At 71.8% G+C, this 57671-nt stretch carries 48 protein-coding genes and 1 pseudogene (2 of these 49 only partly in view); 28 read left to right on the top strand and 21 right to left on the bottom strand.

Features of this window, described 5'->3' with window-relative positions; translation table 11 throughout:
• Positions 1-128 carry the 5' end (the start) of a non-oxidative hydroxyarylic acid decarboxylases subunit B gene (locus OG776_RS39760; protein WP_148008443.1) on the bottom strand. It extends 469 nt beyond the left edge of the window, so only the first 128 of its 597 coding nucleotides appear in the window; it begins with the start codon at positions 126-128; its stop codon lies off the left edge, out of view.
• A gap of 148 nt (positions 129-276) precedes the next feature.
• Here OG776_RS39760 and OG776_RS39755 point away from each other — a divergent pair, with 148 nt between their 5' ends.
• Positions 277-1203, top strand: coding sequence for a helix-turn-helix transcriptional regulator (locus OG776_RS39755; RefSeq protein WP_148008442.1), 927 nt, complete (start codon positions 277-279; stop codon positions 1201-1203).
• A 69-nt stretch (positions 1204-1272) separates the two neighbouring features.
• Positions 1273-1650 (top strand): nuclear transport factor 2 family protein, encoded by a 378-nt coding sequence (locus OG776_RS39750; protein WP_148008441.1) that lies wholly within the window; start codon positions 1273-1275, stop codon positions 1648-1650.
• Between the two features lie 157 nt (positions 1651-1807).
• On the opposite strand, the gene lexA is transcribed toward OG776_RS39750, so the two are convergent.
• Complete coding sequence (gene lexA / locus OG776_RS39745) at positions 1808-2479, bottom strand: transcriptional repressor LexA (RefSeq protein WP_148008440.1); 672 nt, start codon at positions 2477-2479, stop codon at positions 1808-1810.
• A gap of 350 nt (positions 2480-2829) precedes the next feature.
• Complete coding sequence (locus OG776_RS39740) at positions 2830-3252, bottom strand: MarR family winged helix-turn-helix transcriptional regulator (protein ID WP_329323492.1); 423 nt, start codon at positions 3250-3252, stop codon at positions 2830-2832.
• A 721-nt stretch (positions 3253-3973) separates the two neighbouring features.
• Between OG776_RS39740 and dxs the strand changes: the two genes are divergently transcribed.
• The 6 genes from dxs (at position 3974) to OG776_RS39710 (ending at position 12228) form a co-directional block, all read left to right on the top strand.
• On the top strand, positions 3974-5932 hold the full coding sequence (gene dxs / locus OG776_RS39735; RefSeq protein ID WP_148008438.1) for a 1-deoxy-D-xylulose-5-phosphate synthase: 1959 nt from the start codon (positions 3974-3976) through the stop codon (positions 5930-5932).
• 186 nt (positions 5933-6118) lie between these two features.
• A complete protein-coding gene (locus tag OG776_RS39730; protein ID WP_148008437.1) occupies positions 6119-7198 on the top strand; it encodes a tellurite resistance/C4-dicarboxylate transporter family protein in 1080 nt (359 codons plus the stop codon).
• A 126-nt stretch (positions 7199-7324) separates the two neighbouring features.
• On the top strand, positions 7325-8281 hold the full coding sequence (locus OG776_RS39725) for a GlxA family transcriptional regulator (protein WP_148008436.1): 957 nt from the start codon (positions 7325-7327) through the stop codon (positions 8279-8281).
• 105 nt (positions 8282-8386) lie between these two features.
• Positions 8387-9385: a type I glyceraldehyde-3-phosphate dehydrogenase gene (gene gap, locus OG776_RS39720; RefSeq protein WP_329323491.1), complete on the top strand. Its 999-nt coding sequence runs from the start codon at positions 8387-8389 to the stop codon at positions 9383-9385.
• A 98-nt stretch (positions 9386-9483) separates the two neighbouring features.
• Positions 9484-10599, top strand: a complete 1116-nt coding sequence (locus tag OG776_RS39715) for a hypothetical protein (RefSeq protein ID WP_329323490.1) — start codon at positions 9484-9486, stop codon at positions 10597-10599.
• Positions 10600-11022: 423 nt separating this feature from the next.
• Positions 11023-12228, top strand: coding sequence for a cytochrome P450 (locus OG776_RS39710; protein WP_148008433.1), 1206 nt, complete (start codon positions 11023-11025; stop codon positions 12226-12228).
• Between the two features lie 150 nt (positions 12229-12378).
• Here the strand turns inward: OG776_RS39710 and OG776_RS39705 are convergent, their stop codons facing one another.
• Complete coding sequence (locus OG776_RS39705) at positions 12379-12978, bottom strand: nucleotidyltransferase family protein (RefSeq protein WP_148008432.1); 600 nt, start codon at positions 12976-12978, stop codon at positions 12379-12381.
• Positions 12979-13186: 208 nt separating this feature from the next.
• Here OG776_RS39705 and ligD point away from each other — a divergent pair, with 208 nt between their 5' ends.
• The 4 genes from ligD to OG776_RS39685 all read left to right on the top strand — a co-directional run bounded on the left by ligD (position 13187) and on the right by OG776_RS39685 (position 16735).
• On the top strand, positions 13187-14155 hold the full coding sequence (ligD, locus tag OG776_RS39700; protein WP_329323489.1) for a non-homologous end-joining DNA ligase: 969 nt from the start codon (positions 13187-13189) through the stop codon (positions 14153-14155).
• A gap of 130 nt (positions 14156-14285) precedes the next feature.
• Positions 14286-14951 (top strand): ArsR/SmtB family transcription factor, encoded by a 666-nt coding sequence (locus tag OG776_RS39695; protein WP_148008430.1) that lies wholly within the window; start codon positions 14286-14288, stop codon positions 14949-14951.
• Complete coding sequence (locus OG776_RS39690) at positions 14948-16303, top strand: MFS transporter (RefSeq protein ID WP_148008429.1); 1356 nt, start codon at positions 14948-14950, stop codon at positions 16301-16303. The genes OG776_RS39695 and OG776_RS39690 overlap by 4 nt, the downstream gene beginning before the upstream one ends.
• 159 nt (positions 16304-16462) lie before the next feature.
• Positions 16463-16735: a hypothetical protein gene (locus OG776_RS39685; protein WP_148014676.1), complete on the top strand. Its 273-nt coding sequence runs from the start codon at positions 16463-16465 to the stop codon at positions 16733-16735.
• Between the two features lie 76 nt (positions 16736-16811).
• On the opposite strand, the gene OG776_RS39680 is transcribed toward OG776_RS39685, so the two are convergent.
• The 3 genes from OG776_RS39680 to OG776_RS39670 all read right to left on the bottom strand — a co-directional run bounded on the left by OG776_RS39680 (position 16812) and on the right by OG776_RS39670 (position 23097).
• The gene (locus OG776_RS39680; RefSeq protein WP_148014677.1) at positions 16812-17174 is read right to left on the bottom strand and encodes a PASTA domain-containing protein; all 363 of its coding nucleotides are present in this window, start codon (positions 17172-17174) and stop codon (positions 16812-16814) included.
• 328 nt (positions 17175-17502) lie between these two features.
• On the bottom strand, positions 17503-21777 hold the full coding sequence (locus tag OG776_RS39675) for a discoidin domain-containing protein (protein WP_329323488.1): 4275 nt from the start codon (positions 21775-21777) through the stop codon (positions 17503-17505).
• A gap of 588 nt (positions 21778-22365) precedes the next feature.
• Entirely contained in the window at positions 22366-23097 is a 732-nt protein-coding gene (locus OG776_RS39670) for an SDR family oxidoreductase (RefSeq protein WP_148009634.1), read from the bottom strand.
• A 363-nt stretch (positions 23098-23460) separates the two neighbouring features.
• Between OG776_RS39670 and OG776_RS39665 the strand changes: the two genes are divergently transcribed.
• From OG776_RS39665 to OG776_RS39655, 3 genes are all read left to right on the top strand, one after another.
• On the top strand, positions 23461-24288 hold the full coding sequence (locus OG776_RS39665; protein ID WP_148012455.1) for a helix-turn-helix domain-containing protein: 828 nt from the start codon (positions 23461-23463) through the stop codon (positions 24286-24288).
• A 218-nt stretch (positions 24289-24506) separates the two neighbouring features.
• Positions 24507-26234, top strand: coding sequence for an aa3-type cytochrome oxidase subunit I (gene ctaD / locus OG776_RS39660; RefSeq protein WP_443077330.1), 1728 nt, complete (start codon positions 24507-24509; stop codon positions 26232-26234).
• A complete protein-coding gene (locus OG776_RS39655; protein WP_261994692.1) occupies positions 26231-26575 on the top strand; it encodes a cytochrome C oxidase subunit I in 345 nt (114 codons plus the stop codon). Before ctaD ends, OG776_RS39655 begins: the two co-directional genes overlap by 4 nt.
• Before the next feature lie 50 nt (positions 26576-26625).
• Here the strand turns inward: OG776_RS39655 and OG776_RS39650 are convergent, their stop codons facing one another.
• From OG776_RS39650 to OG776_RS39630, 5 genes are all read right to left on the bottom strand, one after another.
• Positions 26626-28041 (bottom strand): PucR family transcriptional regulator, encoded by a 1416-nt coding sequence (locus tag OG776_RS39650; protein WP_329323487.1) that lies wholly within the window; start codon positions 28039-28041, stop codon positions 26626-26628.
• Between the two features lie 119 nt (positions 28042-28160).
• Entirely contained in the window at positions 28161-29807 is a 1647-nt protein-coding gene (locus OG776_RS39645; RefSeq protein WP_443077396.1) for a LuxR C-terminal-related transcriptional regulator, read from the bottom strand.
• Between the two features lie 571 nt (positions 29808-30378).
• Positions 30379-31356, bottom strand: a complete 978-nt coding sequence (bdeA, locus tag OG776_RS39640) for a bis(hydroxyethyl) terephthalate hydrolase (RefSeq protein WP_410093237.1) — start codon at positions 31354-31356, stop codon at positions 30379-30381.
• A 275-nt stretch (positions 31357-31631) separates the two neighbouring features.
• Entirely contained in the window at positions 31632-31979 is a 348-nt protein-coding gene (locus OG776_RS39635; protein ID WP_329323486.1) for a cupin domain-containing protein, read from the bottom strand.
• Positions 31980-32702: 723 nt separating this feature from the next.
• Positions 32703-33689 carry an NAD(P)H-dependent flavin oxidoreductase gene (locus OG776_RS39630; RefSeq protein WP_329323485.1) on the bottom strand — a complete coding sequence of 329 codons (987 nt, stop codon included), beginning with the start codon at positions 33687-33689 and terminating at the stop codon, positions 32703-32705.
• A gap of 382 nt (positions 33690-34071) precedes the next feature.
• Between OG776_RS39630 and OG776_RS39625 the strand changes: the two genes are divergently transcribed.
• Positions 34072-36024 (top strand): LamG-like jellyroll fold domain-containing protein, encoded by a 1953-nt coding sequence (locus OG776_RS39625; RefSeq protein WP_148011156.1) that lies wholly within the window; start codon positions 34072-34074, stop codon positions 36022-36024.
• Between the two features lie 320 nt (positions 36025-36344).
• On the opposite strand, the gene OG776_RS39620 is transcribed toward OG776_RS39625, so the two are convergent.
• Positions 36345-36917: a 3'-5' exonuclease gene (locus OG776_RS39620; RefSeq protein WP_148011157.1), complete on the bottom strand. Its 573-nt coding sequence runs from the start codon at positions 36915-36917 to the stop codon at positions 36345-36347.
• A 198-nt stretch (positions 36918-37115) separates the two neighbouring features.
• Between OG776_RS39620 and OG776_RS39615 the strand changes: the two genes are divergently transcribed.
• From OG776_RS39615 to OG776_RS39605, 3 genes are all read left to right on the top strand, one after another.
• Positions 37116-37709, top strand: a complete 594-nt coding sequence (locus OG776_RS39615; RefSeq protein ID WP_148011158.1) for a DUF4232 domain-containing protein — start codon at positions 37116-37118, stop codon at positions 37707-37709.
• Positions 37710-38066: 357 nt separating this feature from the next.
• Positions 38067-40265 carry an acyltransferase family protein gene (locus OG776_RS39610; RefSeq protein ID WP_329323484.1) on the top strand — a complete coding sequence of 733 codons (2199 nt, stop codon included), beginning with the start codon at positions 38067-38069 and terminating at the stop codon, positions 40263-40265.
• 188 nt (positions 40266-40453) lie between these two features.
• A complete protein-coding gene (locus OG776_RS39605; RefSeq protein ID WP_187285752.1) occupies positions 40454-40612 on the top strand; it encodes a hypothetical protein in 159 nt (52 codons plus the stop codon).
• Between the two features lie 120 nt (positions 40613-40732).
• Here the strand turns inward: OG776_RS39605 and OG776_RS39600 are convergent.
• Both OG776_RS39600 and OG776_RS39595 read right to left on the bottom strand, forming a co-directional pair.
• Positions 40733-41914, bottom strand: a pseudogene (locus OG776_RS39600) (TIM-barrel domain-containing protein); the annotation flags it as partial.
• Between the two features lie 193 nt (positions 41915-42107).
• Entirely contained in the window at positions 42108-42431 is a 324-nt protein-coding gene (locus OG776_RS39595; RefSeq protein ID WP_261994696.1) for a hypothetical protein, read from the bottom strand.
• Between the two features lie 612 nt (positions 42432-43043).
• On the opposite strand from OG776_RS39595, the gene OG776_RS39590 reads away from it, so the two are divergent.
• The 7 genes from OG776_RS39590 to OG776_RS39560 all read left to right on the top strand — a co-directional run bounded on the left by OG776_RS39590 (position 43044) and on the right by OG776_RS39560 (position 49059).
• The gene (locus OG776_RS39590) at positions 43044-43661 is read left to right on the top strand and encodes a TOPRIM nucleotidyl transferase/hydrolase domain-containing protein (RefSeq protein ID WP_148011159.1); all 618 of its coding nucleotides are present in this window, start codon (positions 43044-43046) and stop codon (positions 43659-43661) included.
• A 136-nt stretch (positions 43662-43797) separates the two neighbouring features.
• Positions 43798-44766: an RNA polymerase sigma factor gene (locus tag OG776_RS39585; RefSeq protein WP_148011160.1), complete on the top strand. Its 969-nt coding sequence runs from the start codon at positions 43798-43800 to the stop codon at positions 44764-44766.
• An 86-nt stretch (positions 44767-44852) separates the two neighbouring features.
• Complete coding sequence (locus OG776_RS39580) at positions 44853-45758, top strand: alpha/beta fold hydrolase (protein ID WP_148011161.1); 906 nt, start codon at positions 44853-44855, stop codon at positions 45756-45758.
• 258 nt (positions 45759-46016) lie between these two features.
• Positions 46017-46424, top strand: a complete 408-nt coding sequence (locus OG776_RS39575; protein WP_148011162.1) for a YciI family protein — start codon at positions 46017-46019, stop codon at positions 46422-46424.
• Between the two features lie 8 nt (positions 46425-46432).
• Complete coding sequence (locus OG776_RS39570) at positions 46433-47581, top strand: RNA polymerase sigma factor (RefSeq protein ID WP_148011163.1); 1149 nt, start codon at positions 46433-46435, stop codon at positions 47579-47581.
• Positions 47582-48036: 455 nt separating this feature from the next.
• Positions 48037-48588, top strand: coding sequence for an SPW repeat protein (locus tag OG776_RS39565; protein ID WP_329323482.1), 552 nt, complete (start codon positions 48037-48039; stop codon positions 48586-48588).
• A gap of 210 nt (positions 48589-48798) precedes the next feature.
• Positions 48799-49059: a hypothetical protein gene (locus OG776_RS39560; RefSeq protein WP_148014777.1), complete on the top strand. Its 261-nt coding sequence runs from the start codon at positions 48799-48801 to the stop codon at positions 49057-49059.
• Between the two features lie 49 nt (positions 49060-49108).
• Here the strand turns inward: OG776_RS39560 and OG776_RS39555 are convergent, their stop codons facing one another.
• From OG776_RS39555 to OG776_RS39545, 3 genes are all read right to left on the bottom strand, one after another.
• Positions 49109-50122, bottom strand: coding sequence for an NAD(P)/FAD-dependent oxidoreductase (locus tag OG776_RS39555; protein ID WP_148014778.1), 1014 nt, complete (start codon positions 50120-50122; stop codon positions 49109-49111).
• On the bottom strand, positions 50119-50664 hold the full coding sequence (locus tag OG776_RS39550) for an isoprenylcysteine carboxyl methyltransferase family protein (RefSeq protein ID WP_148014779.1): 546 nt from the start codon (positions 50662-50664) through the stop codon (positions 50119-50121). Before OG776_RS39550 ends, OG776_RS39555 begins: the two co-directional genes overlap by 4 nt.
• A 118-nt stretch (positions 50665-50782) precedes the next feature.
• A complete protein-coding gene (locus OG776_RS39545; RefSeq protein WP_148014780.1) occupies positions 50783-51841 on the bottom strand; it encodes a type III polyketide synthase in 1059 nt (352 codons plus the stop codon).
• A gap of 153 nt (positions 51842-51994) precedes the next feature.
• On the opposite strand from OG776_RS39545, the gene OG776_RS39540 reads away from it, so the two are divergent.
• Positions 51995-52210, top strand: a complete 216-nt coding sequence (locus OG776_RS39540; RefSeq protein WP_148014781.1) for a hypothetical protein — start codon at positions 51995-51997, stop codon at positions 52208-52210.
• A 347-nt stretch (positions 52211-52557) separates the two neighbouring features.
• Complete coding sequence (locus tag OG776_RS39535) at positions 52558-54231, top strand: esterase-like activity of phytase family protein (protein ID WP_222723811.1); 1674 nt, start codon at positions 52558-52560, stop codon at positions 54229-54231.
• A gap of 113 nt (positions 54232-54344) precedes the next feature.
• Here the strand turns inward: OG776_RS39535 and OG776_RS39530 are convergent, their stop codons facing one another.
• The 3 genes from OG776_RS39530 to OG776_RS39520 all read right to left on the bottom strand — a co-directional run.
• Positions 54345-55172, bottom strand: coding sequence for an aldo/keto reductase (locus tag OG776_RS39530; protein WP_148011193.1), 828 nt, complete (start codon positions 55170-55172; stop codon positions 54345-54347).
• A gap of 111 nt (positions 55173-55283) precedes the next feature.
• Positions 55284-56795 carry an MFS transporter gene (locus tag OG776_RS39525; RefSeq protein ID WP_329323481.1) on the bottom strand — a complete coding sequence of 504 codons (1512 nt, stop codon included), beginning with the start codon at positions 56793-56795 and terminating at the stop codon, positions 55284-55286.
• 438 nt (positions 56796-57233) lie between these two features.
• Positions 57234-57671: the 3' portion of a TetR/AcrR family transcriptional regulator gene (locus OG776_RS39520; protein WP_148011191.1), read on the bottom strand. 213 nt of this gene lie beyond the right edge of the window; the window shows 438 of its 651 coding nt (coding positions 214-651); its start codon lies off the right edge, out of view — the gene reads right to left on this strand; the stop codon is at positions 57234-57236.

Here is a 57671-nt window from a genome sequence, read left to right as displayed (position 1 = left end):
ATGGTGGTGCGCGCCCATCGGCTGAGCACCAGATGGGTCTCCACCTCGCGCAGGCGGCTGAGATTCTCCAGCAGCCGGACGCCGAGCACCGCGCCGGTCGCCCCCGTCATCCCCACGATCAGTCGCACACGGCTCAGCTCCTCGGTTGATGTGAGTGGTGACCGAAGGAGATGTGAGTGGTGACCGAGAGGACGAACCACCTCGGTCACCACTCCGCTCCCGCGTTTCACACTAGGCTCGACCTCCCTGGTCAAAGCCGTACGATGAAGACAGACCATGGATAAAAACGGACACGCGGATGTCACTGAGGTCCCCTACCGCTCCACCGCCGGGGCTCCTCCGGGGGTCGAGGTCCTCGGTTTCGCCGACCTGACCGAGCGGGCTCGCGGCCACGGCGTCGATCCCTACTCCCCGGTGCGGGTCGCGTTCCACGAACTCATCACCGTGCACACCGGCAGCCTGCGCTGCTCGCTGGACTTCACCGATCACGAGGTGGCCGAGGGCGACTGGCTGTGGGCACGCCCCGGGCAGATCCACCAGTTCCGCTCCGATCTCGGCTCGGCGGAGGGAACCGTGGTGCTCTTCCAGCCCGGTTTCCTCGACACCGCCACCGCCGAGGTCGCCCGTCTCGACCAGCATTTCCCCTACCGGCCGCTGACTCCGTCAGGAGCCGCGGGTGACGCGCTGCGGAGCACCCTCGACCTGCTGGACGGTGAGTACCACGGGCTGGGCGGACTGCCGTTGGACGCGCATGTCGAGGTGCTGCGCCATCTGCTGGCGGCCCTCGTCCTGCGCCTCGCCCACCAGCAACGCGCCACGCACGAGGACATGGTCCACGCGACGGCCACCGAGGCGTTCCGCCGATTCCAGCAGGCCGTGGAACGCGGTTACGCCCAGAGTCATCGCGTGGAGGACTACGCCAGGGAGCTCGGCTACAGCGTCCGTACCCTGACCAGGGCCACCCGTGACGCGGCCGGGTGCGGGGCCAAACGCTTCATCGACAACCGGGTCCTGCTGGAGGCCAGGCGCCTGCTGGCCCACACCGACCTGTCCGCGGGCGTGATCGCCGAACGGGTCGGCTTCCCGGAGGCGACGGTCTTCACCAAGTTCTTCCGCAAACTGTCCGGCGAGACCCCGACGGCCTTCCGCAGCGCGTCGAGGACCCACGGGCGGGGCGGCCACCCGCGGGGCACCGGCAGCTGAGGGCTGTCCGGCACACGCTCCTGCGCGAGAAAGCGGGTCGGCGTCGCCGGCGCGGTGCAGGATGTGGTCATGGAACCTTCGAAGACGGTGCGACTGCTCTGGGACCGCATGCAGGACCGTGACTGGACGGGCGTCGGGGAACTGCTCGCGGACGACGTGGTCGTGGAGTGGCCGGTCAGCGGGGAACGCATCCTCGGCCGGGAGAACTACGTCCGCATCAACGCGGAGTACCCCGAGGGATGGTCGGTCAACGTCCTCCGCGTCGTGCCGTCCGGCACCGAGGTCGTCTCCGAGGTCGAGGTCCCGCACGTCACGATGGGCGTCCACCGGGTCGTGTCGTTCTGGACCGTGCACGACGGTCTGATCACCAGCGGCCGTGAATACTGGAGCGAACTGGGTGTGGCCCCCGCCCCGGCGTGGCGGGCCCCCTACGTCGAGCGCATCTGAACCCGCGCGACATGTGCCGCACCGCCCGGCCGTCCCCCGCTGACCGCAGTCGACACCCGCGCGCGGGAACGGGTACCGATGTGGATACGGATACGGGTCCGTGTGCGGGGTCGTCGGCCGCGGAGACCCGATCGCCCGGAGCCGGCGCGCGATTTGTTCAGAGCAGGCGCAGGACGCCGACGACCTTGCCGAGGATCTGCGCGTCGTCGCCCGGGATGGGCTCGTACGCCGGGTTGCGGGGCATCAGCCACACACGGCCGTCCTTGCGGAGGAGCACCTTGATGGTGGCCTCGTCCTCCAGGAGCGCGGCGACGATGTCTCCGGAGTCGGCGCTGTCCTGGCGGCGCACGGTCACGATGTCACCGTCGCAGATCGCCGCGTCGATCATGGAGTCACCCGAGACCGTCAGGGCGAACAGCTCGCCGTCGCCCACGATCTGGCGGGGCAGCGAGTAGACGTCCTCGACCATCTCCTCGGCGAGCAGGGGCGCACCGGCCGCGATCCGCCCTACGAGGGGTACCTCGACCGGCGCCTGGCTCAGGCTGCCCAGGTCGGGCGCCCACGAGGGGCGTACGCGATAGGCGCGGGGGCGGTGCGGGTCGCGGTAGAGGACGCCCTTGCGCTCCAGCGCCATCAGCTGATGGGCGACCGAAGAGGTGCTGGAGAGGTTGACGGCCTCGCCGATCTCCCGCATCGAGGGCGGGTACCCCTGGCGGTCCACCGTCTCGGTGATGTAGCCGACGATGGCCGACTGGCGGCTCGTCAGCTCTCCCCCGGTGTTCCGGGTGCCCGGCGGACGGCCTCGGCGTGCGGGCGCGCTGTTCTCCATCCCGGGTACCTCCGTACAAGATCTTCGCAGAACGAGACCTTAACCCGCCATCCGGAGCATACGGAACACCGGTGCCGCCTGTGGTCCCGCGGACCGGCGGCGGATCGCCCCACGGACCGGTCCGGGCGGGCCGTGTCCGGGCCGACCGGCACCGGTGACCGGGTGCCGGTGACCGGAGCTGAGCACCAGGCACCGGAAGCCGAGGGCCGGGGACCGATGAGCCGCGAGAGGCGGGCGCCACGCAGCACACGGCACCCGGAACCCGGCGGAACCATGTGGCTGCCCGGACCCGGACGCCTCCTCCGCGTGCAGGCAGGTCCGATCAAGGTCCGGCCGGCCGATCCCGCTGGTCAGGAGGTGGGGGACGCCGGAGCGGCGCAGGGGGCGACGGCGGTGATCGCGCTCGCCGGGAGGTGCCGTCCCACGATGCTCCGCGCGGTGCTCTCCGCCTCGGCGTACAGGTCACGTCCCGTGCCGGTCAGCGTGACCTGCACGGTCCGCCGGTCGCGCTCGCGTCGGCCGCGCTCGATCAGACCGGACGCCTGCACGCCTTTCAGCAGGTAGGACATCCGGTCCCCGGACTCGCCCAGGAAGGCGGTCAGCTCGGCGACCGTCGCGGACCCGCTCGCGGTCCCGGCGAGGACGCCGAGGATGAGATAGCCGTGGAGCGACAGTCCGTGCCGTAGCCGCAGCTCCCCGTGGAGACGGCCCAGGGTCCAGAGGATGCCTGGCGCCTGTCCCTGGGGGAGGCCGGAGGAGGTGCTGTCGGTCATGTTCGTTCCCGGAGCTCGACTCTCGGGCCACGAACCCGCGGCCCATGAGGGAGAACCACCGTCGGCGCGGCGGCGGTCGCGCACCGGGAGGACACGACACCCTCGGTTCAGGACACCGCGACGCGTCCGGGCCCGGTGTCGGCCGGGAGCCCTGCGCGCCGACATCGGCCGGCCGGTCAGAGGTCCTGATGTGAGGCAGTTGTGGCACGTCCGCCCACCTGCCCCGGCTCTTCCGACGTCGTAGCGTTCGTCACCGAGTGTGACTCGGACGCACGGACCGCCCGCCATGACGGACGCGGAGGCCCCGGTCACGCCGGTCAGAGAGGGAGCGTGAGGGGCGGGGCCGACAGGTCGGGCACCGGAAGGCCGGACCCAGGACAGACGACAGAGGGCAGGGGGCGTTCGACGCAGTGACGGCGCGATCAGTCACCGGTCGGCACCACCGGTCTCCCCCTCTCGGCAGCCGCCACCCGACGTGCGGCGTTCGACAGCGCCCCGTCCGAGGCCTACGCGTTCGACGGCACCGCGTCCGAGGGCGGCACCTGCTTCCCGAACCCCGTTGCTCAGGTGAGGAGTTGGGATGCGGCGTGCACGGTCGGGAGCGGGACGGCCTCCGCGCCGGTCCCGGACGGTCCGCCGCCCTTCACCGTCATCCCGGGGCCGGAGCCCCTCGGTCCCGCCCGCACAGCCCAGTGGTTCAGCGACAAGGAGGATCAGTGGCATGACGCTGCTGGAACGCATCGGCCGGCCCTCGGACCTGCGGAGTCTGAGCCCGTCGCAGCTGACCCGGCTCGCCGGGGAGATCAGGGAGTTCCTGATCCGCCATGTGGCGGTGACCGGGGGCCACTTGGGGCCCAACCTCGGCGCGGTGGAACTCACGCTGGCCCTGCACCGGGTCTTCGACTCCCCGCGCGACACACTCCTCTGGGACGTCGGCCACCAGGCGTACGTCCACAAGATCGTCACCGGGCGGGCCGACCGGTTCCCCGGCCTGCGCCGACGCGGGGGACTGTCCGGATACCCGAGCCGGGAGGAGTCCGCGCACGACCACATCGAGCACTCGCACGCTTCGGTGTCCCTGTCGTACGCCGACGGCATGGCCAAGGCCCGGGCGCTCTCGGGGGAGACGGACCGGCACATCGTCGCCGTCGTCGGTGACGGGGCGCTCACCGGTGGGCTGGCCTGGGAGGCGCTGAACAACATCGCGGCCGCGCCCGAACGGCCCGTGGTGATCGTCGTCAACGACAACGGGCGCTCCTACGCGCCGACCGTCGGCGGGCTCGCCCAGCACCTGTCGGCCCTGCGCACCCACGCCGGTTACGAGCGGCTGCTCGGCTGGGGCAAACAGACCCTGGACGGCGCCGGCACGCCGGGGAGGGCCGTCTACCGCACCCTGCACGCGGCCAAGGAAGGCCTCAAGGACGCCTTGGTGCCGCGGCCGCTCTTCTCCGATCTGGGGCTGAAATACCTGGGCCCCGTCGACGGCCACGACATCCCGGCGCTCGAAGCCGCCCTGGAGCACGCCAAGGACCATGGCGCACCGGTCATCGTCCACTGCATCACCCGCAAGGGGCTGGGATACGCGCCCGCCGAGCAGGACGAGGAGGACCACCTGCACGGCGTGGGCGCCATCGACCCGCGGACCGGCCGCCCGCTCCGGCCCGGTGGACCGAGCTGGTCGGCGGCGTTCGGCCGGGAACTGGTGTCACTGGCGGCACAGCGGCGGGAGATCGTGGCGATCACCGCGGCCATGCCCGGATCGGTCGGTCTGAGCGATTTCGCCACCCGGTATCCGGAGCGGTTCTTCGACGTCGGGATCGCGGAGCAGCACGCGGTCGCGTCGGCGGCGGGCCTCGCCATGTCCGGGCTGCATCCGGTGGTCGCCGTCTACGGCACCTTCCTCAACCGCGCCCTCGACCAGGTGTTCATGGACCTGGCGCTGCACCGGCTCGGGGTCACGCTCGTCCTCGACCGGTCGGGGGTGACCGGCGACGACGGCGCGAGCCACAACGGGTTGTGGGATCTGGCGCTGCTCCAGGCGGTTCCCGGTCTGCGCATCGCGGCTCCCCGCGATGTCCCCACGCTCCAGGAGGAGTTGGCCCAAGCCGTGGCGACCGATGACGCGCCGACGGTTCTGCGGTACCCGCGAGGGGCCGTCCCTCCGGCGCTCCCCGCGGTCCGCCGCGTCGGTGGGGTCGACGTGCTGCGCGAGGCGCGCGGCGCCGGCGTCCTGCTGATCGCGGTGGGCACCATGGCACGGACCGCCCTGGAAGCCGCGGAACTCTGCGCCCGGCAGGGGGTGGAGGTCACCGTGGTGGACCCCCGGTGGGTGAAACCGCTGCCGGACGAGCTGCTCGGGCTGGCCGCCGATCACCTGCTGGTCGCCACGGTCGAGGACGGTCTGCGGACCGGCGGCGTCGGGGGCGCGGTGGCCCAGGCCCTGCATGAGGCCGACCTCCAGGTCCCCCTGCGCACCTTCGGGGTGACCGACGGGTTCCCCGGCCAGGGAACCCGCGCCGAGGTCCTCGCCGAAGCGGGCCTGACCGCGCGGGCCGTCGCGGACGCCCTGGTCGCCGCGGTGCCCCTCGGTTCCCCGGGACCGGATCCCGCGCCCCCGCGGCACGCGTCACGAGCCGACGAGAACGCCGGACAGGCGAGCGATCACCTCAAAAAATCATAGACTGGGGCATAACGGGCCGGCGGGGGGACGGGTGTGCGGCAACGGCGCACACCCGCGGACGCTCGTCACCGTGGTCGCCCGGAATCAGCGTTCCCGGGAGCGGACCGAGCCCCAGGGAGGCGTTTCTGCGCCCAGCTGACCCGAACCCCTCCGCGGACCGGGTCACCCACCCGCGAAAGGTACGACATGGCCGATGCACCGACCCCGCCGCCCGGATCCAGGGCGGCCGTCGCCGCCAAGGTCGAGAACCTCAACGCGGGAGCGTTCGCGTTCGTCATGGGGACCGGCATCGTGTCCACCGCCCTCTACATCAACGGCGCCCACACCGCCTCCCTCGTGCTGTTGGTGGTGGGTCTGGTGGGGTGTGCGGTGCTGTTGCCCGCCTACGTGTGGCGGCTGGTGCGATGGCCGCGGCGCTTCGTCGCGGACCTCGTCGCGCCACGCGCCTTCGCCTTCCTGACCATCAGCATCGCGTCGGACGTGATCGCCGCCCGGCTGGTGACGGGCGGCGACACCGTGGCGGCCGGGGCGTTCCTGGCCTTCGGGGCCGTGGCGTGGGTGCTGCTGGGCTACGGGATCCCCCTCGGCCTGGTCGCCAGCACCCGGCGCGACGCGTCGTTCGACCAGGTCAACGGCACCTGGTTCCTGTGGGCGGTCGGGTCCCAGTCGGTGGCGGTCGCGGCGGCCGGTCTGGCCCGCCTGACGTCGAGCCAGCCCTTGCAGGTACTCGCCCTGGTCTGCTGGGGCATCGGGCTGATGCAGTACGTGCTGACCGCGGCGATCGTCCTGGCCAGACTGCTCGCGCGGCCGGTGCGGCCGGGCGAGCTCATGACGTCCTCATGGATCTGCATGGGTGCGGCGGCGATCAGCGTGCTCGCCGGGACGCGTCTCCTCCAACTGCCCACCGAGACCCTGTTGCTGTCCCGGTCGGCCGTCGCCGGTGCGTCCGTCGTCCTCTGGTCGTTCTCCACCTGGCTGATCCCCCTCCTGCTGGGCCTGGGCTTCTGGCGGCACGTCCTGCGAAAAGTCCCGTTCCGCTACGAGCTCGGCTGGTGGAACCTGGTCTTCCCGATCGGCATGTACGCGGTCACCACCCACGAACTGGGGCGCGCGACCGGCGCCTCCTGGCTGACCACGCTGGGCCGCTGGGAGATCTGGATCGCCGGCGTCGTGTGGGTGGCGGTGATCGCGGCCATGGTGGCCTCCGCGGTCCGGCCCCGCCTCTCCGACAGGCGTACGGCGGGTCCCGGCCGACGCCTCGCGTAGGCTCGCACGCCCCGGCGCCAGGCGGCGGCCCGGCGCGCTCCACGCCCTCCTCCGTCCGGGCTCGTGCCCAGCTCAGGAGGCACATCCTGACCGGTCGGCCCGGGTGCTCCGCGTACGCTGGCACGCGTGCCAACCTCTCGTCTGCGCCGCGTCGCCGTCCTCGTGCTCAGTGGTGCGAAACCCCTCGACGTCGGCATCCCCGCCCAGGTGTTCACGACACGGGCGAGCATGCCGTACGAGGTTCGGGTGTGCGGCGCGGCACCCGGCCTCGTCACCGGCGGAGACGGGCTGTCGTACCACGTCGCGCACGGCCTCGAAGCGCTCGCCTGGGCCGACATCGTCTTCCTCCCCGGGTACCGGTTCCCGGACGTCGACGATCCCCCGCCGGCCGTCGTCGAGGCGCTGATCGCCGCCAGTGAGCGAGGGGCGCGGCTGGCCGCCATCTCCACCGGTGCCTTCGCGCTCGCGGCCACGGGTCTGCTGGACGGCAGGCGCGCGACCACCCACTGGCACTACACGCGCGCGCTCGCGGCGAAGCACCCGCTCGTCCGGGTCGACGAGAACGTCCTCTTCGTCGACGAGGGCGAGGTGCTGACGTCGGCGGGCGCCGCGTCGGGCATCGACCTCTGCCTCCACATCCTCCGCGGCGACCTCGGGGTGGCCGCGTCGAACCACGCGGCCCGGCGGCTGGTCGCGGCCCCCTACCGCAGCGGCGGCCAGGCGCAGTACGTACCGCGCAGCGTGCCCGAGCCGCTCGGCGAACGGTTCGCCGCGACCCGCGAGTGGGCCCTGCACCGGCTCGGCGAGCCCCTGACCCTGGAGATCCTCGCCCGGCACGCGGCGGTCTCACCGCGCACCTTCCTGCGGCGCTTCAGCGAGGACACGGGATACACGCCGATGGAGTGGGTCAGGCGCGCCCGGATCGACATGGCCCGTGCGCTGCTGGAGCGCTCGGAGCGGAGCGTGGAGCAGATCGCGGCCGAGGTCGGACTCGGTACCGGGTCGAATCTCCGGATGCATTTCCAGCGCATCCTGGGCACCACTCCGAGCGAGTACCGGCGCACCTTCGCCCGGGGTGAGTAGCCCGGCGTCCCTTGGCGTGATCCTTGCGGACCATGGCGCTCCCGCCGCTGCCACGCGCGGGCCGCGCCCGCGATCGTGGTGGTGAACAGAAGGGACACGTCACTCATGACTCGCATCGCCATCAACGGATTCGGCCGTATCGGGCGCAATGTGCTGCGCGCGCTGCTGGAGCGGGACAGCGACCTCGAAGTCGTCGCGGTCAACGACCTCACGGAGCCCGCCGGTCTGGCGCGGCTGCTCGCCTTCGACTCGACGTCCGGCCGGCTCGGACGCCCGGTGACCGTGGACGGGGACACCCTCGTCGTGGACGGCCGCCGGATCGTCGTGCTCGCCGAGCGTGAGCCCGCCCAACTGCCCTGGGCCAAGCTCGACGTCGACGTCGTGCTCGAGGCGACGGGCCGTTTCACGTCGGCCACGGCCGCCCGCGCGCATCTCGACGCGGGCGCGAGGAAGGTGCTCGTCAGCGCGCCGTCGGACGGAGCGGACGTCACGCTCGCGTTCGGCGTGAACACCGGCGCCTACGACCCGGCCGCGCACACGATCGTCTCCAACGCGTCCTGCACGACCAACGCGCTCGCGCCGCTCGCCGCGGTCCTCGACGAACTCGCGGGCATCGAGCACGGATTCATGACGACGGTGCACGCCTACACCCAGGAACAGAACCTTCAGGACGGTCCGCACCGCGACGCCCGGCGCGCCCGCGCCGCCGCGGTCAACATCGTGCCGACGACGACGGGTGCCGCCAAGGCGATCGGTCTCGTCCTGCCCGGCCTGGCGGGCAAGTTGTCGGGCGACTCGATCCGCGTTCCGGTGCCCGTGGGCTCGATCGTGGAGCTCAACACCACCGTGAGCCGCGATGTGACGCGCGACGAGGTGCTGGCCGCCTACCGGGCCGCCGCCGACGGGCATCTGCGGGGCGTCCTCGAGTACTCGGACGACGCGCTCGTCTCGTCCGACATCACCGGCAACCCCGCCTCGTCGATCTTCGACTCGGCCCTCACCCGGGTCGACGGCCGCCACATCAAGGTGGTCGCCTGGTACGACAACGAGTGGGGCTTCTCGAACCGTGTGATCGACACGCTCGAACTGCTCGCCGCCGGCTGACCGTTCACGAGTACACCGTCGCGGGGCGTCGCGTCGTCCGGCCCAACCACGCGTGTCGGCCGGGACGTTGCCGACAGGCCGGCTCCGGATCATTGTCCATGAGGGCCGGAAGTGACAGCATCGGCCTGATGTGGGGGATGAACGGGTCGGCCCCGCGCCGACAGCTGCGACGTGTCGTACGCATGCGGTTGCTGCCTCTGGTGCTGTGCGTGGTGACGGTCGCGGCGGCCGCCTTCTTCGCCGTGGCCGGGATCTCCTCCGAGGAGCGGCGTGACCGGGAGTGGCGGGCGGCCGAGCAGTGTCCGGCCGGGGTGACGGTCGCGGCCCGCGCGGACTGTATGGTGACGGTGCCCGCCGTGATCGAGAGCACCCGCGCCAAGCTGAACAAGTCCGACCGGGACGACTGGCTGTACTTCTCGGGCGGGACGCCGGTCGAGCGGCTGAACGTCTCGTACGACACCGCGAACGCCTTCGAGCACGGCGACCACGTCACCCTGACGTGGTGGCGGGGTGACCTGATGAGGGTCGCGAGCGCTCGGCACACCGCGGACGAGGACGTGCCGCGTCCCGGCGGCATCGCCGGCGGTGTCGTCTTCCTCGTCCTCGCGGCAGGCGTCCTCGCCGTCTTCGCGCTGGTGCGGCGGCGCCGCGACGGCCGGCCGGTCGCCGCGGACGAGCCGTTGCCCCCGAGCCTGTTCACGTTCCTGCTGCCGCTCATGGTCGCCGCCCTGTGGGCGGTGCCGCTGGCCGGTGTCCGGCCGGGGCGCACCGTGGCCACCTGGGTGGCGGCCGTCGGCGTGCTCGTGGTGCTCGGTCTGCTGGCGCGCGCCTGGCGGGTGAGCGGCCCGACGCCGCCCCTGGAGCCGCGTCCACTGCCCCCGGGGGAGGACGTCATCGTCCCGGCCGCCTTCCTGCAGGAGGCGCCCCGCGACCCGAACCTGCAAGGCACCCACGTCGTCGTCGGCGCCGGCCCCATGGCGGTGCTGTACCACGGCGGGCCGGGGCGTCTCGGCGCCAAGGAGATCGCCGTGGGCCGTTTCTCCGTACAGGGGCTGCGACGGCCGAGACGCCTCCTGGAGCACAACGTGCCGGCCCACTGGTACGTCGCCGAGCTCCTGGACTCAGGGACCCCGGTCCGCCTCGCCGCCGCCCCCGCCGACCTGCTCCTGCTCGTACAGGAGCTGCGGCGGGCGGAGCTCGGCGTCCCGAGCTGAGCCTGTCCCCCGGCGGTCCTGTCGCGCTGTCCTGGCCCGGGACACCCCGGCAGGTCGTTCCGGAGGGAAGCCGGACTCGGGGGGCGCGCGCTCCGGTGGCTCTCCGCGCGGGGCCGGGCAGCGCCGTCGCACTCCACCAGGTGGTCCTTCCGCCGGTCGTCGTCCCGGCCTCCGGGGCAGCTCCGTCGGGGGCAGAGTGCCGCCATCGGACGCCCGGCGTCCGCGCCCGCTCGGGCCACCGGGTGACGCCCCCGGTCTCTCTCCCCCGGTACCCCGCGCCCTGTCGTCCCGCTCCGGACCGTGGCGGAGGGGGGTGCCGATTAGCGCATGTGGAGGTGTCCGGGCGGCTGCGCACCGCGGAAATGACATATCCATGGAGGAGCGATGGAAGAGCGGAAGCAGCTGAAACTGGAGAACTGAGTCATGCCCCCGAACAGCAAAGCAGTCGCATGCCCGTTCGACTTCAGTACGGGACTGGAGTTCGACCCCTCCCTGGCGGCGCTCATGGCCCGCGACTCCATCACCCGGATCCGGCTGCCGTACGGCGACGCCGACGCCTGGCTGGTCACCGGCTTCGACGCGGTGCGCCAGGTGACCACCGACCAGCGTTTCAGCCGGGCCGGAATCATGGGGTCCGACTATCCGCGGCTCACTCCGGAGCCGATCGTCTCCCCGGAGTCGATCAACGTGATGGATCCGCCGCACAGCAGCCGTCTGCGCCGGCTGGCGTCACAGGCCTTCACCAAGGCGCACGTGGAGCGGATGCGGCAGAAGATCACCCGTATCGCGGACACCCTGCTCGACGAGATGGCCGCGCAGGGCCCGCCCGCGGATCTCGCACGGCATCTGTCGAACCGGCTCCCGCAGCACACCATCTGCGACGTCCTCGGGATCGTCCAGGACGACTGGCCCCTGATGGACCAGTACGTGCACAGACTGCTCTCCACGGGCCCCGACAGCCGCGAGGGGGCGGCGACCGCCAAGGCCGAGCTGGTGGCGTACTTCGGCCGTCTGGTCGACGAACGGCGGCACTCCCCCGGGGACGATCTGATCAGCGTGCTCGCCAACGCCCAGGACGGCGACGACGCGCTCGACGACAGAGAACTGGCGGTGATGGCCCTGACCCTGATGCTCAGCGGGCACGACACCGCCACCTGCCAGATCAGCAACATCTCCTACCTGCTCCTGACCCGTCCCGAGCTGATGAAGCACGTCAGGAGCCGCCCGGAGAGCCTGACCGCCGCCCTGAACGAGCTGCTCCGCTTCATCCCGTTCCGCAAGGGGGTCGGCATCCCGCGGGTGGCACTGGAGGACGTGGAGATGGAGGGGGTACGGATCCGCGCGGGCGACTTCGTCCATGTGTCCTACCTGACGGCGAACCGTGACCCGGGTCGCTATCCGGACCCGCACACCATCGACCCGGACCGGCCCCCTCTGCCCCACATGACCTTCGGCTGGGGCGGGCACCTGTGTGTCGCCGTGCCCCTGGCCATGGCCGAGCTGGAGGTGTCCATCGGGCGGCTGCTGGAACGGTTCCCGGACCTGCGGCTCGCGGTAGCCCCCGAGGATCTGCGCTGGGACACCGAGACCATCCGCCGCTTCCCCCTCGAACTGCCGGTGGCCTGGTAGGGCGGCGGGCGAGGACGCTCCGCGGACACGGGCGGCCGACGACACGCTACGTCGGCCGCCCGGCGGATCCGGCGGGCTCCGGCTCCTACCGGACCGGCCGAGCCGGCTCACCCGCACCCCGCGGACGGCTCGTGACCCCCGTACGGCGTCTCACGGGGACGGCCAGTCGAGGACGGTCAGTGCGGGCCACTGTCCCCGCCAGCGGGCCGATTTGGCCTCGTAGACCTCGCGCGGAGCGAGCACCGGGTTCGGACGTACGACGAGGTCGAACACGTCGGAGAGTCCGTGCGGCGCGTAGATCCGCCAGTGCCCGCCCGCCTCCACACGCACCCCAAGACAGCAGGTGGTGGCGGCGAACGAGTCGATCGCCGCCTCGGTGGAATCGTACGGAGGGCACGGCACCCCGAATTTCCGCTCGTACCAGAGGTGGACCCGGGCCTCGTTGCGGATCTCGACATCGGCGGGCAGGCGGGCGAAGACCTCCTTCGCCTCGCGGATCACGGCGTCCTCGGCCTCCCAGGACAGGTCGCCGTCGTCGAAGTAGAAGACGTCGTAGTCCTTGATCCCCTCGGCGGGCGGCCGGTCCGTGACGACGTTCCACACGGTCTGGAACAGACAGCCCGCCGTGAGGTACCAGCCGGGAAGCCGCAGCGCGGCGGTGCGGCTCAGCACCTCCAGCAGCACCTCGTTGCGGGAGAGCGCCGATCTCAGGGCGGAGGCCTGCTCGTCCAGGGGAAGGCGACCGATCATCGCCCATACCTACCACGCACGCCAGGAGGCCGGTGCGGACTCGGGCGTTCCCGAACCGGACCCGGCTCCGGCGGACCGTCGCGGCCCCGGAATCGAGACCGCGCGGCGCGGGGCGGTCGGGCCGCGGAGCGACCCGGACGCCGTGGGCGGCCGCACCTGCGCGCGCTCCGACCTGCGGATGCCCGCTCACCGTTCGATCATTTTGACTATGGCCGCTCATCCTTCCGAGGCCCCCTCGCCACCTCCCGCGATCGCACCGATGCTGGCCACGCCGGGGCCGCTGCCCGTGCCCGACACGGAGTGGGCGTTCGAGGCCAAGTGGGACGGAGCCCGCTGCGTCCTGACCACGACGGGCGACGGGACCGTGCGGCTGGTCGCACGGTCGGGCAACGACGTCACGGCGACCTATCCCGAGCTGCAGGATCTGGGCGGCGTGCTGTACGGGCGGAGCGCGGTCCTGGACGGTGAGGTCGTCGTCCTCGACGGCTCCGGACGCCCCGACTTCGGACTCCTCCAGCGCCGGATGGGCGTGGTCAACGCCCGCCGCGCCGCGCGGCTGGCCCTGGACTCCCCCGCCCATCTGATCATCTTCGACGTCCTCTTCCTCGACGGCAGCACACTCGTCGACACCTCGTACGCCGAGCGCCGCGAGACCCTGTCCCTGCTCGGGTTGGACGGTCCGCACTGGTCGACACCGGCCTACGTACAGGGCCACGGCGAGCAGGTGTGGGACGCCGTCGTCCGTGAGGGACTCGAAGGCGTGGTCGCCAAACGGCTCTCCTCCCCCTACACGCCGGGGGTCCGGTCGGCCGACTGGCGCAAGACCAGACGGATGGAGACCCTGGACGTGGTCATCGGCGGCTGGACACAGCGCACCGGGGCGGCCGAGGGCGTGCCCGGTGCGGTGCTGGTGGGGCTGGACGGGCCCTCCGGACTGCGGTACGCGGGATCGGTCGGGTCGGGGATGTCGCAGCACGAGATCGGCGAACTCAGCGCGTATCTCACGGTCATCGCACGCTCGACGTCTCCGTTCGTCGACCAGGCCGAGGTCCTCGGCGCGCACTGGGTGGAACCGCGGCTGGTCGCCGAGGTCACCGCCGCGGAATGGACCACGGCAGGCCGTCTGCGCCATCCGGTCTGGCAGCGTCTGCGCCCCGATCTCACCCGACTGGGGTGACACGGCGGGATCCGACCGGGTCACAGCGGTCCAGCGGGAGGTGACGCCGTGAGCAGGTCCCGCGTAACCCCAAAGACTTCTTCGCGAAGAACTCTTTGCGAAGAACTCTTTGCGGTCTACAGTGCAGGACATGACTGACGAAGACGCGCGGGAGGAAGGCCGGCGACCCGAGCCCGGCTCGGTCGTCCTCGACGCCAAGGGACTGCGGGCGCTGGCCCATCCCGTACGGGTCCAGCTGGTCGGGCTGCTGCGGAAGTACGGGCCGTCGACGGCCACCCGCCTCGCGGAACGGCTCGGCGTGAACTCCGGTACCGCCAGCTACCACTTGCGCCAGCTCGGCGCGGCGGGCTTCGTCGAGGAGGACACGGAACGCGGCAACGCCCGGGAGCGCTGGTGGCGTTCCGTGCATCAGAGGACGGAGCTGAACGACCCGGAACTGGCCGAGCGCGAGCCCGAGGCGGCGCTGGCCTACCTGCAGTCCGTCGCCGCCGCGTACACCCTGCGCACCCAACGCGCGGTCAACGAGCTTCAGACGATGCCCCGTACCTGGCGGGACACCTTCGACATGAGCGACTGGGCCCTGCGGCTCACACCCGAGGAGGCCGCCTCCCTGCGCGAGGAGTTGCAGGCCGTCATCGCCCGCTACCGCGAGGACACGCCGGAGGCGGCGGGTGACGCTCCGGACGGGGCCGAACGAGTCGCCGTCATCACGCACCTCGTGCCCGAACTCGACGCACCCGCCCCCTCGCGGGCCCACGCCGGTCCTCAGGAGGCCGAGGGAGAGGAGCCGTCATGACGACGGACGTCCCCGACGCGGGCGGCATACCCGGCCGGCGGTCCTTGAGGCCGCTGACCGGGGTCCTGGCGGCCATGGCCGTCTCGCTCACCGGTACCCGGGTCTCCGCCGTCGCGCTCCCCTGGTTCGTCCTCGTCACGACGGGCAGCGCCACCCAGACCGGACTGGTCGCCTTCTGCGAGATGACGCCCTATGTGGCGGCCAAGGCGTTCGCCGGACCGCTCGTGGACCGGATCGGCCCCCGGACCGTCTCGTGGAGCACCGATCTGGCCAGTGCGACCGCCGCCGCCGCGGTTCCCCTCTTCCACACCCTGGACCTGCTCTCCTTCCCTCTCCTGCTGGTGCTGGTCGCACTGATCGGCGCGGTCCGCGGTCCCGGTGACCTGGCCAAGATGGTCATGGTCCCGGAGGCCGCCGATCGGGGCGGGGTTCCGCTGGAGCGCGCCGCGGGGCTGGCCGGCGTGACCGAGCGGCTCGCCTCCACGGTCGGGCCGGCGGTGGGCGGCTCCCTGGTGGGGCTGCTCGGACCCATGACGGGGCTCGTCGTCAACGCGGGCTGTTTCGCGCTCGGATCACTGGTGATCGGCGTGGCGCTTCCTCGCGGAATGGGACACGCGGCCCACGAGACCGTCTCCGGGACCGACGGCACGGATCGGAAGGAACGGACGGAACCCGGCTACTGGCGGCGGTTCGGCGAGGGATTCGCCTTCCTGCGCGGCGAGTTGCTGCTGCTGACCGTCATCGTCATGGTGGGGATCACCAACCTGCTGGACGCGGGATTCAACACGGTGCTCATGCCGGTCTGGGCCAAGGAGTCCGGCCACGGTCCGGCCGCGATCGGTCTGATGGGCAGTGTGATGGGAGCGACGGCGGTCGCCGGGAGCCTGATCGCCGCGGTCGCGGCCCACCGGCTGCGGCGCCGGGTGGTGTTCTTCACCGGCTTCCTGCTGGCCGGAGCCCCGCGGTTCCTGGTCCTCGCGTCGGGTGCCCCGATGGGAGTGGTGCTGGCCGTGTTCGCCGTCAGCGGGTTCGGGTCGGGATTCCTCAACCCGGTCCTGGGAGCGGTTCTGTTCGAGCGGGTGCCGCGCCACATGCTGGGGCGGGTCAACGCGCTCGGGGACTCGCTGGCCTGGGCCGGCATCCCCCTCGGCGGGCTGATCACCGGAGCCGCCGTGGCCGCCGTCGGACTTTCGCCCGTACTGCTCGCCGGCGGGGCCGCCTACTTCCTCACCACCAACCTGGCCGGACTGCGGCCGGAATGGCGGGAGATGGACCGTGCGCGGGGGCGGGATTCCTCAACACCTGTGCCGGAGAGGGAAGTCGGTGCGAAGAGCGCGCATCCCACGACCTGACGACGCGACACCCCGAGGACGACTCCGCCACCGCCCGCCTCCCCCACGACTTGCCCCGCTGCTCGACCAACGTCACCCGCCCGGCTTCTAGCAATTTCCCGGAGTCGGCGGGAATAGCCTCCACTTGCGGTGGGCGGTCCACCGCAGAGGAGGAGAATCATGCGCTCTCGACGTGTGGCATCGGCCGCCACGGCAACCGCCTTCGCGGCCCTCTTACTGACACTCGGACTCGGCGGAACGGCCGAGGCCGCCGCCCGGCCCCCGGTCACCCAGGCGCAGTGCGTCGCGACGGGCGGCGCGGTCATCCCCATCGGTCTGGCCGGCGCCGTCTGTGTCTGGTTCGGCCCCAACGGCTGGGTCGACGCGGACTCGGCACAGATCACGGACATCCACCCGTGGAACACCGCCCCCGCCGGTGGCCCGCGCGGCTGACGGCGCCTCTCCAGGCTCCCGCACCCCTCTCCGCGTCGCCTCCGGCCCCCGGGAGGACGGCGCCCGGCACGGCACCTCAGCGGCCGGGGACGGTGATCGTCACCGTGGCACCGGGCTTCAGCGCGGAATCGGGTGCCGGGGACTGGGCGGTCACCGTGAGGGAGTCGTCCCCGATCTCCGAGTCGTCGGTGAACGCCATCCCGTAGTCCAGTTCGGCGAGCTTGCCCCGCGCGTCCGCGACGGTGAGACCCGTGAGGTCGGGCACCACGCCCTTCGCGGCGGTGGGGCTCGGCCTGGCCGGCGACGTCGGGGAGACCGAGACCGGTGCGGGCGAGCCGCCGTCGTCGTCGTTGCAGGCGACGAGCGGGCCGAACGCGAGCAACACGGCCACGGCGGGGAGGGCGACGAGGCGGACAGGGCGAGGACGGACGTGGCGCATGAAGGACTCCCCCGTGAATGACGCCCATGGACGTTCCGTGGCGTGACGGAACTCAGGGTGACGGGCCACCGCCGTCTCACGCCATACGCATTGCGGCGTAGCCCCATGACCAGGGGAACAGCTGCTCGAACGGCGTCGCCCTCCCCGGGCATCCGGCACCGGCACCGGCACCCGGCACCCGGCACCCGGCACCCGGCACCGAACGGCGGCCCCGCTGCCTGGTGCCGGCTCCGACGCTGCCGTTCCGAGGGCTCCGTCTCCTCCGGCACGGCAGTACGGGGCCACCCTCGCGGAGGGTGACCCCGTACCGTTCACGGCTGTTCGGAACTCACTCGGTATTGATCTTGAACGTGCTGGTCGTGTTCCGGATGTCCTGGGCGTTGCCGCTCATCCGCAGGTTGCGGAAGGTGGCCTCACCGACGGCCGGACCCTGACCGGGCTCCGGCAGCTCGTTGGCCCAGATGCCGAATCCCGACTTGGCGTCGAAGGCGTCACCGCTCTTCTTGGAGTTGGTGATGGAGATGTCGGTGAAGATCGTGTCCTTCACCGGGAACTGCGGCTGGCCGCCGACGTAGTTGGTCTGGAACATCACGCCTCCGTAGGTGGAGTCGTCGATGTCGACGTCGTTGACCCGTATCCCCTGGAAGACCTTGGACGCGGAGAACGCCCAGATGGCGGGGAAGACCTGCGAGCCCCAGAAGTGGCCGCCCGTCCGGTCGAGCGACACGTTCTCGATCGTCGTGGGATCGGTCCCGAAGCCGTTCATCGGGTAACCGAAGTCCAGCGAGGAGATCGTGATGCCGGAGTAGACCAGGGTGTCGGCGACCCGGATGTTGCGGAAGGTGTTGGCGTAGCCGCCGTAGACGGCGATACCGGCCGCTCTCCAGGTGAGCGTCGACGTCAGGTTCTCGTACAGGTTGTTCTTCTCGTCCGCGCCGCCGGCGTCGATCGCCGAGAAGAGCGCGAAGCTGTCGTCGCCCGTGGCCCGGGCGTCGTTGTTGACCACGTGGTTGTCCGTGGACCCGTTCGTCATGTTGATGCCGTCGGCGAACGTGTCACGGATGCGGGAGTTCTTGATGGTCATGTTGTCGGTGTTGGCGCCCCAGTAGAGGCACACCATGTGCTCGACCCAGATGTTGTCGATGGTGATGTCGGAGACGTTGGAGAAGTCGAACACCTTGCCCGGACCGTCGATCCGGGACGTGTAGTTGCCGAAGTAGGAGAAGCCCGCGAACGTCGAGCCCTTGGCGCTCGCCTCGGCCCGGAAGCCGATGTCGGTGTTCTCCTGCGAGGAGGGGGCGTGGAAGCGGGTGAACCACGGCCCGGCGCCGATCACCTGGACGGCCTTGCCGTAGACCTGGAACTTGCTGGAGGTCTCGTAGTCACCGGCGGGCAGGTAGACGCCGACGAGCTTGCCCGTGGTGTCCATGCGGACCTTGTCGAGCGCGTTCTGTACGTCCTGGTGCGCGAAGCCCGCCGGGACCGTGTAGGCGGCCGGGTCAGGGTTCGCGGCGGCGGTCGCCTGCTCCGTGTTGATGAAGTCGATGTTGTAGTAGGAGGAGTTGTTGGCGGCGTCCTTCTGGAGCCGGATCTTGGAACCGGCCGGCACGGTCTTGCCGAGCAGCAGGTTCGCCTCGTCGTAGATGTGGCGCGGAGCACCGGAGCCGGGCGAGTTGCCGGGCGCGGTCTCGTTGCCGTACAGCCAGGCGTACTTGGAGGTGAGGTCGATGGCCTTGAGGAACTGGCCGTCCACGTAGACGTTGAGCGTGCTGTCGGTGCCGTCCGGGATCGAGAAGCGGGTCACCAGGCTGTTGGTGGCCGCGCGGGTGGTCCACTCGACGTACTGGCCGGTCGCGTTGAGGGTGACCGCCTTGCGGCCGCTCGCCTCGCCGGCCGGGTCGCCGATGGTCCGGTTCGGGCCGACGACCTTGGCGCCGCCTCCGACCGTGCCGTCCTCGGCCTCGTACATGTCGTACGGCATGTCGGCGCCGCGTCCGACGAACAGGGACTGCGTGGTGGTGTTGTTGGCCCGCTTGACCGGCAGCTCGTTGGTGTCGTCGGCGATGACCGTCTTGACGGTGTACTTGCCGTTGACGCCGGTCCACGAACCGAGGCTGACCGGAGCGGTCGTCTGGCCCGAGGCGATGGCACCGTTGTAGGAGCCGGTGAGCGTCTTGACGGTGGCGCCCTTGGAGTCCTGGATCGTCAAGGTGACGCCGTGGGCACCGGAGGCCGAGTCTATCGTCCCCTGGTTCTTGATCGCGACGGTGAACTTGACGTCGTCACCGGCCGAGGCACTGGACGGGGTCCAGGAGACCGGCGCGGCGACCAGGTCGGAGCTGGAGACGGGCTTGACGACGAGGGCGTCCGAGCGGGTGAAGACGTTGTTCGCCTCGTTCTGCTCGATGACCTTGTTCGACGGGTCCACCTCCGCGCCCACCGGGTAGCTGCCCGCGTCGCGGGCACCGATGCTCGCGGTGACCGTCTTCGTCTCGCCGGCGGCGAGGGCGGGGACGTCCGCGGTGGCGACCTTCGTCCCCCCGAGGGTGAAGTTCAGGTCGGTGGCCTTGGCCGCCTTGGTGCCGCCGTTGGTGACGGTCGCGCTGAGGCTGATCGTGTCCGACTCGACGGGCGCCGAGGGCGTGTTGGTGATCCCGGTGACCTTCAGGTCCGGGTTGGCGGCGGGGGTGCCGATGACCTGGAACTCGGCGACCTGCGCGCCGGGAGCGCCGGTGTTGGAGGTGAACTTGAGCTGGAGGTCGGCGGCCGAGCCGGAGACCGGGATGGTCACCGTGTTGCCGCTCGCGGGTGAGAACGTGTAGTCCTTCGCCGCGGCGAGACTGGTGAAGGCCGTCGCGTCCTGGTCGCGGCCGAGCACCTGGATGTTCTGCGTACGTGTCGACCAGGCCGCGTCCGGGTTCAGCTTGACGACGATCTGGCTGAGATCGGCGTTGGCGCCCAGCTTGGTGGTGAGGGTGGCCGGGTAGGCGCCACCGCCGCTCTCCCAATAGGTGCTGGTCTGGCCGTCGTTGGCGTTGGCGGCGACATAGGTGAAGGTGTACGACGAAGCGTCGATGGGCTTGCCCTGGGCCAGGTTGGAGCCTCCGCCCGAGCCGGCCCGGGTGACGCTGTTGCTCGCCACCGAGACGTTTCCGGCGGCGTCCTTCGCCTTCACGTAGTAGGTGACCGTGGCCGCCGCCGACGGGGTGTCGGTGTAGGTGAGGACGTCGCCCGCCACGGACTTGACGAGCTGGTCGTTGGCGTAGACGTCGTAGCCGGTGACCTTGACGTTGTCGCTCGACGCCTGCCAGGTGAGCTTCACGTCACTGCCGGACTGCGTGTAGGCGAGGTTCCCGGGCGCCGTGGGGGCCTGGGTGTCGCCGCCCGTTCCCTTGCGGGTCACGCTGTTGCTGTTGGAGGAGACGTTGCCCGCCGCGTCCTTGGCGCGCACGAAGTACGTGACGTCGGTACTGGCCGACTGGGTGTCGGTGTACGTCAGGACGTTCCCCGCGACGGTCGCCCGCAGCTGGCCGTTGGCGTAGATGTCATATCCGGTGACACCCGTGTCGTCGCTCGACGCGCCCCAGGTCAGCTTGATCTGGCCGGTGCCGGGCTCGGTGTAGCTCAGGTTCGCGGGCGCGGAGGGCGCCTGGGTGTCGCCGGTCGCGGGCCCGTAGACCTCCAGCTCGGACAACTGCCCTGCCGGCCAGCCGCTGTTGGCGGTGATCAGCACACGGACGTACCGCGTCGTGGTGGTGTCGAGGCTGATGGTCGTCGACTGGTCGTTGCTGCTGTCGAAGGTGTACGCCTTGGACGCTGTCAGATCGGTGAAGTTCTGGTTGTCGGTGGAGCCCTGGATCTTGAGCGTCTGGCTGCGGCTCGGCCATCCGCCGGGCAGCCGCAGCGTCACCTGGTTCACCTTGACCGAGGAGCCCAGGTCGACCTGGAGCCACTGCGGGAAGGCGTTGTTCTTGCTCTCCCAGTAGGTGTCCCGGTTGCCGTCGCCGGCGTTGGCCGCGCCGTAGACGTCGGCGTGCCCGCTCTCGGTGAAGGTCTTGCCCTGGGCGAGGTTGGGGGTCGAGGCGGCGGCCGTGAGCACCTGCATCTCGGCGAGCTGGGCGGTGGAGGCGACCGAGTTCTTGCTGAAGTCGGCCCGCACGTAACGGGCCAGTGTCGCGGGGAAGGAGACCTTCACCGTGTTGCCGTTGCCGGGGCTGAAGACGTACTGCGCCGACGACTTGAGCGTGGCGAAGCTCTTTCCGTCGGCGCTGCCCTGAAGCGCGAGCGTCTGGGTGCGGGTCTGCCAGTCCTCGGGCAGCCGCAGCACGACCTGGCGGACGCGCTCGGTCCGCCCGAGGTCGGTCTGTACCCACTGCGCCGACTTCTTGCCGGCCTGCCAGTAGGTGTCGGTGTTCCCGTCGGTGATACCGGCGGCCGTGTGGGCGCCGAGGGCACTGCCGGCCCTGGTCGGGCTGTCCGCGGCGGCGTTGGGGCCGCCGGCGGCGTGGGCGCTCAGCGCGGGCATGCCCAGCGCTATGACGGTGGAGGCGAGCGCGGCGGTGGCTGCGCGTCGTCTCCAGGATCTGGGCCTGTGTCGGGTCATGCGGGGTCACTCCCTGCGGAGGTTCGCGCGCCGGCGGGGGCGGCGAGGTCGGCTCGTTCCTGGGCAGAGCGGTGGCGCGGTACGGCGGGACGGCGTGAGCTGTCCGCGCCGAGATCGGTGATCTCCGCATGGGCAGTTCACGCAGCTTCTTGCGCTCTTTCATCGCAATATTGCAGAGCCCTGCGAGTCCGTCTACCGCCCGGACGCCACAAGTTTCACCGACCACACCCGCGCCTCACCGACGAAGGCGCCGCGCTCGCCCCTCCCGGGGCCGATGAGCAGGACCGGGGACGCATCTCCGGGCGAGTCGGCCCCCGATGCGCTTGGCCCACTACTCCCGTTGGACTTCGCGCACTTGACATCTGTCGAGCGTCCCGGAAGCAGACGCGGGACCGACCCGCGTCCCTCTGTCCGGCATCGCGGCCCGGTCCCGTAAAGCAGCTGTCGATACCTTGCGCACCACGACGCAAGTGAACGCAAGATGCGCAAATTTTTGCGTCCCTCTGGGTCAGAGGGAGCCTTCCTGCCGCGACGGATCACGCCACTGCCGCTCGCGCATCCGGTCCGCCGGCCGGCGGGTGCCTTCGCTCAGCCCTGGGCCGTCGGCCGCACGACGAGTTCGTTGACGTCGACGTCCGCGGGCTGGTCCACGGCGAAGGCGATCGCCTCGGCGATCGCGGACGCGGGGATCGCGAGCTGCTCGGCGGCGGCACGGACGGCGCTCCGCACTTCCGGGTTGCCGCCCTGATGGGTGAGCTCGCTGTGGGTGAACCCGGGACTGACGACGGTGACGCGGATGTCGCGGCTCTCCTGCCTCAGGCCTTCGGAGAGAGCGGCCACGGCGAATTTCGTGGCGCTGTAGACGGCCGCCGTCGGGTCGACCCGGTGTCCGGAGACGGACGAGATGTTGATGATCTGCCCGCCGCCCTGTTCCCGCATCGCGGGGAGGACGGCGGCGATGCCGTGGAGCACGCCGCGGAGGTTCACGTCGATCATCCGGTTCCAGTCGTCGACGCGCAGGTCGGCGACCGGGGAGAGGGGCATCACGCCCGCGTTGTTGACCAGCACGTCGATGCCGCCGAACTCGGTCAGCGCCGAGGCGGCGAAGGCACGGAACGATCCGAGGTCGCACACGTCGAGCTCGCGGTGGTGGACGGTCCCGCCCGCGTCGCGGAGTTCCTTCGCGAGGGCGGCGAGTCGCCCGGTGCGGCGGGCGCCCACCAGGACACGGTGCCCCGCGGCGGCGAGACGGCGGGCGGTGGCCTCGCCGATACCGCTGCTCGCGCCGGTGACGAGGACGTTCTTCCGCGGTGCGGTCATGCGAGGGGTCTCCCTGTACGTCGGTCCGGCCGGGTCCCGTGCCCCGGCCCGCCCCCAGTCCACCGCCTCGTACCGCGCGCCGGGAGGACGTGGCTGCCTGGGTGTCCGGCACCCAGGCAGCGGCTTCCTGCGAGCGGTCCCGGTGTCCCCGCGGACACCGCCTCTCGACGCGCCGCGCCCCGTCGAACGACCACCGGCCGCGCGCCGCTCTCCGTGTCCGCACCGCCCTGCGTGTCCACAGCCGCACCGGTGCCATGAGCGCCTGCCCACCGGCCGGAGGCCACTCGGTCCGCGGCGAGCGGAGCCACCGGCGCGGCCGGCGCGGGACACGCCGGACCGAACGGCGGGACTACCATCGACGTCATGGCGGCACGGACGAATGAGCTCGGGGACTTCCTGCGGGCCGCCCGTGGCCGGCTCAAGCCCGCCGACGCCGGTCTCGCGGGCGGCACCGCCGGACGCCGGCTGAGCGGCCTGCGACGGGAAGAGGTCGCGGTGCTCGCCGGAGTGAGTGCCGACTACTACGCCCGGCTCGAACAGGGTCGCGAGCGGAACCCGTCCGCCCAGGTCGTCGACGCGATCGGTCACGCGCTGCACCTGTCCGTCGACGCACGCCAGCACCTGTTCCGGCTCGCCGGACTGAACCCCCGGCTCGACCCCGTCACCCCACGGGACCTGGTCCACCCGTCGCTCGCGGAGCTGCTGGAGGCCTTCCCGGCGGCGGCCGCGTACGTCCTCGGGCCGGCGTTCGACGTGCTCGCGGTCAACGCCATCGCCGACGCGCTCCTCGCGCCCTTCGGCGAGGAACGCAACATGCCGCGCATCCTGTTCACCCACCCGGAGGCCAAGACGGTCTTCGTGGAACGGGACCTCCTGCGGCGGGCCACCGTGCGGGCGCTCCGGCTCAACCGCGGCCGCTTCCCCGACGACGCCGCCCTCCGCGACCTCGTCACCGAACTGTCGTCCCTCTCAGCCGAGTTCGACATCCTGTGGAACGACCAGGAAGTGGGCGGCCTGACCCGCGCGTTCAAGGTGTTCGTCCACCCGGAGGTCGGCCGGATCGAGCTGACCTACCAGACCTTCGACGTCCATGACGCGCCTGGACAACAGCTCCTCGTCGGCACCCCCCGGGCCGGTTCCCGGAGCGAGGAGGCACTCGCCCGCCTAGCCTCCGCCCTCTCCTCCGGATAGCCATCGGGATCCCCCTGCTCCGTCAGGGGCGAACGGAATTCAGGGGACTCCGGAGAGAGGACGTCCACGTCTCACTCGGATGCCTACTGTATTCGGGTTGCATCCACGATCGATCGGTTGAATGGCGACCGCTCGGGGCGTAGTGGCCTGCTCCGAACCGCGAGGATGGCCGGCAGACGAGAGCCGTCGGACCACCGTCAGTTGGGGAGCAACCCGCCTTGAGCATGCGCAACGAACCTCGGGGTGCCACGGCATCCGAGGACTCTTACGAGAGCGAGCTGCCGGTCAGGCGCGAGCAACCCGGCAATGTCGTGGTGAAGTGGCTGACGACCACCGACCACAAGACCATCGGCACGCTGTATCTGACCACCTCGTTCGCGTTCTTCGTGATCGGCGGGGTGATGGCGCTGATCATGCGTGCCGAGCTGGCCCGGCCGGGCATCCAGATCGTCTCGAACGAGCAGTACAACCAGGCGTTCACGATGCACGGCACCGTCATGCTGCTGATGTTCGCGACGCCCCTGTTCGCCGGTTTCACGAACTGGATCATGCCGCTGCAGATCGGCGCGCCCGACGTGGCGTTCCCGCGGCTGAACATGTTCGCCTACTGGCTCTACCTCTTCGGCTCGCTCATCGCGGTCGGGGGCTTCCTCACCCCGCAGGGCGCGGCCGACTTCGGCTGGTTCGCGTACTCGCCGCTCTCCGACGCGGTCCGCTCGCCCGGCGTCGGCGCCGACATGTGGATCATGGGTCTGGCCTTCTCCGGCTTCGGCACCATCCTCGGCGCGGTCAACTTCATCACCACGATCATCTGCATGCGCGCTCCCGGCATGACGATGTTCCGTATGCCGATCTTCGTGTGGAACGTGCTGCTCACCGCCGTACTGGTGCTGCTCGCCTTCCCCGTGCTCGCCGCCGCGTTGCTGGCCCTGGAGGCGGATCGAAAATTCGGGGCACACGTCTTCGACGCCGCGAACGGTGGATCACTTCTGTGGCAGCACCTCTTCTGGTTCTTCGGCCATCCGGAGGTGTACATCATCGCGCTGCCGTTCTTCGGCATCGTCTCGGAAGTCATCCCCGTCTTCTCGCGCAAGCCGATGTTCGGCTACATGGGCCTGATCGGGGCGACCATCTCCATCGCGGGTCTCTCCGTGACCGTGTGGGCGCACCACATGTACGTCACCGGCGGGGTGCTCCTTCCGTTCTTCTCCTTCATGACGTTCCTGATCGCCGTACCGACCGGCGTGAAGTTCTTCAACTGGATCGGGACGATGTGGAAGGGCTCGCTGTCCTTCGAGACACCGATGCTCTGGGCGACCGGCTTCCTGGTGACCTTCCTCTTCGGCGGTCTGACCGGCGTCATCCTGGCCTCGCCCCCGATGGACTTCCACGTCTCCGACTCGTACTTCGTGGTGGCGCACTTCCACTACGTGGTGTTCGGCACCGTGGTCTTCGCGATGTTCTCCGGCTTCCACTTCTGGTGGCCGAAGTTCACGGGCAAGATGCTCGACGAGCGGCTCGGCAAGATCACCTTCTGGACGCTGTTCGTGGGCTTCCACGGCACGTTCCTCGTCCAGCACTGGCTGGGCGCCGAGGGCATGCCGCGTCGTTACGCCGACTACCTCGCGGCCGACGGCTTCACCGCCCTCAACACGATCTCCACGATCGCGTCCTTCCTGCTCGGCCTGTCGATGCTGCCGTTCCTCTACAACGTCTGGAAGACCGCCAAGTACGGCAAGAAGATCGAGGTCGACGACCCGTGGGGCTACGGCCGTTCACTGGAGTGGGCCACCTCCTGCCCGCCGCCGCGCCACAACTTCCACACCCTGCCGCGGATCCGCAGTGAATCCCCGGCGTTCGACCTCCACCACCCGGACATCGCCATGGCGGAGGACCGCGGCCACGGCGGGGGAGGCCAGCTCCTGACCGATCGAGGACCCAGGTGAGCGGTCTGCTGCGGCCCGGACCCGAGGGTGAACTCGGCAACGCGGTGGACGGTTACCTGCTCTGGCACGCAAGGGTCACGGAAGCCGAGCAACGCGCGCGTGAGTTCGTCCGGCCCATGGACTGGCTGACCACGTCGCAGCAGGCGGAGATCGAGCGGTACTACGTCGCCGACGCCCTGAAGCGTGCGCGCAAGGACCTCGAACGGATCGCGGCCCGGTGCCTCGATCTGCGGGCCGAGTACGAACACCGCTACCGGACGCTGCGCAGGCGCTGTGTGGGACTGGCCCTGACCGTCTGCGCGGCGGCCACCGCGACCGTCACCCTCCTCCTGCTCTTCTGATCACCGACAGCACCCCGCGGCCCGAACCCCTGGTTCGGGCCGCGGCGCGTTCAGGGGTCGAGGAGACAGTGGGCGGCGAGGGCCAGCGACAGTTCGACGACGTCGGCCGGCCGGCTCAGCGAACGGCCGGTGAGCTGTTCGCAGCGGCGCAGCCGGTTCAGGACCGTGTTGCGGTGGCAGTAGAGGCGGCCGGCGGCGCGCTGGGCGGACCCGTCGCAGGCGAGCCAGGCCGTGAGGGTCTCCAGCATGACGTCCCGGTCGGACGGGTCCAGCCGCAGCAGGGGGCCGAGCACCCGCTCGGCGAGCGCCGCTCCCAGGACCGGCGCGGAGACGACGAGCGCGGCGGGCAGGTGCTCCTCCAGCACGATGGTTCCCCCGGACCGCGGGCAGGCCCGCAGTGCCGTGTCCGCCAGACGCCGGGCGTCACCGATCGCGGCGAGACCGTCCACCACCGGGCTCACCCCGATCCGGGCCACCCCGGGGGCGGTCAGCCGGCGCGCGATCTCCCCGGCGTCCACGTCGAGTCCGTACGTCCGGGGACACTCCTCGTCCGAACCGGCGCCGTCGCCCGCCCCGGCCCCGTCCACCGCCCGCGCGGGGCCCGTACCGGTGTCCATGAGTCCGCTCTCGTGGCTGTGACCGGGTTCGCCCTCGTCGCGCGGGTGGCCGGCGAGTAGGACGATGCCGTAGCTGCCGCCGCCGTCGCGCTCACGATCGCGGTACCAGAGGACCCGCAGCCCGGACAGGTGCACCTGACCCCACGCGTCGGCGAACGTCCTCCCGGAGGGCAGGCGGGCCAGCACGACCGCGTACCGCCCGTGTTCGGGGAGGCCCAGGGCGGCCGCGGTGGCGGGCAGGTCGGCGATCCGCGCGGTGCCGTCGAGCAGTGCGGCCGTCATCAGACGGAGCCGGTTCTCCCGGCGCCACATCAGCTCCCGTTCCGTCTGCCGGTAGGCCTCGGCCACGACGGCGCAGTGGTCGTCGACGAAGTTCCAGACGTCGGCGGCGACATGGACGAGCAGCCGCGCGTCGGAGGGCTGACGGCGGGTCGTCTCCTCGACGAGCTCCTGCCAGACCATGCCGCCGCCCAGCCGGAACGCGCGCAGCAGGGCGTCCAGCGGGAGTCCGCGGTCGGCCCGAGCCCTGCCGATGGCCCAGGAGCAGCGGCGGGCGGCCTCGCGCAGTTCACCGGGCCTGATCAGCGATTCGACGTTGAGCCGCAGCGAGCGCCGCACCTCCTCGCGCACGCTCTCCGCGTCGGCCTCCATGGCGCTGCGGTAGGCGGGTTCACGCTCCCGCAGCAGCGTCATCAGGCGTTCGGTGAGCTCGGGCAGGCCGGCCATCAGTGCCCGGGCGGCCCGGTGCAGTACCGCGAGGGCCTCCGCGTCGACGGCGGGCCGCGCGGCCGTCGCCGGAGTCCGGGGTCCCGGCAGGGTCCTGCCGTGGGCGGGTACGAGGTGCTGCATCGCTGTCCTCCACCGGAGTCGGCTCGGTCCGGCCGGGCCGGTCGGCCGAGAGTGGCCGCACGGGTGCTCCGGATCCGGACCTCCTGATCCCGCAGGATGACATACCGCCTGGTCGGTACCTAGGGGTGTGCGGTGGTCTTCTCGGCGCGGTCCAGCCAGCGGGAGAGTTCGACGCGGGAGCGGACCCCCAGGGCGGCGAAGACATTCCGCAGGTGGTGGTCCACGGTGCGGGGGCTCACGGACAGGCGCAGCGCCACTTCGCGGTTGGTGGCGCCCTCGGCCACGCAGCGGGCGATCCGCAGCTGCTGAGGTGTCAGGAGGGCCAGCTCGCCGTGCGGTCGGTCCTGTCCGGCGTCCCCGGTCGCGCGCAGTTCGGCCCTGGTCTGCGCGGCCCAGCCATGGGCTCCGCCGCGTTCGAAGGACACCAGCGCGTCCCGCAGCCGGCCGCGCGCCTCCCCCGGCCTGCGCTGCCGTCGCAGCCAGGTACCGTAGAGGAGTTGGGTGCGTCCGCGCTCGAAGTCCCCCGTGTGCTGGTCGTGGTGGGCGAGGGCGGTGGTGAACAGCGGTTCGCAGGCTTCGGGTCCGGTCAGCAGCGCGCGGCAGCGGGCCAGCTGCGCAGGGGCCTGCGGGTCGGCGCCCTGGGCGGCCCAGCGGGCGAACTCCGCGACCGCCGCACGGGCCGCGTCCTCCTGCCCGGTGCGGGCCGCTGCCTCGACGAAGCAGGGGACGGCGAGCATGCGCACCGCGAAGTGTCCGCGGCGCGGGCCCGCGCAGACCAGCGGACCGAGCCGCGCGGCGGCCTCGGGGAGGCGGCCGTGGGCGAGATCGGCGCGGGCCCTGGCCCACTGGGACAGCGTGGCCGCCTGCGCGAGACCGTGCGGAGCCGCGACGCTCTCGGCGGCGGACGCGTGCTCGGCGACGGCCGCCCGGGAGCCCTCGACCGACGCGACCAGCGCGAGGATCGCGTGGTGGTGCGCCGCCAGGTTGCGCTGCCCGGTACCGAGAGCGGCCCGCAGACCGTCCTCGGCGTGGGCCCGGGCGCGCGCGTGCCGGCCGGCCCTCAGCTCCCCGTAGGCGAGGCGTTCCAGCGCCTGGGCGACCAGGATGCGCGGCCCGCGGGCCCTGGCCACGGCCAGGGCCCGTGAGTTGGCCCGGCACGCGGCGACGAGGTCACCCGCGACCAGGGCCGCTCCCCCGGCGCGCAGCAGCGCCTCCGGGCCGTCCGGGGTACCGGCCGCTCCCGCCGCGGTGGCCGCCTCCCTCAGCTGGTGCCGCCCTCTGTCCAGACGTCCGTCCATGACCGAGGACATCCCCGCCCGGAAGGCCGCGAGCCGCTGGTCGGGCTCCGGCTGCTCCCGGGCATGATCCAGGGCCTCCCGGCAGGCGGCGGCGTCACCCGTCGCCCAGGCCGCCTCCATGGCGGCGAGTATCGCGGCGAGGGCTCGGCGTCCGTCGACAGGACCCAGCAACTCGGCTGCGAGGAGGAGTACTTCGCGGGCGTCGGCCGCCGGTCCGTCCTGGAGGGCGAGCTGCCCGAGCACCAGCTGGGCCGCCCCGCGTACGGCGTCGGCTGCCGTCTCGTGCCCGGCTCGGGCGAGCAATTCCTTTGCCCGGTCCGGCAGTCCGGCCAGTCTGGCCCGGTCGGCGGCGTCGATCAGCCGGACCGTGAGCGCACCCGCGTCGGCGGCGGGCGGCGCGTCGACCGGCTCCGTAGCGACGCCCTGCGGTGAGCGCGCCCGGCGGCCGAGGCCGTATACGGCCGTCACACCGGTCAAGTCGCCTGGGTTCCCCCGCCGTTCAGGACGCCTCGCGGCACCCGCGTGGCGTGTGGCCGGTCCGGCGGCGGGTCCGTCGGCGCGAGGGGGCGAGGCGGCATCGACCGGGGCGGCGACCGCATCCGCGGAACCCGGCCCGTCCTGGTCGGCCAGGGGTGGGGACGTCTGGCCGGCCGAAGGGGCCGTCGTCTCCGGAGCGCTGTCCCGGTCCGGCTCGTCCGTCACGGCCCGGACGGCCGTCGGTAAGGAGCTCCGGCCCGCCGTCCGCAGCGGACCTCGCACAGTCGCGTTTCCCGTCACGACCGTCACGTTACTTCCGCGTAAACGAAGGCGGAAGCCCTGCCTTCGGGTACCTCCGCGGGCGCGGAAACCGTCTGTGAGCAGCGCGAACAGACACCCGGCGGGAGCGCGGGGTGGGCCGGCTCCCAGGCCCGGACCGCAAGCCTTGTGAGCCCGCACAAGCGTCAACGGCCCCAGCTGGGACCGTCACACGGGTGACGGCCACCGGAACCGGAGTCCGGTGGCCGTCACCCGCGTTCACGGGCCCGTGGTGCGGGACGGGTCAGGAGGTGTGCGGGCAGTTGCCGCGGTACTCGGCGATGGTCAGCGACGCCTGGGGCAGCGGGCAGAGGAACTGCTCGTAGCGGGTGTCGTTGTCGATGAACCGCTTCAGCCACGAGATGCTGTACTTCGCGATCGTCGTGTTGGAGCTGTTGGGCGTGAAGTGCGTGGCGCCCCTCAGCTCCAGGTAGGCCTTGTCGAGCGTGCTCGGCAGGCTCCGGTAGAACGGCTCGGAGTGCGTGGCCACCGGCGCGATCGTGTCACCGTCGGCGCCCACGATCAGGGTGGGCGTCTGGATCTCCGGCCAGGTGGTGTCCAGGTTCCAGCCGGTGAGCGGGATGGCGGCCTGGAGCGAGGGACGGCTCTTCGCCGCCTCCAGGGTGCCGCCGCCGCCCATCGAGTGGCCCATCACGCCGAGCCGGGTGCTGTCGATCCTCGCCCGGACCGAGCTGCGCTGCGTCAGGTAGTCGAGCGCCGCGAGCAACTGCCGCCCACGGCTGTCCGGTTGATCCAGGGTGGTGAGGGTGTCGATGGTGAACACGACGAACCCCTGGGAGGCGAGCCGGGGGCCGAGCCAGGCGATGGACGACTGATAGGCGGTGTAGCCGGGGGAGATGGCGACCGCGCCGAAGGTACCGTCGCTGGTCGAGGTGGGGTAGTAGACGGTGCCGCCGCCGAAGCCCGTCACCGAGAGCGAGGAGACGGTGGTCTGGGAGACGGCGTACGGCCCGCGGCTCGCCTCGATGCCGGCCGTCGTGGGGGCGGGGCCGCGCTCGTACGGATTGGCCGCGGCCCGCGCCGCGGCGGCCGGGGTTCCGTTCGCCTGTGCTCCGGTGGCCTGCGCGGCGACGAGGCCGCCCGCGGCGAGGAGCGCCGCCAGACCGGCCCGCACCAGACGGCTCGTGAGCCGGTGCGGACGGCGTGCGGACGGGGCGGGGCGTGCCGGTTCGGCGGGGACTGCTCGGTTCTGCTGCTGCACGGCGGGGGCGTCCTCTCGGTGAGGGGCGACGGACCCGCGCCGCGCTCGTGGCGTCGCCGAGGGCGTGGGTGTCGGAAGGCGTACGCCGCGAGGCGACGGGGTCCGTCTCGATGGTTGCCCGGCAACTGTCGGTCCCGCCGGCGCTCCCGCGCATCGGCTGAATCACCGGCCTTGGCCCACCACCCGCACACCCACGACGCCCGACCCGGGGCGCCGGAGTCGGCGCCCCGGGGCGTCACATCGGCCGCACCACTCAGGAGCCCGCCGGCCACCGGTCAGCCGGGTTCGGGGTACGTGATGACGAGCATCGTGACCCCTTCCCGCGAGGTCCAGGGCCCGTGGGGCATGCCGGGCGGGCGGCAGGCGTACATCCCGGCGGTGAAGGTCGCGTCGAGGGTGAGGTCGTGCAGGGCTCCTTCCAGGAGATGCACCTCCTCCCAGAAGTCGTGCCGGGAGACGCCCTGGACGGAGGTGTCGGTGCCCGGTTCCCACCGCACGAGCGCGGTGCGGGCGCCGGTGGCGGAATCCTCGGCCAGTACCTGTTCACGCATTCCGGGAACGGCTCCGGGAGGCGTGCTCCAGGGGCCCTCGGGGCGGTGGAACTCCAGCTCGGGCTTGCTCACCGCCGCACCTCCCGTCGACCGTCCGCCCGGACGAGGACAGGCTCCGGCACCGCATCGACCACGTCGGTGTCCGGGCCGACGGAGAACAGTTCCGGCCCTACGGAGAACACCTCCGGCCCGACGCGGAACCGGTGCGGCGCGGTCCTCGCGAGGCCCGCGACGCTGCTTCCCCCGACGCCGTTCGGCACCGTGCCCGCGGCGCTGTCGGAGCCCGCCGGGTCGGCGGCAAGCCCAGCCCAACTCCTTTTCGGGAGCGGACTGTTCGGGGGGCCGGCGGTGAGGCGGCTCGATGTGTTGCGCACGAGGGGCTGTCTCCTTGTCCTGGGCGGTTCGGCGGACGTCGGGGGTGGTCACGGCGACCGTGACGGTGGACCCTCGCCGCCGTCCGCGGGCACCACGGAACCGTGGCCCCGGGCGGCCGGTCGGGACGACGACCGCTCGGGAGGCGCGGCGCCGACACCATCCGGCTCCCGTGGTCGCGGAGCGTACGCGTGCGTCGCACCCTGGCCGCCGGACCACCGGACCACCGACGACGACCAGGCTATCCGCGAGCGGGAGTTCGGCGCGGCCCGGTGCGCACGCGGAACGTCGGGCCGCCACCAAGGCCACCGGGCCCTCGGGGGAAGGCGCGCGGGCGACGGTCCGGCGCGCGCCGCGGGCGAGGGCGACCACCCGCCGGGGCCGGGTGCTCACGCGCCACATGGCTCCCTCGGTGGCCCGGTGTCAGCTCAGCAGCGTGCGCGGCCGCGAGGCCAGGATCGCCTCGGCCTCCTCGCTGACCGTCCGGACCACCTCGGCGGCAGGGCGGACGGCGTCGACGAAGGACGCCGACTGCCCGTAGAGGATCGCACCGGTGTCCGGATCGGGCGTCGCCTCAAGGGGGTTGACGTCCTCCATGGGCGCGAACTCGCCCTTGCGGTCCCGCAGCGCCGCCTCACGCCCGGCCCATTCGTCGGTGAAGCGATTGCGGCGGACGCGTTGTCCGACGGCCGACGGCCACGGCAGGTCGGACACGATGTCGTAGGCCCGCGTCCAGACGGTGTCGCCGCCGTCGCTCTCTACGATCAGGCGCTTGTGGACGGCGGACACCTCGACCGCTTCGGGCGTGGCGAGGAACGCCGTACCCAGCCAGGCGCCGTCCGCACCGGCGGTGAGCACCGCGGCGAGGGTCCGGCCGTCGCCGACGCCCCCCGCGGCCAGCACCGGAACATCGGGGTACCGCTTCACGATCCCGGCCAGGAAGGGCAGCAGTCCCATCGTCCCGGTGTGGCCACCGGCCTCCGTCCCCTGGGCCACGAGCACATCGGTTCCCGCGGCGACCGCCATCTCCGCGTCCTCGTAGCTCTGGACCTGGCACATCACCCGCGCGCCCGCCGCCTGGGCGCGCGCGACCCAGGGCCCGGGGTCGGCGAAGGACAGTGCGACGACCGCCGTGCGCTCCTCCAGCGCGGCCTCGAAGTGCGCCTCGGTGAACGGGAGGAAGGGCGTGATGAAGCCGACCCCGAACGGACGGTCCGTCGCGGCGCGGATGGTCGCGATCTCCGCCCGGATCCAGTCGGGCTCCTCCCACGGATGCGTTCCCGCGAAGGAGCCGAGCCCGCCGGCCACCGAGACCGCGGCGGCGAGCGTCCCGCCGCTGTGGAGGCCCATGGGGGCGGACATCACCGGATGAGTGATACCGAACATTTCGGTGAATCTCGTGTGCAACATGGGTCGAAGCTAGCGAAATCCTCTAATCCGGCCCACGAACGACGCGGCGCGCGGCCCGCCGGGGGCCGGGCGCTCGCTCCGTCGCCCCGGCCGCCGTCTCACCGGGACGCGAACCGCCTCCGACGACCCCGCGGCGCCCTGCCGGTCCCCGTGGCGACCCGGCGCCGGGCACCGCCGCGGCCTCGGTGAAGCGGTGCGGCCCCCTGGATACCTTCCGTTCACCGTCCACCCTTCGGGACGTCAGCGCCCGGCCGTGGAGCGACGGGCGCTTTCAGTCCTGGACAGACGTTTGATCTTCGTTTGTCATCTCACGTCTGCCCGGCCCGGACCGGTGCTGACTAGCGTCGTGGCTGTATGCACCATCGACCCGGGAAGAGCTCCTATGTCCAACATCGATGACAATCCGTCACAAGAGCCGACCGAGCAGAGTCGGCGAGGTTTTCTGCGCAACGCGGCACTGGCCGGTGCGGGAGCGGCAGCCCTGGGAGCAGGCACCTCGGTGGTCGGCGGGACCCCCGCGTTCGCCGCGGAGGACGCCAAGAGCGGCCGGACGGGTACGTGGAGACCGGATCAGACCGCGCTGCAGTTCACCCTCGCGGTCATGCCGGACACCCAGTTCCTGTACTGGGGCAGCCAGGACAGCGTCAACCGGACGCCGCAGGAGGAGTCCTTCCGCTACATCGTCGAGAACAGCGGCACCGACACCGACAACATCGTGTTCATGACGCACCTCGGCGACCTGACGCAGGACGCCGACCCGTCGTCGTTCCAGCAGGTCGACAAGGCGTTCGCCGTGCTGGACGCGCACGGGGCCGCGTACAGCGTGCTGGCCGGCAACCACGACGTGAGCGGCGACGACAGCCGCGGTGACACGCCGTACCTGCAGACCATGGGCCCGCACCGCTTCAAGCGCGCGAAGACGTTCGCCGGCGCGGACGCGACCGGGTACAACACCGCGCACATCTTCCAGGCCGCCGGCCGCTCGTGGCTGGTCCTGGCCCTGGACTGGCGGACCACCGACCAGGGTTTCGCGTGGGCCAACGACGTCATCAAGGCCCACCCGAAGATGCCGGTGATCCTCACGTCCCACGACATCGTCGCCTCGCCGTACGATGACAACGTTTTCCCCTACGAGTCGGGGGACCCGGAGGACAACGCCGTACTCTCCGGCTACGGGCAGACGGTCTGGGACAAGCTGATCAATGACAACGACCAGATCTTCCTGACCCTCAACGGCCACTACTGGCCGCCCGGGCGCACGACCCGCAAGAACGCCGCCGGCCACGACGTGGCCATGCACATCACGAACTACCAGAACCGCTACTTCGGCGGTGGCGGCATGATCCGCCTGTACCACTTCGACCTGGCCCGCAACACGATCGACGTCGAGACGATCAACCCGTGGATCCTCGCTCAGGACCCCGAGTCCCGCAACGAGTTGGCGGCCGAGCACGCGCGGATCACCGGTCCGGTCGACAACTTCTCCATACCGATCGACTTCGAGAAGCGGTTCTCCGGCTTCATCCCGGTTCCGGTGCGGCCCGCCCGTCCGGCCTCCCGGGAGTTGGTTAAGGGCACGCTGGCGTACTGGCGTTTCGACGGACAGGGTGCGCCCGGCACCTCGCTGGCCGCGGGCCAGACGATCCACGACCTCTCCGGCAAGGGCAACGACCTGACGGTGGTGACCGTGCCGGGCAGCGCCTCGGACGCGCTGACCTGGTCCGCCGACCACCACCCCGACCAGCCCGGGCACGCCAGCCTGAAGTTCGTCGGGGGCCGGAGCCCGGTCCACGGCTCGTACCTGACCACGGGACCGAAGGCGCCGCTGAACTCCGAGACGTTCAAGTCGGGGTACACCATCGAGACGTTCGTGATGCTGCCGCTGGACTGGGACTCCGGGAAGAACGGCAACGCGTCGATCCTGAGCCGCCGCGGCTCCGCCGGGGCCGCGGGCAAGCACGGCAAGAACACCGACCCGAACGAGCCGCTGGCCCAGTTCGCCGTCACGAACAACGGCCGCGAGGCCCAGTTCAACCACTACCCGACGAACGACACCTACCCGACGACCAACTGGGGTCACGGCATGGTGGAACTCAAGTGGTGGCACCTCGCGGTGGTGAACGACGGTCGTCTCACGAGGCTGTACGTGGAGGGCGCCCCGGTCGTCGACAACCCGAACCGTCTGTCGGTCGGCCTCACCTCGCTCGGGCTGCCCTGGCTGGTGGGCGGCCACGAGTACGCGGGCGCCGTCGACGTCGTCTTCCACGGCAACGTCGGTGACATCCGCATCGTCAACCGCCCGCTGTCCGCGCGTGAGTTCCTGACCGCGAAGTAGGCGCGGCGACCTCTCCCCGTCTCCGGCCGGCGCGTCGGACGGAGACGGGGAGAGGCCCGTTCCGGACCGGGGAGCACGGTGCCCGGCCCGGCACGGTCGGGTCCGTACGGCCGTGGTCGGCGCTGCGGCCGAACTCGCGCGTGTCCGGCGGCATGCCGCCCACGGGCTGGCCATGAGCCAACTGGTGCCGGCGGAGCCCGCGTTCGCGTCGTCCCGGACGTTCGCGCCACCCTTGCGCGCGAGGTACGTGCCGGAAGGCTCATGGCGCGAGGCGCGGAGAGGCGGGCTCGTCGCCTGCCGCCGCTCCTGACGGAAAGGTCTCAGACGACCTGCGCGACGGGCCAGGAACCGCGGCCGACCAGGTCGAGCACCAGGGCCGCGATGTTCCAGGCGTCGTCGTCACCGCGGTGGTGACGTCCCTCCAGCGGCAGGCCGACCACACGCAGGGCCTCCGCCATCCCCGGTCGCCTGCGAAGTCCGTGCGCCTCGGTGAACACCGCCTTGACGTTGGTGTGCCCCGCCCCGAAGGGGTAGCCCGCTCCGGTGGCCCGGCACTGCCGGACGAACTGCTTGCGGTCGTAGTCGCCCCAGCTAGCCCAGGGCCGTGTCCCCGCGCCGTGTTCGGCCGCCAGCGTCCGGCAGGCCTGGGCGAAGCTCACGCCTTGGTCCACCTCGGTCTGCGTCAGGCCCGTCAGCTCCGTACAGAAGTCGCTCACGACGGACCGGGCGGGACGGACCACCAGGCGATGCCTGCCGACCCGCTCGCCGGCGCGGAGATCGACGACCGTCAGCCCGATCTCGATGATCTCGCTGACCGCGCCGGACGGCGGCTGTCCGCGCCAGCATGTCGCTTCGACATCAATGACGTCGAGCAGGCCTCCAGCAGCGTCCATGGCCCGAGGTTATGGGGCCCAACGCCCCTCGGGCACCTGGATTTCCTCTCCCCCGCCGTACCGGGCCGAAGTTTTTCGCCGCCGTCGCGAACTTTGTCGCCGATCGGCGCATCGAACACATGTAGAGGGCAAGAAGACGGCTCGCGGCCACCCACGGCGGCCGCGCCGCCGGGAATCGAATGGAGTGTGATCGTTGCGATGAACGCTTACCGGAACGCCGACCGTCCCGTGGCCACTGCCGGCCGCGGCCGCCGCGTCGGACGGGTACTGCTCGCGGGGGCTGCCGTCGCCGCACTGGGGTTCGCCGGTACGGCCGCCGCACAGGCCGCGACCGGCAGTGGCGCGAAGAGCACGAAGGCCACGCCGACCTGCTCCGCGTCCGCGCTGAAGGCGACCTTCGGCAAGGCACTGGCCGGAGGCATGAACCATCAGGGTGTGGTCATCAACCTGCGCAACCTCAGCGGCCGGACCTGCGCCCTGCGCGGCTTCCCCGGTCTGGGCCTGGAGAACTCCGCGCACAAGGCGCTCGCCTCCCACACCTACTGGGGCGACACCTGGTACGCGGCCAGCCCGGCCAAGAAGACCCTCACCCTCAAGGACGGCGAGAGCGCCGAAGCGGTCGTCTCCTGGAGCCACGCCAACACCGGCACCTCCGGCGCGGTGCACGCCTCGTACCTCGAGATCACCCCGCCGGCCTCCACCCAGCACAAGACGCTGGCCTTCCCGCAGTGGGTCGACCACGGCGAACTCAGGGTCACCGTGCTGGCCAGGCACATCACCGTGAACGAGTGACGTCCCGGCGCACACACCTCTGAGCCCGGACCGCGGGCCCGGACCGGACGGTCCGGGCCCGCGGTCCGTTCCGGGAATGGGCAGGGGCACGCCCACAGCCACGGCCACGGCCACAGGAGGGAACCTCGGGCTGCGACGACCGACGAGGACCCGCGATGACCGGCGAACATGCGCGACCGGGTCCCTTGGACTCGGTCCGATGAACGGTTCGGGAACGGCGGGTAGGGCTTCGACGAAGAAAGGTGCCGGGAGGGCCGGACCAGGCCTGTTTGCCGCAACCCTTCCTCTTGATGGTCGGTCTGATCAGCGACGCCGTGCCGTTCGGCGCTCATCGGCCATCGTTCGGAGGAGATCCCCGTGGTTCGTGCCGCCTGGCCCGCAGTGAGGGCGACGCAGGCGCCGGCATCCCGACCGCACGCCCGGGACTGCGGCCCGACAGCGGGTGGTCCGGGCACCGGAACGCCTTCCCAGGCGGCGGGGAAAGCCCCTCTGCGTCTCGACATCCAGGGGCTGCGCGCCCTCGCGGTCTCGCTGGTCGTCCTCGCCCACGCGGGCGTCCGCCATGCCGCGGGCGGCTACATCGGGGTCGATGTCTTCTTCGTGATATCGGGCTTTCTGATCACCTCGCTGCTGCTGCGCGAACTGGTCCGCGACGGCCGCATATCGGTGCGGAGATTCTATGCCCGCCGGGCGCTGCGGCTGCTGCCCGCGTCGACCGTCGTCGCGCTCGTCACGCTCTGCGGTGCCTGGCTCTTTCTGTCGAAGATCCGCTTCGAGGAGTACGTGGGGGACGCGCTCAGCAGCACCTTCTACGTGGTGAACCTCCGGCTGGCGAGCGCCGGTACCGACTATCTGAACGCGGACAGCCCGCCGTCGCCGTTCCAGCACTTCTGGTCGCTGGCGGTGGAGGAGCAGTTCTACCTGGTCTGGCCCCTGCTCCTGTGGGCCGGTTGGAAGCTCGCGCGGCGCCGGAAGCGGCTCGTGGCCGTGCCGTTCGCGATGCTGTGCCTCGCGTCCTTCGCGCTGAACGTGCACGTGACGGGCGTCTCGGCGTCCTGGGCGTACTTCGGCTCGCACACCCGCTTCTGGGAGCTCGGCGTCGGCGCGCTGCTCGCCCTCTCCGTCGGCAGGCTGGAAAGGTTGCCGACCTGGGTGTCCGGTCCGATGAGCTGGATCGGGCTCGTCTCCCTGCTGGTGGCGGCGGCCCGCTTCGACGACGACACACCGTTTCCCGGCTACTACGCCCTCGTCCCGGTGCTCGGCGTCGCGCTGGTGCTGGCGGGCGGTTGCTCGCCCGCGCGGTACGGCGCCGGCCTGGTGCTCTCCCTCCGGCCGGCCGTGTGGCTCGGCGGGCTCTCCTACAGCTGGTATCTGTGGCACTGGCCGGTGCTGGTCATCCTCCCCATGGCCTTGGACCGGCCGGCCACCGCCCCGTTCGGGCTGGTCTCGGCGGCGCTCGCGCTGCTCCTGGCCTGGCTCACGCTGCACCTGGTGGAGAATCCGGTGCGGTTCCACCAGGTGTTCCGCGGCCGGCCGCTACGGGCGCTGGGGCTGGGGGCGGGGCTGGCCGCGGGCGCGGCGGCCGTCGCACTGGTCGCGGCGAGCTTCCCGCCGCCCATCGCCTCGGACCTGGCCGCCCCGGAGCTGAGGAGCATGCTCGCCGGGGCGGCGGACCCGCGGGCGGCACTGTCCACCTTGCTGGACAGCCCCCCTCACGGTCTGCCGAGCAACCTGACACCCGGGCTCACCGGGATCAGGGGAACCCTCTCGGCGGTCTACCGGGACGCCTGCCACATCGGCTACCAGAGCACGGCGACACCGCCATGCGTCTACGGGGACCGGTCCGCGTCGAAGGTCGTCGTGCTCTTCGGGGACTCGCACGCGGCCCAGTGGTTCCCGGCGCTCGACCGGCTGGCCAGGGAGCGCCACTGGAAGCTCGTCTCCATGACCAAGGCGTCGTGCAAGGTCGCCACGGTCACCACCGTCTACCAGGGCCGGCCGTACGTGTCCTGCGACCGGTGGCGGACGGCGCAGCTGGCCAGGATCAGGGCCCTGCGCCCCGCCCTGGTGATCACCTCCTCGTCCGACTCGGCGGATCTGGCCCGGCCGTCCGGCGACCCGCGCCGTCAGTGGACGGACGGCTTCGCACGGACGTACCGGGAACTGGCGAGGAGCGGCGCCGAGGTGCTGGCCGTCGTGGACACCCCCTGGCCGAAGGAGGACGCGGTCGACTGCGCGGGGACCCATCCGCTGGACCTCGAACGCTGCTCGTCGCTCGTCGTGGACGCGGTCAAGGACCCCGGCAAGAAGCGTGAGATCACCGACGCGGCGGCGGCCGCGGACGTCTCGGTGATCGACCCGGTCCCCTGGCTCTGCGGCACCGGTGGGTGCCCCGTGGTGGTGGGCGACACCCTGGTCTACCGCGACGACAGTCACCTCAGCGAGACCTACGCGGAGGCCGTCGCGCCCGTTCTGGGCCGCGAGTTGACCGCCCTCTACGGCGACGATCTGAGCCGCCGTCCCGGGCTCGTCCCGGAGTCACCGGCCGGCCGCTGACCGTACGCGTGCGGTGGGTTTCGGGTCACCGCGGCCGTGGGGGTCCGGACGCCGGGAACAGCCCGGAGGCGTAAAATTCTCGTGCGGGCTGTCGGTGCACGGGTTCCGCGATCCCCACGGTGCCACGGTGGACGCCCATGGACCGGGCCGTCCCCTCGGCAGGCCGCAGCGTCCGCGAGGAGGCCGCGATGACCGAACCTTCCGAAAAGTGGGTCGACCGGCTCAAGGAGCTCACCGGGGAGCCGCCCGGCGAGAAGGCCGAGAAGTTCGTTCACGACCTTTACACCACCGCCCAGAAGGATCTCGACGCCCAGCGTGCCCAGGCGGAGTTCGAACGCGAGGAGTAGCCGTCGGACCGCTGTGGCCCGCCGGGGCGAGGGCTTCGCCATGCGTCGGACCATGGCCGCGGCGGGCCCGCTGGAGGCGGGTCCGCCGCGGCGGGGGCGGGGCCGGATCGCCGTCGGCCCCTACCGGTAGGTCACCGTGATCGGGGCGTGCACCGAGTGCCGGGGCAGGGTGACGGTCAGTGTCCCCGACGCGGCGTCCCAGTGGCAGTCGTGCGGTGACAGGGCGACACCCGTGGCACTGGGGTGGGTTCGCTCGCCCCCATGATCGAGAGGGTCCACCGGCGTTGTGCGGGCTGACCGCGGAACGAGCCCTTCGTGGGGCTGATCGACAGGGTGTGGCGGCCGCCGGTCTCCTTGTACCGGATCTCGGTCGTGGCGCTGTGGCCCCTGCCCGTGGCGGTCCCGTCGTCCTCGTAGAGGCCGGTGGCCCCCGAGCCGCCCGCGGCGACGGTGAGGGTGACGTCCGTCAGCGGGCTGTCTTCGTCGTGGGCGACGTCGTGCGTCCTGGTGGGCAGGACGCCGCCGGCCCTGATGAACACCGGCATGGTGTCCAGGCCGGTGGTGATCTGCTCGGTGGTTCCGCCGGCGTAGGTCCTGCCGGTGAAGTAGTCGGTCCACCGGCCGGGCGGGAACCACACCGAGGTCGTGGCGGAGGACCCGGGGGCCGTGACGGGGGCCACGAGCACGTCGGAGCCGTAGAAGTACTCGCTGTCGGCGGTCGCGTACAACTGCGGTTCGTCCGGGTACTCCAGGTAGGCGGGCCGGACGATCGGTACGCCGGTGCGGTTCGCCTCCTCGGCCAGCGTGTAGGTGTACGGCACGAGGTTCTCGCGCAGGTTGAGGAACTTCTCCGCCGACTTGGCGGCCTCGGCGCCGTACTGCCACGGCAGCCGGTCGCTGTGGTTGCTGTGCAGGCGGTCGACGGGCTGGAAGGTACCGAACTGGACCCAGCGCGCGTACAGGTCGTCGGGCAGCTTGTGGGTGGTACGTGTCTGGCCGCCCTCGGTGTAGGTCTCGGCCCCCGTCAGACCGGTGGTGTCGTTGTGACCGCCGATGTCGTGGGTGATGGCGGCCATCCCCGTCGCGGCCGACTCGCCCGGGGTATAGCCGACTTCGAACTTCAGCGTTCCCCAGGTCGAGGAGGTGTCGCCGGTGAAGTGCACCGTGGTGCGCTTGTCCGCCCAGGGGCCGGTGGGCAGCGCCTGCTGGCCGCTGTACCCGGCCGGCCTGGAGGGACCCGTAGGCGCGCGAGAGGACGAACCCGCGGCCGAGGGTCCGGGCCGTGGCGGTGGCGTACTGCTCTTGACATCGATGTCGGCGGACAGGGAGCTGCCGGTGCCCTCGAACCCGGCGGCGAAGCCGCTCCCCGTGTAGCCCTTGTGGTCGGAGGCGACGGAGACGCCGTCGGTCCGCAGGTTCTCCGCCTCGCACAGGGCGCCGAGCCCACAGGTCAGTCGGTGCCACGGGGTGGCGGTCACCGGGGCGTCGCCGGCCGTCAGGCGCACGGAGAGATCCGCGCGTCGAACTCACCCGAGCCGACCTTGTAACGCAGCGTCATGGACCGCGTCTTGACGGTGAGCCAGCCGCCGGAGGTACGGGCGGTGTACTCGGTCGGGGTGAATCCGTCACGCCCGATGGCGTTGAACGTCGAGGCGTCGGTGAAGGTCCCGTCACCGGCGTACTCCGTGCGGATCAGCGTCGGCGAGAGGATCTCGAAGCGGGGTTCCCCGCCGTGACGGTCGGTATCCTTCGGTGACCGGGTGGCCCGTCCGCCGGTGCCGGACCTGCACCGGTCGCCGTCAGGGCGGCGATGGTGCACAGGACCACGGCAGGTCCGATCCGTTCCCTCAGGGATCTCCGCCGTCGCCTCACTGAACGTGGCCTCATGTGCGGCTCCTTCCTCACGTCGACCGCTCGGCTCGTCCACCCCGCACGGTCCGCGTCCGGAATTCTCGGGGACCTCCCAAGTCCCCCTGTCCGCACGGCTCCCGCGGGTGTCCACCAGGATGATTTACATCGTTGAAGAGAACATGCGTGACCGGACCGCGCGCGTGCGAGACGGCTGGACGTGTGCGCCTCAGGACGTCCGGCACAGCTTCCTCGACGGCCCGCCGAAGGCGGGACGGGGCACGAGGACGACGTGGTCGTCCCCGGCACGGCCCCGCAGCGACCGCGGCCGGGAGCACCCCGCTCCCCCGGTCCGATCCGGCCGGCGTCACCCTCCCCGACGGCCGTGAAGACGCCCGCCCCGGAGGGGAATGCGCTTCCGGCGGCGAGCCGTGGCGCATCCTCCGACGACCGGTACGCGAGAACGCTCCGGCCCGCGGCCGGTCCTCGTACGAGCCGCTCGGACCTCGGAGACGCCTGACCTGGGAAGCGAGCGGCCGCATAATCACCTGACGTGATCCCGGCGAAGGTGCAGACTCGCCCTATGGCGGACCTACACGCGTTCAGGGACGCGGTCGACGTCTGGGCGACCGGCGGTCCCGCCGGGCCCGCGGGCGATCTGGCCGGACGGCTGGGGGTGCGGACGGCGGTCCTGCTGGAGGGCCTGAGCGACCTCGCCGCCGTGGAGGCTCTGGCCGCCCGGCGCGGCCGGGACCTGGCTGCCGAGGGCGTCTGTGTCGTGTCGATGGGCGGGGCGATGAGCGTCGCGCGCTACGCCGGGCTGCTCGGGCCTCCCGGCCTCGGCCTCCGTCTGGCCGGACTGTGCGACGAGCGCGAGCGGGGCTTCTACGCGCGCGGCCTGGAGCGGGCCCGCGTGCCGCACGGGAGCTTCTTCGTGTGCGCGGCGGATCTGGAGGACGAGCTGATCCGTGCGCTGGGTACACCGGGGACCGAGGAGATCATCGAGGCCGAGGGCGACTTCCGGGCCTGGCGGACCTTCCTGCGCCAGCCCGCGCAGCACGGCAGGCCCCGACGGCAACAGCTGCGGCGCTTCCTCGGGACGAAGAGGGGCCGCAAGATCCGATACGGCCGTCTCCTCGTCGACGCCCTCGCCCCTGAACAGGTGCCGGCGCCGCTCGACGACCTCCTCGCGAGTCTGTGAACCGGCGCACGGGAACGGCCGTCGTCACCGAGGCGTCCAGCCATTCCCGCCATCCGCCGGTGAGCCCGGATCCGGGGGCCGCGACGATCCCGTAGTACGGTCACGCGGGACGGCGGGCACGAGAAGAGGAACCCCCATGAACCAGAACTCGGGCGATGCCTCACGCCTCGAGAACGCGGCGCTCACCCGCGCCGCGCAGGCGGGCGAGATCGCCGCCCTGGGACTGCTGCTGGAACGGCACCGGGCGGGTATGCGCGCGGTGGCGCTGAGCATTCTCGGTCCGGGGCCCGACGTCGACGACGTGGTCCAGGACGCGGCCCTCACCGCGCTGCGCCGCGTGCGCGACGTCCGTGACCCGGAGGCCGTCGGCGCGTGGCTGCGGATGATCGTGCGCAATGCCTGCCGATCCCTGCTCCGCTCCGCCGTCCCGTCCCGGCCGATCGAGGACCTGCCCATGCCGGCCACGGACGACGATCCGCAGCGGTGGCTGGAACAGCACACCACCCGCGACTGGATCTGGGCGGCCGTGGAGGAGCTCTCCCCCACCCTGCGCCTGCCCCTGGTGCTGCGGCACTTCAGCACCACCGTGAACTCCTACGAGCGGATCGCCGACGCCTGCGGGGTCCCGGTCGGCACGGTCCGCAGCCGGCTCAGCCAGGGACGGGCCAGGCTCGCGACCGCCCTCGCCGCCACGGCGGACACCGCGCACGGCGACACCGCGCGGCGCGTCCGCGCCAGCCGGGAAGAGGCGCACGAGACACTGGCCGCCGCCGAGAGCGGTCACTTCGGCGCCCTGATGGCTGAGCGCTGGTCGCCCGGGATCACCCTGTTCCGAGGGTCCGAGCCGGTGGGCGACAGGAGCGTCCTGGAGCGCGGCATGGACAGCGATCTCGACGCCGGGGTCCGCCAGCGCCTCGTCCATGCCGTGGCCGGCGAGTCCCTCACCCTCTGGGAGATGGACCTCCTGAGCCCCACGGACGACCCGGGACACTGCCCGCCCTCGGTGGCCTGGCTGATGACCCTGGACAACGGCGGCCGTCCGCTCCGCCTCCGTCTCCTGCACCCGAGGCCGGTGCCCGCGCTCCAGTCGCTCACACCGATGTGACGGGCGTCACGCGGCCCGGATCGAACTTCGCCCGCTCCCCCGCGTCCTGCCGGTGTCATCGACACCTACCGGACACGGAGATCCCCATGACCACCTTCGAGACCGCCCCCACGGCAGCGGGAACGCACACCGTCGAGATCGACGGGGTGACCCAGCGCTATCACGTGTACGGCACGGGACCGGTGTGCGTGGCGCACTCCGGCGGGCCGGGCATCGACTGGGAGTACCTGCGCATGCCGGCCCTGGAGCGCGACCTCACGATGGTGTACCCGGAGCCGGTCGGGAGCGGCGCCTCCGGGCGTCTGGCCTCCCACCCCCACGGTTACACCCGCTCGCGCTACAGCCGCTTCCTCGGCGGCCTCGTCGACCACCTCGGTGTGCCCGAGGTGCACCTCCTGGGGCATTCGCACGGCGGCTTCGTCGCGCAGTACCACGCCCTCCACCACCCCGAGCGCGTGGCGGGCGTGATCCTCTACGAGAGCGCGCCGCTGACCGGTCCCGAGCACATGGCCGAGGCCATGCGCCTGGTGCAGGCATTCGCGGAGCGGCACGCGGGCCATCCCGGGCTCCCCGAGGTCCTGGCGAGTTTCCAGGCGATCCCGACGATCTCGGACGACGAGGAGATGACCGCGGTCGCCCGGGGGCTGCTGCCCTCGTACTTCGCGGACTACTGGGGCCGGGAGGCGGAGTTCGCCCCCTTCCGCGCCTCGGTGCGGGCCACCCACATCTCGGGGCTGGCCGAGGACCTCACTCCCGACGTCATCGACGACCGCGCCGACCTCGGGGCGCTCACCGTGCCCGCCCTGATCGTCGTCGGCCGGCACGACGTCATCTGCGGGGTGCGGTGGTCCGAGGAGCTGCACCGCCTGATCCCCGGATCGGAGCTGCTGGTCCTGGAGAACAGCGGGCACTTCGGTCACCTGGAGGAGCCGGAGGCCTTCGCGGCCGCGGTGACGCGGTTCGTGACGGCCGGGCCGCCCGGCACGCTCTGACCCGTCCCGGCGGCCTTCCCGACGGGCCACGAGGGTGTGGTGCGCACGTTGTACGGGTGCGGGCCACGCCGGTGTGGTGCGCACCTGTGTGTGCGCACCACACCCGTCGCCCGGGAAGGACGCGTGGGCCGGGCCGACGTCCGGTCCGGAAAAAATTCCGGCCGATCCGCCCCGGCGATGTCGAGAATCCGTGGCCCGCTCCGTCCCCCGTGCAGAACGCGGCCACAATGGGTCGCACCAGGAACGAGGAGAACCACGATGGCCAAGTACCTGCTGCTGAAGCACTACCGCGGCGCCCCCGCCCCGGCGAACGACGTGCCCATGGACCGGTGGACGCCGGAGGAGATCTCGGCCCACCTGCAGTACATGCGCGACTTCGCGGACCGTCTGGAGAAGACCGGCGAGTTCGTCGACAGCCAGGCGCTCGCCCCCGAGGGAACCTTCGTCCGGTACGACGGTGAGGGACGCCCTCCGGTCACCGACGGCCCCTTCGCCGAGACCAAGGACGTCATCGCCGGCTGGATGGTGATCGACGTCGACAGCTACGAACGCGCCGTCGAACTGGCCGGAGAGCTGTCGGCGGCTCCCGGGGCGGGCGGCAGGCCGATCCACGAGTGGCTCGAACTGCGCCCCTTCATGGGCGCGCACTCCACCGTGACGGAGTGACCTGACACGTGGACGAGACGCTGCTCCGTGACCTCACGCCCGGCGTGCTCGGAATCCTCGTACGCCGCGGCGCCGACTTCGCCGCGGCCGAGGACGCCGTGCAGGAGGCACTGGTCGACGCGGTCCGCGTCTGGCCGGCCGACCCGCCCAGGGACGCGAAGGGCTGGCTGGTCACCGTGGCCTGGCGCCGGTTCCTCGACGCGGCCCGGGCGGACGCCGGACGCCGTCGCCGTGAGGAGTCCGTCGACGAGGAGCCGGCCCCCGGACCGGTTCCCGCCGTGGACGACACGCTCCAGCTCTACTTCCTGTGCGCACACCCCTCGTTGACGTCGTCGTCCGCGGTCGCGCTCACGCTGCGCGCCGTGGGCGGGCTGACGACCCGCCAGATCGCACAGGCCTATCTGGTGCCCGAGGCGACCATGGCGCAGCGGATCAGCCGGGCCAAACGCACGGTCTCCGGCGTACGGTTCGACCGGCCCGGGGACGTCGCCACGGTGCTGCGTGTCCTGTATCTGGTGTTCAACGAGGGCTACTCCGGCGACGTCGACCTCGTCGCCGAGGCCATTCGGCTGACCCGCAGGCTCGCGGCGGCGATCGACCACCCCGAGGTGGCGGGGCTGCTCGCCCTCATGCTGCTGCACCATGCCCGGCGCGCCGCCCGGACCGGGGCCGACGGCAGTCTGGTGCCGCTCGCGGAGCAGGACCGCGGCCGGTGGGACACCGGGGCGATCGCCGAGGGCGTCGCCATCCTCCAAGGCGCCCTGGCGCGCGACCGGCTGGGCGAGTTCCAGGCGCAGGCCGCCATCGCGGCCCTGCACGCGGACGCCCCCACGGCGGAGGAGACCGACTGGGTGCAGATCGTCGAGTGGTACGACGAACTCGCGCGCCTGACCGACAGCCCGGTCGTCCGGCTCAACCGGGCGGTGGCCGTGGGCGAGGCCGACGGCCCGCGGGCGGGCCTGGCGGCGCTCGCCGCGCTGGACGGTTCGCTGCCCCGGTACACGGCGGTGGCCGCGTACCTCCACGAACGGGACGGCGACCTGACGACCGCGGCACGGATGTACGCCGAGGCCGCCCGCGAGGCCACCGACCTCGCCGAACGCGACCACCTGACACGCCGGGCCGCACGGCTCAACAGCGCCCGCGGCGGCGCCTGACGAGTCACGTCCGCAGCCGCTCCGGCACTCGGCGACCGCGTGGCCGATGGGGCCGATGGGCCGATGGGGCCGACGCGCCGAGGGCGGTGGGCCGGAGGCCGCACCGGGGCCGGCGGCCCGTGGCGCCTCTCCCGCTCGTTCCTCCGGGCCTTCCTCCGAACGCTCACCGCGTGCCGCCCGGTCCCCGAGGCGGAATGACACGCGCGCGGCGGCTGATCCGCGGCCGCGCGGCCCGATGGCGACATGCGAGGTCACGGCCCTCCTGGAAGACTGGTTTCGGCGATCCGACATAGACGCCGGGCCGACCGCCGAGCGAGCCGGGCCGGGCATGGCACATGGACGCCGCCACCCCCATACAGCCCGATAGGCGCCATTCCACCGGAATGCCGGATAGAAGCATTTATGCGGAGCTTATGGGTAGAGGGTGGGTACACACCTCTCTTCTGGAGGCCATCATGGCGTCAACCCATCACGCACCCATCGAAGAGCACCCCGACCTGCTGGAACTCCGGGCCCAGCACGACCGTGCCGTCACCACCCCCCGCGCCCAGATGATCGAGGCCCTGGCCCTCATCACCGGCCTGTACCTCGCGGCCTCCCCCTGGATAGCCGGCTTCAACGGCTCCACGACGCTCGCCATCACCAACCTCATCGCCGGTATCGCGTACATGCTCCTCCTGGGCGGGCTCGGCAGCTCCTTCGAGCGCACGCACTCCATGGCATGGGCCGCCGCCGTCATCGGCATCTGGACCTGTGTCGCGCCCTGGGTCGTCGCGGGCGACGTCGCGCACACCCGTTCCATCATCAGCAACCTCATCACCGGCGCCGTGGCCACCCTGCTCGCGGTCGCCGCCGCCATGGCCGCCCACGGCCACACCGGCACCCGCCGCGGCGGCGACATCAGCACCGGACGCGGCGACAGCGTCAGCACCGGGCGCGGCGGCAACGTCGGCACCGGACTCCGTGACGACCGTCGCACCATGCCCCAGGGACGCGACGACCGCTGACCCACCCGGCCCCCGAGGCGCCCCCAGTCAGAGCGCGCGCCCCCTCCCGCCTGGCCGCCCGCTCCGTCGACCACCGTCGTGACGAGCGAACTCCCCCCGGTCACAGGGTTCTTGGCAGACCGCCGACCGAATGCGTCACCGGTTCCTACGAGCCCGTCGCGCACCTCGTAGGCCGACGTCAGGACAGGACAAGCCCATGGGACACGGAACATGACCACAGATCCGCCGCAGCGCTTCGAGGTCCTGCTGGTTCCCGAACACGTCGTGAACCGAGGCGATGCCCCGGTCGACGACTCGGCCGTCCGCTCGGCGGTCGTCGAGGCGACGGGCGAGACAGGGAACTCGGGCTATCCCCGCTACGCCGGAGACGGCATCGTCGCCGACATCGATCCGCTGACGCGCACGGTCGAGGCGGTGCTGGTCGACGGCTGGGAACTGGACTACGGGCTGAGCGCGAAGGTCGCTTCCTGATCGGTCCGTCGTCTTGTTCCCCCGGCCGCCGGGGTGAACGTGGTCGCGGCTACTGCAGTGCGCGGATCGCGGCCGCGAACAGGCGGGGCATACGGGATGCCGCGGGCACGACCAGAGCGGCGCCGGCAGGGTGCCTGGTTGCCGTCAACAGAGCTCCCGTCAGCAGTCTGTGACGGCGGGTCAGTCGCATCCACGTGTGCTCGTACGCGGCCGGACGGCCGGTGGTGAGGCAGCGGACGGCAGCCCCGGCCGAGCCCAGCGCGAGGGCGATGCCCTCACCGGTCAGGGCGTCCAGGTATCCCGCCGCGTCGCCGACGAGCAGGACCCGGCCGGCGACCCTGCGCCGCACCCGCTGCGGCATCGGCCCGGCGCCGCGTACATCCGTCGTGGCCGGGCCGCGCAGCGACGCGGCGAGCGCGGGGAAGGCGGCCAGCTGGTCCTCGTAGCCGCGACGGCTCCGGCTGAGCACCGCGACGCCCACCAGGTCGTCCCCGACCGGTGTCACGTAGGCCTCGCCGTGCCGCGACCAGTGGACCTCCACGAAGTCCGTCCACGGTGCCACCCGGTAGTGCCGGCGCAGTCCGTAGCGGCTTTGCTCCCGTCCCGGGAGTTCCAGCCCCAGGCTCCGGCGCACCGGGGAGTGCAGGCCGTCGGCCGCGATCAGCCAGCGAGAGGTGAATCCACCGGCCTCGACCCTGTCCGCGCTCTGGCGGACCTCACCGATCCTGCCGTGCACCAGCCGCACGCCGAGACCGAGGGCGCGTCCGTGCAGTGCGGAGTGCAGCGTCGTCCGGCGGATCCCCAGCCCGCCTCCGCCGCGGAAGGACGCTTCGGCCCGGGTGGCGCCGTCCAGGTAGCGGATGCCGCGCAGCGCGTGACCGGTGACCTCGACACCCAGGGTCCTCAACGCGACGACACCGCCCGGCATGACTCCCTCTCCGCAGGCCTTGTCCACGGGCGCCGTCCTCGGTTCGACGACGACGGCCTCCAGACCGGCGAGGGCCGCGTGGATGGCGGCGGCCAGGCCCGCCGGACCGCCGCCGGCCACCAGCACGTCGATCACGCGGAGGCCGGGGTGGTCGAGGGCGAGGCGGTCGCGGACGCCAGCGCCCGGTTCTCGCAGCGGATACGTACGGTGAGGACGGCGGCGTCGAGGACGGTGAACGCGACCGCCGTGACCCAGGCGGTGTGCACCAGGGGCAGGGCGACGCCCTCCGCGACGACGGCGACGTAGTTCGGATGCCGCAGCCGGCGCAGACGGTAGGGCCCGCTGGACACCGGCGGGAGGCCGGGGACGACGATCACCCGGGTGTTCCAACGGGGTCCCAAGGTCCTGACGCACCACCATCGCAGTCCCTGCGCGGCCACCAGGACGCCGAGCATCGGCCAGCCGAGCGCGGGCAGGAACGGCCGGTCGGCCAGCCGCACTTCGGCCAGGCACCCGGCCAACAGGCCGATGTGGAGGGCCACCATCGCCGGATAGTGGCGCTGCCCGGTCACGATCGCGCCGCGGGCCCTGCTCCAGCGCTCGTTGCGGCCGGCGACGACGAGTTCGGCGAGCCGTTCGGCGGCGATCGAGGCCACCAGCAGTCCGTACCAGTTCATGAGGTGCCTTGTCCCGGTCCCGCATCGTGTGTCCGTACGTTCTGTGTGTCCTGTGCGCGTAGGCCTTGTGTGCGTACGTCCCGTGCCCCGATGTTCTCTTGGCCTCGGCGCGTCCCGCCTACCAGCGCAACAGGACCAGCTCGCAGGCGAATCCGGGCCCCATGGCCAGCAACAGCCCCGCCGTGCCCGGTGGCGGGCGGCGTTCGGCGAGGGTGTCGCGCAGGACGTGGAGCACCGAGGACGAGGAGAGATTGCCGACGGCCGCCAGATGACGCCACGTCACGTCGAGCGCGTCGTCGGGAAGGCCGAGCGCCTCGGTGACGGCTTCCAGGATCTTGGGGCCGCCGGGGTGGCACACCCAGGCGGTCACGTCGTCCGGCTTGAGCCCGTGGTCGACGAGGAACCCCTCGACGTCGTCGGCGAGATACCGGCGGACCAGATCCGGGATCCGCGGGTCGAGGACCACCTGGAAGCCGGAGTCCCTGATGTCCCATCCCATGACGCGCCCCGTGTCCGGGTAGAGGTGGCTGCGCGTGTCCACGATCGTGGGCCCGTCGGTCCTCGCCGTACGGTGCGCGCCGTGGGCGACCACGGCGGCGGCGCCGTCGCCGAACAGTCCGGTGGCGACCAGGTTGGCCATGGAGGCGTCGTCGCGCTGGAAGGTGAGCGAGCACAGCTCGACCGACAGCAGTACCGCCACGTCGTCGGGCCGGCCCAGCAGGTGGTCGTGCACGCGGGCCAGTCCCGCGGCGCCACCGGCGCAGCCCAGTCCGAACAGGGGTAGTCGTTTGACGTCCGGCCGCAGTCCCAGGCGGCCCACCAGCCGTGCGTCGATCGAGGGCGTGGCCACGCCGGTGACGGAGGTGAAGACCACCAGGTCGACGTCGGCCGGGGCCAGCGCGGCCTCGCGCAGCGCGCCCCGGACGGTTTCGGCGCCGAGGTCGGTGGCGGCGGCGATGAACACGTCGTTGGCGGCACCGAACCCCGCGAGGTCCCCGTACTGTTCGAGAGGCAGCGTCATATGGCGCGAGCGGACCGTCGTGCCGCGGTGCAGCCGGTCCAGGACCCGGCGGTCGGTGCCCGCGGGCAGACAGGTCCGGGCGACCATGTCGGTGATCTCGGACTGGGTGCGGCGGTGCGGTGCGAGGGCACCGTGAACGGCGGCGATCCGCGTCATCTGCTTCCCGTCCGGTTGCCCCTGGTGTGGTCTGCTCTGCAGGTGTTCCCCGCGGGACCGCTCCGCCACCAGGGATCGCCCGTCCGGCCGTCCGGCGGTCCGTCGGGAGGCGCCCGGCGTGCGTCCCGGGTGCGCGCCCCGCACGCTGGGGGCATGGCCCCACCGCAGCCCGTGATCGTGTATCCGCCGGGAGACGACGGCGGCCGGCGCGTCCGGGTGGGCGAGCGGTTCCTCGGCATGGCCTACGGACTGCTGGACGTCGCGGACTTCCTGCGGCGGGCGGGCCTGGGCGAAGCGGACCCGCGGGGGGTCGCGGCCTCTCCCTCCATCGAGTGGCGCGGCGGCGGTCCGGACGTCTGGGGGCACTGACCCGCGGCATCCGCCGCCGCCCCCGCGCGACCCACACCCGGCCCCCCCGTCCTCGTCCCTCTCCCGCGCCCGGCACCGGAGCGGGGGCCGCGCCCTCGACGACGCAGTCCTGCCGTGCGTGCCGCACCTGCCGCGCCTGTCGTTCCGGGCGCATGTCCGTGGACCCGGAGCCACGGCCCTCAGCGGCTCGCGGCGCCCGCCCGAAGCCGGCGGCCCGGAGGTGAACCGTCCACGGTCGCCTCCGGCGGCACGAACCGGCCGAAACATTACGAAGAACCGGCTCGCCGGGAATCGAGGTTTCACCAAATGCCCCCTCGGAGTTCATCATTGACCGGCAGGTTCTCGGTGTGACTCCAAGACCCTTCTCCCGCAAGCCCACCCGGATCGCCGTCGCGATCGGTGCCGCTCTCGCCGCCGTGGGCGCAGGCACGGTCGCGGCCCAGGCCGGTGGCTGGCTCTCGGCCCCGTCCCACGACTTCCGTCCGGTCGCCGACTCCTTCTCCGGTCACGCCACGGTGGCCGGCAACGTGCTGCGCAACGACCACGGCGCGACCGCGGTCGTACGGCACACCGAGCCTGCCAACGGCAAGGTGACGGTCGGCGCGGACGGCACGTTCTCGTACGTCCCGAAGTCCGGCTTCACGGGCACGGACACCTTCACCTACACGGCCACCGACGCGGTCCAGCTGTTCAAGGACGCCCGGGCGGACGGGACCCCCATTCCGCCGCTGGCACAGGTCGCCGGTCCGAACGGCACCGCCACCAGGATCTCCGGCGAGGGCTTCGGCTCGTCGCTCACACCGGTACCGGATCGGTCGGGCCACTTCTACGGTCTCACCGACCGCGGCCCCAACGCCGACGCACCGGACGGCAACAAGTCCGAGATGGTCCTCGACTTCACTCCCGAGATCGGCGAGTTCAGGCTCGTCGACGGCAAGGCCCGGCTCGTCAGGACGATCACGCTGAAGGGGCCAAAGAGCCTCGGCGGTGTGTCGTACAGCGGCCGCCCGCCGCACGACACGAGCGAGACGATCGACGACGTCGCCGCGACGAACGCCAACGGCGGCACGCCCACTCCGGTGGCCAGGGACCCTTACGGCTACGACTCCGAGGGCCTGGTGGCACTCCCGGACGGGACGTTCTGGGTGTCGGACGAGTACGGCCCGTACCTCACCCACTTCGACGCGCACGGCTACGAGTTGGGCCGGCTGACCCCGTACCGGAACAGCCCGGACAACGCCTACCACAAGATCCTCGGCCATCTGCCCGCCGAGCTCGCCAACCGGTCGAAGAACAAGGGCATGGAAGGCCTGACGGTCACGCCCGACGGCTCGACCCTGGTGGGCGTCATGCAGGCCGCGCTGCAGCAGCCGGACCTCGGCAGCACCAAGGCCGGGAACGTCGCGGCCACCCGTATCGTCACGATCGACCTGCGCACGTTCCGGTCCAAGCAGTACCTGTACCTGCTGGACAACCCGGCTACCACGGGTGCCGCGAGCAGCGAGATCACCGCGCTGTCCGGCACGAGGTTCCTCGTCGACGAACGTGACGGCAACTTCGAGCCGTTCGCCAAGAAGACCCTGTACGAGGTGGACACCGACGGCGCGACCGACGTCAGCGGCCTGACGATCGGCGGGAAGTCGCCCGAGGCCCTCGTCGGGACTGCCGGGACCAACGCCGCGCTCACCTCGCTCACCTCGGCGGGTGTTCATGTCGCGCAGAAGCAGCCGTACCTCGACGTCGGCACGCTGGTGAGTCAACTCGACCCGAGTGGCGCGTTCTTCGGGCACGACAAGGTCGAGGGCGTGGCGACCGACGACTCCGGCCGGACGCTGTACCTGTCCAACGACGACGACTTCGGCATCGACACCATCGCCGTCGACCCGGACGGGAAGTGGACGGTGCACCAGAAGGTGCTGCCGCCCACCGGTCAGGAGGACGGCGGCGAGATCCTGAAGGTGGACACCACCAGGCTCCCGGCGGTCCTCAAGACCGTCTCGGTGACGGTCCGCGTGCGCTGAGGCGCCGCACCGCCGTCGGGCTCGTCCACTCGCTTCCGATCTCTCCCGTGGACGAGCCCGTCCGCTGTCACGGGCCCGCGTGGCCGCGCCTCCGGCCTCGCCCGGAACCGTCGTCAGCCGTTGAAGCGGTCCGGGTCGGGGCCGGTCCGCTCGTCGCGGTTCAGCGCGGAGATCTCACGCATGTCGCCCTCGGCGAGCTCGAAGTCGAAGAGGTCGAGGTTCTCCGCGATGCGCTTCGGGGTCACCGACTTCGGGAAGACGATGTCTCCCCGCTGGATGTGCCAGCGCAGGGTCACCTGGGCGGCCGTCCTCCCCACCCGCTCCGCGATGCGGTTGATCGTCGGGTCGTCGAGCACCTTGCCCTGCGCGATGGGCGACCAGGCCTCGGTGGCGATGTCGTGCTCGGCGCCGAAGGCCCTGACGTCGCCCTGGGTGAGGTAGGGGTGGACCTCGACCTGGTTGACGGCCGGGACCACCTCGCTCTCCTCGAGGAGCCGGCGCAGGTGGTGGGGCTGGAAGTTGGACACGCCGATGGCCTTGGTCCGGCCGGAGCGGTAGATCTCCTCCATGGCCTTCCAGGTCTCCACGAAGTCGCCCCGGCCGGGCAGCGGCCAGTGGATGAGGAAGAGATCCAGACGGTCGAGACCCAGGTCCTCCATCGTGCGGTCGAACGCCTGGAGGGCGTCGTCGTACGCGTGCGCGCCGTTGTTCAGCTTGCTGGTCACGAAGACCTCGTCACGGTCGAGACCGGAGTCGCGGACCGCCTGGCCCACCTCCTTCTCGTTGCCGTACATCTCCGCCGTGTCGATGTGCCGGTATCCGGCTTCCAGCGCGGCCAGCGTCGTGTCCCGGGTCTCCCCCGGCGGGATCTGGAAGGTACCGAAGCCGAGCTGGGGGATCCGCACTGCGTTGTTCAGGGTGAGGGCGGGGACTGCTGTCACGGTGGCTCCTGACGTCGCTGGTTTCACGGTCCGGGGTGTGCACGCCCACGCTGCTCCCCTTCCACCTCTGCCGCAAAACATACGTATCGTGAACTTTCCCCTGGTGCGGGTTCAGTCCTGGCGGGCGTGCACGGGATTGTTCGCGACCTCGTCCGGGCACGGGCGGTGCCGGTGGTGCCGGTCGCGCCGCCAGTCGAACGCGGCGAGAGCCAGGCAGGCCGCCGTGCCGACGAGGGCGGTGACCAGCGCCGTGACGAGGGCGCCTCGATAGTCACCACCCCTGTCGAGCCTCAGGTAGAAGAGGCCGGGGAGGGCGGCGGTGCCCACCGCGGCGCCGAGCCGCTGCCCGGTCTGCAGGGCGCCGCCCGCGGCGCCCGCCATCCGCACGGGAACGTCCCGCAGAGTCATGGTGATGTTGGGAGAGACCACGAATCCGCTGCCGACACCGCCGAGGAACAGGGCCGGGGCGGCCGCCCAGGGCGCTACGTCGAGGGAGACGAAGCGCAGCAGCAGCGCCGTGGTCCCGAGGCCGACGATCACGCCCGTCAGGCCGGCCACGGTGAGCAGGCGCCCGAACCGTTCCACCAGGCGTCCGGCGACCACCGCCGCGACCGCGGAACCGAGGGCGAAGGGCGTGACGGCGAGTCCGGAACGCAGCGGTGAGAAGTGGAGCCCGTGCTGGTAGAAGAGGGCGAAGACCAGCCAGACGCCGCTGAAGCCCATGAAGTAGAGCGTGCCCACGCCCGCGCCGACGGCGTAGCCGCGGACGGTGCTGAACAGGCGCAGGTCGAGCAGCGGCTGGCTGTCGGCGGCGACGAGGCGGCGCTCCCACCGGACGAAGCCGACGAGGACCACGGCGCCGACGGGGAAGAGCCACCACAGGTGGCCGATACCGCCGGAGTCCGCCTGGACCAGCGGATACATGAGGGCGAGGACGCCGAGCCCGAGGAGCAGGACCCCGATCCCGTCCACGCTGCCGCGCCCGGAACGGCGGACGCGCGGCAGCAGCCGGCGGCCGAGCAGCACGGCGAGAATTCCGATGGGGACGTTGACATAGAAGATCCACCGCCAGCCCTCCGGTCCGGACGCCAGGGCCAGGATCGCGCCGCCGGTGAGGGGGCCGGCGGCGGAGGAGATGCCGACGGTCGCGCCGAAGAAGCCGAAGGCCCGGCCGCGTTCGGCGCCACGGAACATCTGCTGGATGAGCGCGGAGTTCTGCGGTGCCATGAAGCCGGCCGCCAGCCCCTGGGCGAGACGGGCCACCACGAGCAGCATGATGTCGGGGGCCGCGCCGCAGGCCGCGCTGAACAGCACGAAGCCGCTGAGCGCCAGCAGGAAGATGCGGCGCCGGTCCAGGGCGTCACCGAGGCGGCCCGCGGTGACCAGGGCGAGGGCGAAGGTGAGGGCGTACCCGGACACCACCCACTGGACCTGGGCGGGAGTGGCGTGCAGATCACGCTGGATCGTGGGCAGGGCGACGGCCACGATCGTGACGTCCAGCAGGCTCATGAAGCCGGCCACCAGCGTGACCCACAGGGCCCGCCACCGCCGTGGGTCCGGCTCGGCCCCGGCCTCCTGGACGTCCGGTGTCCGGCCGCCGTCCGCTGACGTCGACGGGGTCACGTGGGCTCCTTTCACCTGGAGGAACCGGGTCACCTGGAGTCACCGGGTTCCCTGAGCGGCGCACGAGCACACACCCAGTGTGTAACCCGGGCCGCTCGTGCGCGTAAGCCTTGAGCCGTCCGGAGGGAACCCTTGCCCGGCGACACCGCCGTCGCGCAGGCACCTGGCTCCGGTGCGGTCCACGGGGCCGGTGCCTACTCCCCCGCCCGCATCCCCCGTCCCCGTTCTCGGCGCTCTCGGCGCGCTGTTGCGGGCACAGGTCCCGCTCGTACACGGTGAGCGCGGCCTCCACGTCGCCCGGGTGCGCGGCGACGGCCCGGCCGAGTTCGGCGCCGTCCCCTCGGGCACAGCAGGGGTCCGGCAGCGCTACGGGCCTCGGCCCCGCGCCTCGACCAGGCCCCCGCCCTCGCCGACGCCGACGGCATTCCCCCACTAGGGTCACCCGCCGGGGCTCAGCCGGCGCAGTCCGGTCTCCAACAGTGTGAACGCGTGCTCCGCGTCGGTCACCGCGCCCGCCTGGCGCGCGTCGGCCGACTCTCCGTACGCCAGGCGATCCGCGTTGTCCTGCGCCAGCGCCCAGTGGACCGCGACGATCTGGACGGCGGCCAACCGCGCGGTGAGTTCCGGGGTGTCCGCCGTCTCCCGCAGCGCCTCGGCGAGCGCCCGCTCGGAGCCGGTCTTGAAGCGTTCCATCCGGGCGACCAGCGAGGGTGCGTCGAGGATCATCCGGTGGACCCTGCGCACCTGGGGGTGGTCGTTGAGCCCGGTGATCGGATCCCGGTCGCGCAGTCCCCGGAGGAAGTGCTCGCGCAGCGCGCTCAGCGGGTCCGTGCCGGACGGGCGAGCCCTCACCACGCGGGCGATCTCGGTCTCGTG

The sequence above is a fragment of the Streptomyces sp. NBC_01689 genome, from assembly GCF_036250675.1.
Lineage (GTDB): Bacteria > Actinomycetota > Actinomycetes > Streptomycetales > Streptomycetaceae > Streptomyces.
Note: the sequence above shows the minus strand (reverse complement) of the source record. Positions and strands in the feature narration are given on the sequence as shown.

What these genes read in the sequence shown, in the direction of transcription:
- OG776_RS39695 (WP_148008430.1), top strand. Translation starts at nt 14,286, where the DNA reads ATGACTGACGAAGACGCGCGGGAGGAAGGCCGGCGACCCGAGCCCGGC.
- OG776_RS39675 (WP_329323488.1), bottom strand. Translation starts at nt 21,777, where the DNA reads ATGACCCGACACAGGCCCAGATCCTGGAGACGACGCGCAGCCACCGCC.
- OG776_RS39680 (WP_148014677.1), bottom strand. Translation starts at nt 17,174, where the DNA reads ATGCGCCACGTCCGTCCTCGCCCTGTCCGCCTCGTCGCCCTCCCCGCC.
- OG776_RS39615 (WP_148011158.1), top strand. Translation starts at nt 37,116, where the DNA reads ATGAACGCTTACCGGAACGCCGACCGTCCCGTGGCCACTGCCGGCCGC.
- OG776_RS39750 (WP_148008441.1), top strand. Translation starts at nt 1,273, where the DNA reads ATGGAACCTTCGAAGACGGTGCGACTGCTCTGGGACCGCATGCAGGAC.
- OG776_RS39665 (WP_148012455.1), top strand. Translation starts at nt 23,461, where the DNA reads ATGGCGGCACGGACGAATGAGCTCGGGGACTTCCTGCGGGCCGCCCGT.
- ligD (WP_329323489.1), top strand. Translation starts at nt 13,187, where the DNA reads ATGGCCGCTCATCCTTCCGAGGCCCCCTCGCCACCTCCCGCGATCGCA.
- OG776_RS39690 (WP_148008429.1), top strand. Translation starts at nt 14,948, where the DNA reads ATGACGACGGACGTCCCCGACGCGGGCGGCATACCCGGCCGGCGGTCC.
- lexA (WP_148008440.1), bottom strand. Translation starts at nt 2,479, where the DNA reads ATGGAGAACAGCGCGCCCGCACGCCGAGGCCGTCCGCCGGGCACCCGG.
- OG776_RS39685 (WP_148014676.1), top strand. Translation starts at nt 16,463, where the DNA reads ATGCGCTCTCGACGTGTGGCATCGGCCGCCACGGCAACCGCCTTCGCG.
- gap (WP_329323491.1), top strand. Translation starts at nt 8,387, where the DNA reads ATGACTCGCATCGCCATCAACGGATTCGGCCGTATCGGGCGCAATGTG.
- OG776_RS39565 (WP_329323482.1), top strand. Translation starts at nt 48,037, where the DNA reads ATGGCGTCAACCCATCACGCACCCATCGAAGAGCACCCCGACCTGCTG.
- OG776_RS39540 (WP_148014781.1), top strand. Translation starts at nt 51,995, where the DNA reads ATGGCCCCACCGCAGCCCGTGATCGTGTATCCGCCGGGAGACGACGGC.
- OG776_RS39580 (WP_148011161.1), top strand. Translation starts at nt 44,853, where the DNA reads ATGACCACCTTCGAGACCGCCCCCACGGCAGCGGGAACGCACACCGTC.
- OG776_RS39550 (WP_148014779.1), bottom strand. Translation starts at nt 50,664, where the DNA reads ATGAACTGGTACGGACTGCTGGTGGCCTCGATCGCCGCCGAACGGCTC.
- OG776_RS39620 (WP_148011157.1), bottom strand. Translation starts at nt 36,917, where the DNA reads ATGGACGCTGCTGGAGGCCTGCTCGACGTCATTGATGTCGAAGCGACA.
- OG776_RS39710 (WP_148008433.1), top strand. Translation starts at nt 11,023, where the DNA reads ATGCCCCCGAACAGCAAAGCAGTCGCATGCCCGTTCGACTTCAGTACG.
- OG776_RS39650 (WP_329323487.1), bottom strand. Translation starts at nt 28,041, where the DNA reads ATGCAGCACCTCGTACCCGCCCACGGCAGGACCCTGCCGGGACCCCGG.
- OG776_RS39705 (WP_148008432.1), bottom strand. Translation starts at nt 12,978, where the DNA reads ATGATCGGTCGCCTTCCCCTGGACGAGCAGGCCTCCGCCCTGAGATCG.
- OG776_RS39560 (WP_148014777.1), top strand. Translation starts at nt 48,799, where the DNA reads ATGACCACAGATCCGCCGCAGCGCTTCGAGGTCCTGCTGGTTCCCGAA.
- OG776_RS39715 (WP_329323490.1), top strand. Translation starts at nt 9,484, where the DNA reads ATGAGGGCCGGAAGTGACAGCATCGGCCTGATGTGGGGGATGAACGGG.
- OG776_RS39590 (WP_148011159.1), top strand. Translation starts at nt 43,044, where the DNA reads ATGGCGGACCTACACGCGTTCAGGGACGCGGTCGACGTCTGGGCGACC.
- OG776_RS39605 (WP_187285752.1), top strand. Translation starts at nt 40,454, where the DNA reads ATGACCGAACCTTCCGAAAAGTGGGTCGACCGGCTCAAGGAGCTCACC.
- OG776_RS39585 (WP_148011160.1), top strand. Translation starts at nt 43,798, where the DNA reads ATGAACCAGAACTCGGGCGATGCCTCACGCCTCGAGAACGCGGCGCTC.
- OG776_RS39670 (WP_148009634.1), bottom strand. Translation starts at nt 23,097, where the DNA reads ATGACCGCACCGCGGAAGAACGTCCTCGTCACCGGCGCGAGCAGCGGT.
- OG776_RS39575 (WP_148011162.1), top strand. Translation starts at nt 46,017, where the DNA reads ATGGCCAAGTACCTGCTGCTGAAGCACTACCGCGGCGCCCCCGCCCCG.
- OG776_RS39730 (WP_148008437.1), top strand. Translation starts at nt 6,119, where the DNA reads ATGGCCGATGCACCGACCCCGCCGCCCGGATCCAGGGCGGCCGTCGCC.
- OG776_RS39755 (WP_148008442.1), top strand. Translation starts at nt 277, where the DNA reads ATGGATAAAAACGGACACGCGGATGTCACTGAGGTCCCCTACCGCTCC.
- OG776_RS39630 (WP_329323485.1), bottom strand. Translation starts at nt 33,689, where the DNA reads ATGTTGCACACGAGATTCACCGAAATGTTCGGTATCACTCATCCGGTG.
- OG776_RS39545 (WP_148014780.1), bottom strand. Translation starts at nt 51,841, where the DNA reads ATGACGCGGATCGCCGCCGTTCACGGTGCCCTCGCACCGCACCGCCGC.
- OG776_RS39740 (WP_329323492.1), bottom strand. Translation starts at nt 3,252, where the DNA reads ATGACCGACAGCACCTCCTCCGGCCTCCCCCAGGGACAGGCGCCAGGC.
- OG776_RS39625 (WP_148011156.1), top strand. Translation starts at nt 34,072, where the DNA reads ATGTCCAACATCGATGACAATCCGTCACAAGAGCCGACCGAGCAGAGT.
- dxs (WP_148008438.1), top strand. Translation starts at nt 3,974, where the DNA reads ATGACGCTGCTGGAACGCATCGGCCGGCCCTCGGACCTGCGGAGTCTG.